52 protein-coding genes (1 of these 52 only partly in view) are annotated in these 56,786 nt (G+C 74.1%); 21 read left to right on the forward strand and 31 right to left on the reverse strand.

All coding sequences use genetic code 11. The features are described 5' to 3' along the window. Positions 1-242 precede the first annotated feature (242 nt). From hemQ to hemE, 3 genes are read right to left on the reverse strand one after another with little or no spacing between them, the layout of a single operon-like run. A complete protein-coding gene (gene hemQ / locus ACGFIR_RS10405; protein WP_393004032.1) occupies positions 243-944 on the reverse strand; it encodes a hydrogen peroxide-dependent heme synthase in 702 nt (233 codons plus the stop codon). Next, positions 941-2,350: a protoporphyrinogen oxidase gene (hemG, locus tag ACGFIR_RS10410; protein WP_393144410.1), complete on the reverse strand. Its 1,410-nt coding sequence runs from the start codon at positions 2,348-2,350 to the stop codon at positions 941-943. The genes hemQ and hemG overlap by 4 nt, the downstream gene beginning before the upstream one ends. Positions 2,351-2,355: 5 nt before the next feature. Further along, the gene (gene hemE / locus ACGFIR_RS10415) at positions 2,356-3,453 is read right to left on the reverse strand and encodes a uroporphyrinogen decarboxylase (protein WP_393144412.1); all 1,098 of its coding nucleotides are present in this window, start codon (positions 3,451-3,453) and stop codon (positions 2,356-2,358) included. Between the two features lie 213 nt (positions 3,454-3,666). Between hemE and ACGFIR_RS10420 the strand changes: the two genes are divergently transcribed. Next, entirely contained in the window at positions 3,667-4,239 is a 573-nt protein-coding gene (locus tag ACGFIR_RS10420) for a DUF3000 domain-containing protein (protein ID WP_393004038.1), read from the forward strand. A gap of 17 nt (positions 4,240-4,256) precedes the next feature. Here the strand turns inward: ACGFIR_RS10420 and ACGFIR_RS10425 are convergent, their stop codons facing one another. Together ACGFIR_RS10425 and ACGFIR_RS10430 are read right to left on the reverse strand one after the other, a co-directional pair. Then, a complete protein-coding gene (locus tag ACGFIR_RS10425; RefSeq protein WP_393144414.1) occupies positions 4,257-5,084 on the reverse strand; it encodes a hypothetical protein in 828 nt (275 codons plus the stop codon). A gap of 77 nt (positions 5,085-5,161) precedes the next feature. Next, on the reverse strand, positions 5,162-6,379 hold the full coding sequence (locus tag ACGFIR_RS10430) for a trypsin-like peptidase domain-containing protein (RefSeq protein ID WP_393144416.1): 1,218 nt from the start codon (positions 6,377-6,379) through the stop codon (positions 5,162-5,164). A 203-nt stretch (positions 6,380-6,582) separates the two neighbouring features. Between ACGFIR_RS10430 and ACGFIR_RS10435 the strand changes: the two genes are divergently transcribed. The 4 genes from ACGFIR_RS10435 to ACGFIR_RS10450 all read left to right on the forward strand — a co-directional run bounded on the left by ACGFIR_RS10435 (position 6,583) and on the right by ACGFIR_RS10450 (position 12,668). Then, a complete protein-coding gene (locus ACGFIR_RS10435; protein ID WP_393144418.1) occupies positions 6,583-7,911 on the forward strand; it encodes a ribonuclease D in 1,329 nt (442 codons plus the stop codon). A gap of 259 nt (positions 7,912-8,170) precedes the next feature. Then, the gene (locus ACGFIR_RS10440; protein ID WP_393004046.1) at positions 8,171-9,367 is read left to right on the forward strand and encodes a thiolase family protein; all 1,197 of its coding nucleotides are present in this window, start codon (positions 8,171-8,173) and stop codon (positions 9,365-9,367) included. Positions 9,368-9,422: 55 nt separating this feature from the next. Next, positions 9,423-11,492 carry a 3-hydroxyacyl-CoA dehydrogenase NAD-binding domain-containing protein gene (locus ACGFIR_RS10445; RefSeq protein ID WP_393144420.1) on the forward strand — a complete coding sequence of 690 codons (2,070 nt, stop codon included), beginning with the start codon at positions 9,423-9,425 and terminating at the stop codon, positions 11,490-11,492. A 213-nt stretch (positions 11,493-11,705) separates the two neighbouring features. Then, positions 11,706-12,668 (forward strand): hypothetical protein, encoded by a 963-nt coding sequence (locus tag ACGFIR_RS10450; protein WP_393144422.1) that lies wholly within the window; start codon positions 11,706-11,708, stop codon positions 12,666-12,668. A 243-nt stretch (positions 12,669-12,911) separates the two neighbouring features. Here ACGFIR_RS10450 and ACGFIR_RS10455 read toward each other — a convergent pair whose 3' ends face one another. Continuing rightward, a complete protein-coding gene (locus ACGFIR_RS10455) occupies positions 12,912-14,399 on the reverse strand; it encodes a hypothetical protein (protein WP_393144424.1) in 1,488 nt (495 codons plus the stop codon). Positions 14,400-14,486: 87 nt separating this feature from the next. On the opposite strand from ACGFIR_RS10455, the gene ACGFIR_RS10460 reads away from it, so the two are divergent. Both ACGFIR_RS10460 and ACGFIR_RS10465 read left to right on the forward strand, forming a co-directional pair. Continuing rightward, positions 14,487-15,635, forward strand: a complete 1,149-nt coding sequence (locus ACGFIR_RS10460; protein WP_393004054.1) for a sensor histidine kinase — start codon at positions 14,487-14,489, stop codon at positions 15,633-15,635. After that, a complete protein-coding gene (locus ACGFIR_RS10465; protein WP_393004056.1) occupies positions 15,632-16,288 on the forward strand; it encodes a response regulator transcription factor in 657 nt (218 codons plus the stop codon). The genes ACGFIR_RS10460 and ACGFIR_RS10465 overlap by 4 nt, the downstream gene beginning before the upstream one ends. 110 nt (positions 16,289-16,398) lie before the next feature. On the opposite strand, the gene ACGFIR_RS10470 is transcribed toward ACGFIR_RS10465, so the two are convergent. The 3 genes from ACGFIR_RS10470 to ACGFIR_RS10480 form a co-directional block, all read right to left on the reverse strand. Beyond that, on the reverse strand, positions 16,399-16,800 hold the full coding sequence (locus ACGFIR_RS10470; protein ID WP_393004058.1) for a VOC family protein: 402 nt from the start codon (positions 16,798-16,800) through the stop codon (positions 16,399-16,401). A 348-nt stretch (positions 16,801-17,148) separates the two neighbouring features. Next, positions 17,149-18,318, reverse strand: coding sequence for a sensor histidine kinase (locus ACGFIR_RS10475; RefSeq protein ID WP_393004695.1), 1,170 nt, complete (start codon positions 18,316-18,318; stop codon positions 17,149-17,151). A gap of 74 nt (positions 18,319-18,392) precedes the next feature. After that, entirely contained in the window at positions 18,393-19,061 is a 669-nt protein-coding gene (locus ACGFIR_RS10480; RefSeq protein ID WP_358084829.1) for a response regulator transcription factor, read from the reverse strand. Positions 19,062-19,210: 149 nt separating this feature from the next. Between ACGFIR_RS10480 and ACGFIR_RS10485 the strand changes: the two genes are divergently transcribed. Then, positions 19,211-20,506, forward strand: coding sequence for a C39 family peptidase (locus ACGFIR_RS10485; RefSeq protein ID WP_393004060.1), 1,296 nt, complete (start codon positions 19,211-19,213; stop codon positions 20,504-20,506). Between the two features lie 70 nt (positions 20,507-20,576). Here ACGFIR_RS10485 and ACGFIR_RS10490 read toward each other — a convergent pair whose 3' ends face one another. Together ACGFIR_RS10490 and ACGFIR_RS10495 are read right to left on the reverse strand one after the other, a co-directional pair. After that, a complete protein-coding gene (locus ACGFIR_RS10490; RefSeq protein ID WP_393144426.1) occupies positions 20,577-21,869 on the reverse strand; it encodes a PQQ-binding-like beta-propeller repeat protein in 1,293 nt (430 codons plus the stop codon). Next, positions 21,866-23,164 (reverse strand): PQQ-binding-like beta-propeller repeat protein, encoded by a 1,299-nt coding sequence (locus ACGFIR_RS10495; protein ID WP_393004064.1) that lies wholly within the window; start codon positions 23,162-23,164, stop codon positions 21,866-21,868. Before ACGFIR_RS10495 ends, ACGFIR_RS10490 begins: the two co-directional genes overlap by 4 nt. A gap of 106 nt (positions 23,165-23,270) precedes the next feature. Here ACGFIR_RS10495 and ACGFIR_RS10500 point away from each other — a divergent pair, with 106 nt between their 5' ends. Beyond that, positions 23,271-25,124 carry a hypothetical protein gene (locus tag ACGFIR_RS10500; protein WP_393144428.1) on the forward strand — a complete coding sequence of 618 codons (1,854 nt, stop codon included), beginning with the start codon at positions 23,271-23,273 and terminating at the stop codon, positions 25,122-25,124. A 39-nt stretch (positions 25,125-25,163) separates the two neighbouring features. Here ACGFIR_RS10500 and ACGFIR_RS10505 read toward each other — a convergent pair whose 3' ends face one another. Both ACGFIR_RS10505 and ACGFIR_RS10510 read right to left on the reverse strand, forming a co-directional pair. Continuing rightward, positions 25,164-27,008, reverse strand: a complete 1,845-nt coding sequence (locus ACGFIR_RS10505) for a hypothetical protein (RefSeq protein WP_393144430.1) — start codon at positions 27,006-27,008, stop codon at positions 25,164-25,166. Continuing rightward, a complete protein-coding gene (locus ACGFIR_RS10510) occupies positions 27,008-28,879 on the reverse strand; it encodes a hypothetical protein (RefSeq protein WP_393144740.1) in 1,872 nt (623 codons plus the stop codon). The genes ACGFIR_RS10505 and ACGFIR_RS10510 overlap by 1 nt, the downstream gene beginning before the upstream one ends. A 340-nt stretch (positions 28,880-29,219) precedes the next feature. Between ACGFIR_RS10510 and ACGFIR_RS10515 the strand changes: the two genes are divergently transcribed. After that, complete coding sequence (locus tag ACGFIR_RS10515) at positions 29,220-30,413, forward strand: hypothetical protein (RefSeq protein WP_393144432.1); 1,194 nt, start codon at positions 29,220-29,222, stop codon at positions 30,411-30,413. Positions 30,414-30,482: 69 nt separating this feature from the next. Here the strand turns inward: ACGFIR_RS10515 and dxs are convergent, their stop codons facing one another. The 4 genes from dxs to ACGFIR_RS10535 all read right to left on the reverse strand — a co-directional run bounded on the left by dxs (position 30,483) and on the right by ACGFIR_RS10535 (position 37,077). Further along, positions 30,483-32,435: a 1-deoxy-D-xylulose-5-phosphate synthase gene (dxs, locus tag ACGFIR_RS10520; RefSeq protein ID WP_393144434.1), complete on the reverse strand. Its 1,953-nt coding sequence runs from the start codon at positions 32,433-32,435 to the stop codon at positions 30,483-30,485. Between the two features lie 137 nt (positions 32,436-32,572). Then, positions 32,573-33,742: an anhydro-N-acetylmuramic acid kinase gene (locus tag ACGFIR_RS10525; protein ID WP_393144436.1), complete on the reverse strand. Its 1,170-nt coding sequence runs from the start codon at positions 33,740-33,742 to the stop codon at positions 32,573-32,575. A 9-nt stretch (positions 33,743-33,751) separates the two neighbouring features. Then, positions 33,752-35,005 (reverse strand): class I SAM-dependent RNA methyltransferase, encoded by a 1,254-nt coding sequence (locus ACGFIR_RS10530; RefSeq protein ID WP_393144438.1) that lies wholly within the window; start codon positions 35,003-35,005, stop codon positions 33,752-33,754. After that, positions 35,002-37,077: an APC family permease gene (locus tag ACGFIR_RS10535; protein WP_393004078.1), complete on the reverse strand. Its 2,076-nt coding sequence runs from the start codon at positions 37,075-37,077 to the stop codon at positions 35,002-35,004. Before ACGFIR_RS10535 ends, ACGFIR_RS10530 begins: the two co-directional genes overlap by 4 nt. Positions 37,078-37,239: 162 nt before the next feature. On the opposite strand from ACGFIR_RS10535, the gene ACGFIR_RS10540 reads away from it, so the two are divergent. Together ACGFIR_RS10540 and ACGFIR_RS10545 are read left to right on the forward strand one after the other, a co-directional pair. Next, positions 37,240-37,905 carry a potassium channel family protein gene (locus ACGFIR_RS10540; RefSeq protein ID WP_393144440.1) on the forward strand — a complete coding sequence of 222 codons (666 nt, stop codon included), beginning with the start codon at positions 37,240-37,242 and terminating at the stop codon, positions 37,903-37,905. A 2-nt stretch (positions 37,906-37,907) separates the two neighbouring features. Then, positions 37,908-38,597, forward strand: a complete 690-nt coding sequence (locus tag ACGFIR_RS10545; RefSeq protein WP_393004699.1) for a potassium channel family protein — start codon at positions 37,908-37,910, stop codon at positions 38,595-38,597. Between the two features lie 30 nt (positions 38,598-38,627). On the opposite strand, the gene ACGFIR_RS10550 is transcribed toward ACGFIR_RS10545, so the two are convergent. The 4 genes from ACGFIR_RS10550 to dut all read right to left on the reverse strand — a co-directional run bounded on the left by ACGFIR_RS10550 (position 38,628) and on the right by dut (position 41,149). Continuing rightward, complete coding sequence (locus ACGFIR_RS10550) at positions 38,628-39,311, reverse strand: DUF3159 domain-containing protein (RefSeq protein WP_393004082.1); 684 nt, start codon at positions 39,309-39,311, stop codon at positions 38,628-38,630. A 31-nt stretch (positions 39,312-39,342) separates the two neighbouring features. Then, entirely contained in the window at positions 39,343-39,720 is a 378-nt protein-coding gene (locus ACGFIR_RS10555; RefSeq protein ID WP_393004084.1) for an OB-fold nucleic acid binding domain-containing protein, read from the reverse strand. A gap of 126 nt (positions 39,721-39,846) precedes the next feature. Beyond that, the gene (locus ACGFIR_RS10560; RefSeq protein ID WP_393144442.1) at positions 39,847-40,503 is read right to left on the reverse strand and encodes a DUF3710 domain-containing protein; all 657 of its coding nucleotides are present in this window, start codon (positions 40,501-40,503) and stop codon (positions 39,847-39,849) included. Positions 40,504-40,528: 25 nt separating this feature from the next. Continuing rightward, positions 40,529-41,149 (reverse strand): dUTP diphosphatase, encoded by a 621-nt coding sequence (gene dut / locus ACGFIR_RS10565; RefSeq protein WP_393004088.1) that lies wholly within the window; start codon positions 41,147-41,149, stop codon positions 40,529-40,531. 49 nt (positions 41,150-41,198) lie between these two features. Here dut and ACGFIR_RS10570 point away from each other — a divergent pair, with 49 nt between their 5' ends. Then, positions 41,199-41,699: a DUF3093 domain-containing protein gene (locus ACGFIR_RS10570; protein WP_393004701.1), complete on the forward strand. Its 501-nt coding sequence runs from the start codon at positions 41,199-41,201 to the stop codon at positions 41,697-41,699. Between the two features lie 196 nt (positions 41,700-41,895). Here the strand turns inward: ACGFIR_RS10570 and ACGFIR_RS10575 are convergent, their stop codons facing one another. Together ACGFIR_RS10575 and ACGFIR_RS10580 are read right to left on the reverse strand one after the other, a co-directional pair. Beyond that, entirely contained in the window at positions 41,896-42,678 is a 783-nt protein-coding gene (locus ACGFIR_RS10575) for a hypothetical protein (protein WP_393004703.1), read from the reverse strand. A gap of 488 nt (positions 42,679-43,166) precedes the next feature. Next, entirely contained in the window at positions 43,167-43,463 is a 297-nt protein-coding gene (locus ACGFIR_RS10580) for a DUF4193 domain-containing protein (RefSeq protein WP_007075406.1), read from the reverse strand. A 435-nt stretch (positions 43,464-43,898) separates the two neighbouring features. Here ACGFIR_RS10580 and ACGFIR_RS10585 point away from each other — a divergent pair, with 435 nt between their 5' ends. Continuing rightward, positions 43,899-44,414 carry a LytR C-terminal domain-containing protein gene (locus tag ACGFIR_RS10585; protein WP_393004705.1) on the forward strand — a complete coding sequence of 172 codons (516 nt, stop codon included), beginning with the start codon at positions 43,899-43,901 and terminating at the stop codon, positions 44,412-44,414. 44 nt (positions 44,415-44,458) lie between these two features. Here the strand turns inward: ACGFIR_RS10585 and ACGFIR_RS10590 are convergent, their stop codons facing one another. Further along, entirely contained in the window at positions 44,459-45,274 is an 816-nt protein-coding gene (locus tag ACGFIR_RS10590) for an inositol monophosphatase family protein (RefSeq protein ID WP_393144444.1), read from the reverse strand. A 288-nt stretch (positions 45,275-45,562) separates the two neighbouring features. On the opposite strand from ACGFIR_RS10590, the gene ACGFIR_RS10595 reads away from it, so the two are divergent. Both ACGFIR_RS10595 and ACGFIR_RS10600 read left to right on the forward strand, forming a co-directional pair. Further along, positions 45,563-47,161, forward strand: coding sequence for an RNA polymerase sigma factor (locus ACGFIR_RS10595; protein WP_393004092.1), 1,599 nt, complete (start codon positions 45,563-45,565; stop codon positions 47,159-47,161). Between the two features lie 244 nt (positions 47,162-47,405). Continuing rightward, entirely contained in the window at positions 47,406-47,639 is a 234-nt protein-coding gene (locus ACGFIR_RS10600) for a hypothetical protein (protein WP_074474066.1), read from the forward strand. 114 nt (positions 47,640-47,753) lie between these two features. On the opposite strand, the gene ACGFIR_RS10605 is transcribed toward ACGFIR_RS10600, so the two are convergent. The 3 genes from ACGFIR_RS10605 to ACGFIR_RS10615 form a co-directional block, all read right to left on the reverse strand. Next, positions 47,754-49,484 carry a DEAD/DEAH box helicase gene (locus ACGFIR_RS10605; protein ID WP_393144446.1) on the reverse strand — a complete coding sequence of 577 codons (1,731 nt, stop codon included), beginning with the start codon at positions 49,482-49,484 and terminating at the stop codon, positions 47,754-47,756. 168 nt (positions 49,485-49,652) lie between these two features. Continuing rightward, entirely contained in the window at positions 49,653-50,303 is a 651-nt protein-coding gene (locus tag ACGFIR_RS10610) for a trimeric intracellular cation channel family protein (protein WP_393004096.1), read from the reverse strand. Between the two features lie 40 nt (positions 50,304-50,343). Further along, positions 50,344-50,562 carry a DUF3039 domain-containing protein gene (locus ACGFIR_RS10615; protein ID WP_357564418.1) on the reverse strand — a complete coding sequence of 73 codons (219 nt, stop codon included), beginning with the start codon at positions 50,560-50,562 and terminating at the stop codon, positions 50,344-50,346. 88 nt (positions 50,563-50,650) lie between these two features. On the opposite strand from ACGFIR_RS10615, the gene ACGFIR_RS10620 reads away from it, so the two are divergent. Together ACGFIR_RS10620 and ACGFIR_RS10625 are read left to right on the forward strand one after the other, a co-directional pair. Continuing rightward, complete coding sequence (locus ACGFIR_RS10620; protein ID WP_393004098.1) at positions 50,651-51,580, forward strand: pseudouridine-5'-phosphate glycosidase; 930 nt, start codon at positions 50,651-50,653, stop codon at positions 51,578-51,580. Then, positions 51,577-52,473 carry a carbohydrate kinase family protein gene (locus tag ACGFIR_RS10625; protein ID WP_393144448.1) on the forward strand — a complete coding sequence of 299 codons (897 nt, stop codon included), beginning with the start codon at positions 51,577-51,579 and terminating at the stop codon, positions 52,471-52,473. The genes ACGFIR_RS10620 and ACGFIR_RS10625 overlap by 4 nt, the downstream gene beginning before the upstream one ends. 14 nt (positions 52,474-52,487) lie before the next feature. Here ACGFIR_RS10625 and ACGFIR_RS10630 read toward each other — a convergent pair whose 3' ends face one another. Continuing rightward, a complete protein-coding gene (locus ACGFIR_RS10630; protein ID WP_393144742.1) occupies positions 52,488-52,844 on the reverse strand; it encodes a DUF3099 domain-containing protein in 357 nt (118 codons plus the stop codon). A 106-nt stretch (positions 52,845-52,950) separates the two neighbouring features. On the opposite strand from ACGFIR_RS10630, the gene ACGFIR_RS10635 reads away from it, so the two are divergent. After that, on the forward strand, positions 52,951-53,238 hold the full coding sequence (locus ACGFIR_RS10635; RefSeq protein ID WP_393144450.1) for a hypothetical protein: 288 nt from the start codon (positions 52,951-52,953) through the stop codon (positions 53,236-53,238). 13 nt (positions 53,239-53,251) lie between these two features. After that, the gene (locus ACGFIR_RS10640) at positions 53,252-53,563 is read left to right on the forward strand and encodes a hypothetical protein (RefSeq protein ID WP_101414717.1); all 312 of its coding nucleotides are present in this window, start codon (positions 53,252-53,254) and stop codon (positions 53,561-53,563) included. A 10-nt stretch (positions 53,564-53,573) separates the two neighbouring features. On the opposite strand, the gene ACGFIR_RS10645 is transcribed toward ACGFIR_RS10640, so the two are convergent. From ACGFIR_RS10645 to ACGFIR_RS10655, 3 genes are all read right to left on the reverse strand, one after another. Then, the gene (locus ACGFIR_RS10645; RefSeq protein ID WP_393144452.1) at positions 53,574-54,812 is read right to left on the reverse strand and encodes a low temperature requirement protein A; all 1,239 of its coding nucleotides are present in this window, start codon (positions 54,810-54,812) and stop codon (positions 53,574-53,576) included. Between the two features lie 56 nt (positions 54,813-54,868). Continuing rightward, the gene (locus ACGFIR_RS10650; RefSeq protein ID WP_393144454.1) at positions 54,869-55,459 is read right to left on the reverse strand and encodes an HhH-GPD-type base excision DNA repair protein; all 591 of its coding nucleotides are present in this window, start codon (positions 55,457-55,459) and stop codon (positions 54,869-54,871) included. 102 nt (positions 55,460-55,561) lie between these two features. Next, a complete protein-coding gene (locus ACGFIR_RS10655) occupies positions 55,562-55,744 on the reverse strand; it encodes a hypothetical protein (protein WP_393144456.1) in 183 nt (60 codons plus the stop codon). 81 nt (positions 55,745-55,825) lie between these two features. On the opposite strand from ACGFIR_RS10655, the gene ACGFIR_RS10660 reads away from it, so the two are divergent. Continuing rightward, positions 55,826-56,786: the 5' portion of a methyltransferase gene (locus ACGFIR_RS10660; protein WP_393144458.1), read on the forward strand. It continues 524 nt past the right edge of the window; the window shows 961 of its 1,485 coding nt (coding positions 1-961); its start codon is at positions 55,826-55,828; the stop codon falls past the right edge of the window.

A 56,786-nucleotide genomic window follows, 5' to 3' on the forward strand; every position in this document is an offset into this window, starting at 1 on the left:
GGCCGGGGTCGCGTCCCACTCCCTCCGGGACGCGACCCCGGCCGGCTCGCGCATCAGCACCCGCACGTCGCTGTCGAGCTGCCCCACCCGTGCGACCACCGCGGGCACGCCACCGCCCCACCGTGAGAGCGCCCCGGGCGCGCCGCCGCCCCGCCCCACGGGGCAGCTCGACAGGACCGGAACGCCAACCACCGCCGCCCCCGCTCGCCCGCCCGGTCGCGCGGGCCGGTCGCGCGGGCCGGTCAGACGAGGCCGTTGACGAGGTCGGCGACCGGACGGCGGCGGCCGGTGTAGAACGGGATCTCCTCCCGGACGTGCCGCCGGGCGCCGGAGCCTCGCAGGTCGCGCATCAGGTCGACGATCCGGTGCAGCTCGTCGGCCTCGAACGCGAGCATCCACTCGTAGTCGCCGAGCGCGAACGAGGCGACCGTGTTGGCCCGCACGTCCGGGTAGCCGCGGGCCATCTTGCCGTGCTCGGCGAGCAGCTCGCGCCGCTCGGCGTCCGGCAGCAGATACCACTCGTACGAGCGGACGAACGGGTAGACGCAGACGTACGCGCGCGCCTCCTCGCCGGCGAGGAAAGCCGGGATGTGGCTCTTGTTGAACTCCGCCGGCCGGTGCAGCGCCATCTGCGACCACACGGGCGTGAGCGCCCGGCCCAGGGTGGTACGCCGGAACCGCAGGTACGCGTCCTGGAGCGCGTCGCTGGAGGCGGAGTGCCACCAGATCATCAGGTCGGCGTCGGCGCGCAGCCCCGAGACGTCGTACGTGCCGCGGACGACCACGTCCTTGCCGGCCAGCTCCGCGAAGAGGGCCTCGACCTCACCGGTGACGTTCTCGCGCAGTGACGGGAGCGGGCTGGTCGCCCGGTACACCGACCACATCGTGTAGCGGATGCTGTCGTTGAGTTCCCGCAGCCGGGCCGCGTTGGTCTGCTCGGTCATGTCCCCGATCCTCCCAGTGCTGTGATGATCTCCTCGGCCGCCGTCTCGCCGGAGCGGACGCAGACCGGGATCCCGACGCCGTCGTACCCGGCGCCGGCCAGGACCAGCGTCGGGTGGCTCGCCCGCAGGGCCGCCCGCGCGGCGGCCACCCGGTCGGAGTGGCCCGGGGTGTACTGCGGCAGCGACCCGCCCCAGCGCTGCACGTGGCCGGCGACCGGCGCGGGCAACGGTACGCCGAGCACGGCCGACAGCTCCCGGTGCACGGTGGCCGCCAGGTCCTCGTCGGTGCGCTGCACCTGCCGTTCCTCGCCGTAGCGGCCCACGGAGGCGCGGACGAGTGCCAGCCCGTCGGCGCGGCGCAGGTGGCCCCACTTTGTGGTGAAGAAGGTCGACGCCTTGATCAGCAGGCCCTCGGTGCTCGGCACCAGGAAGCCGGACAGCTCCGGCAGTTCCGGCTCGGGCAGCGCCAGGGTGACCAGCGCGACGCTGGCGTAGTCCAGCCCGCCGACGCCCTCGGCCACCTGCGGCGCCGGGCCGGCGAGCAGCCGGGCCGCCGGGCGGGCCGGCACGGCCAGCACCACGGCGTCGACGTCGACCAGCTCCGGATCCCGGGTGGGGCCGACGGTCAACCGCCACCCGGCCCCGGTGGGGGCCAGCTCGCGGACCGCCGCGTCCCGCCGGATCGTCGCCCCGCTGGCCGCCGCCGCGGCCTCGACCAGGGTGCTGAGCCCGCCGGCCAGGGTGCCGAAGACCGGCGCCCCGGGCGCGCGGGGGGCCGCCGCCTGCGCGGCGCGGACCGCGCCCACCAGGGTGTGCTCCACCCGGGCGGCCCGGGCCAGCGCCGGCATCGTCGTCGCCAGGGAGAGATCGTCGGCCCGGCCCGCGTAGACGCCGCCGAGCATCGGGTCGACCAGCCGGTCCACCACCTCGTCGCCGAACCGGGCCCGCACCAGCGCGCCGACGGAGACGTCCTCGTCCGGGCCGAGCAGCGGGCGGCCGGCGTCGACGTCGGCGTCCGCCGCCGGGCGCGCGACCGTGGCCACGCGCTCCAGATCCCCGGGTACGCCGACCAGCGTGCCGCCCGGGATCGGGCGCAGCCCACCGTCGACGGCGAGCGCGGCCTGCCCGACGGTGGGGTGCACGATCCGCTCGCCGAGGCCGAGCCGGCGGACCAGGGCCACGGCGGCGGACTCGCAACCGGCCGGGTCGCGCATCAGGAACGACTCCGCGCCGAACTCCACCGCCGAGCCGGCCAGCTCACCGGTGCGCAGCTTGCCGCCGAGCCGGCCGGACTGCTCGTACACGGTGATCTCGGTGCCGGCGGGGGCCCGGTCCCGCAACCGGACCGCGGCGGCCAGCCCGGCGATCCCGCCGCCGACCACCGCCACCCGCCACGGCGCCCGCATGCCGCTCAGCTCCGGTCGGCCGGCTCGGCGGACAGCTCGTGCACCAGGGCGACCACCCGGGTCAGCACATCGGGGTCGGTCTCCGGCAGCACCCCGTGCCCCAGGTTGAACACGTGCCCGGGGGCGGACCGACCCTGCTCCAGGATCCGCCGCACCTCGCTCTCGACGACCGGCCACGGCGCGAACAGCACGCACGGGTCCAGGTTGCCCTGCACCGCCCGGTCCGGCCCGATCCGCCGGGTCGCCACGTCCAGCGGCGTACGCCAGTCGACGCCCACCACGTCGGCGCCGGCCTCGCCCATCGCGCCGAGCAGCTCGCCGGTGCCCACCCCGAAGTGGATCCGGGGCACCCCCGCGTCGGCCAGCCCGGCCAGCACGCCCGCCGAGTGCGGCAGCACGAACCGGCGGTAGTCGGCCTCCGACAGCGCCCCGGCCCACGAGTCGAAGAGCTGCACCGCGGAGACGCCGGCGGCCACCTGGACCCGCAGGAACGCCAGCGTCACCTCGGCCAGCCGGCCGCAGAGCGCGTGCCACAGCTCCGGCTGGCCGTACATGAGGGCCTTGGTCTTCGCGTGGGTACGCGACGGGCCCCCCTCGACCAGGTAGCTGGCCAGGGTGAACGGCGCTCCCGCGAAGCCGATCAGCGGGGTCTCGCCCAGCTCGGCGACGAGCATCCGCACGGCCTCGTCCACGTAGGAGACGTCGTCGCGGGTGATCGGGCGGATCCGGTCCACGTCGGCGAGGGTGCGTACGGGCTCAGCGACCACCGGGCCGGTGCCGGGCACGATGTCCAGGTCCACCCCGGCGGCGGCGACCGGCACCACGATGTCGCTGAACAGGATCGCGGCGTCCACCCCGTGCCGGCGTACCGGTTGGAGCGTGATCTCGGTGACCAGCTCGGGACGGCGGCAGGACTCCAGCATCGCCACGTTGGCCCTGATCGCGCGGTACTCCGGCAGCGAGCGGCCGGCCTGACGCATGAACCAGACGGGGGTGTGCGGGCCGGGCTGGCGCCGGCAGGCCCGGACGAAGGGCGAGTCGGCCGGTCCGCCGGGGCGGGGGTCTTCGTCTCGGGCGTCGGCGCCCGTCGTGGTAGTGGTCATCGCGGCCATCGTGCCACGCGCGACGCGTTCGGCAACGGGCAGCTTCACCATTTGTGATCCCGGTCGGCCGGCGGGGCGCCCCGGCGTCGCGGCACGGGTCCGCCCGCTGCGGGCGCCCGCGGACGCCGTCCGGGGGCGGTGGCACCGCCGCGACGTGGGCGGCATCGGCGCGCCTCTCGGGCGGGCGACCGGCCGGCGGCATAGGCTGCCGGCATGGCCCCCCCGATCGCGCTCCCGGAGACCTTCGCCCGCGCGGTCACGGGGCTGCGGTCCGCGGCGCCCCGGTCGGAGATCCTGTTGGAGGAGGTCGGCGCGCCGCAGCGACTCGCCCCGTACGCCTTCGCGCTCTCCGCCGTCGTCCTGCGCGACGGCGACGAGGTGGCCTCCGGGCGGCTGATCCTGCTGCACGACCCCGCCGGCCACGAGGCGTGGCAGGGCACGCTGCGGCTGGTCACCTACGTGACGGCGGAGCTGGAGGCCGACCTGGCCGCCGACCCGCTGCTGCCCGGGGTGGGCTGGACGTGGCTGACGGACGCCCTGGACGCGCAGGACGCGGGGCACCGGGCGCTCGGCGGCACGATCACCCAGACCATGTCGACGCGGTTCGGTGACCTGGCCGGGCCGCCCGCGGCCGGCGACATCGAGATCCGCGCCTCCTGGACGCCGGTCGACGACGGCCTCGGCCCGCACCTGCTGGCCTGGTGCGCGCTGCTGGCCTCCACCGCCGGGCTGCCCCCGCCCGGGGTGACCGCGCTGCCGGAACGTCGCCCCGCCGGCGCGGCCTGACCCCGAGGCGGGTCACCTCACAGATACTTCTCGGCCTCGTTGCAGACCTTGTCCATGCCCTGGATGGCCTTGTCGTAGGCCGCCTTGTTGCCGTTCGCCGCCGCGGCGAGCGCGGTGGTGAGCTTGTCGAGGCAGTTGGCGATGACCTTCTTCTGCCGGGCCTGCTCGTCCCGGTCGTTGCGGGTGCCGGTGAGGTCCTGCTCGGTGTCGCCGAGCTTGTCCCGGACCGCCTGGAGGTCGGTCTTGAGCTTCTCGATCTCCTTGCCGTTCGCCGCGATGGTGCCGTCGCGCTGGCTGACCTCGCTGGCCATCTTCTTCTCGGTGCGGTCCAGTTCGTTGCTGGTCGACACGAACAGGCCCGTCATCACCCCGCCGAGGACGAAGAGCAGCCCGGCCACGACCGCCAGGACCAGCACCTTGTAGCTCTTGCCGGGGCCGGCGGGCGCGGGGGCGCCGAAGGGCGGGGCGGAGCCGGGCGGGGTGGACATCGGCTGCCCGTACGCCGGCCCGGAGGACGGGGGCACGGACATCGGCTGCCCGTACGCCGGCCCGCCGGAGAACTGGCCGGCGGTGCCGGGCGAGGCGACACCGGGGGCGTAGCCGGGCGACGCCGGCGGTGCGGACTGCGGGTAGCCGCCCGGCCCGGCCGGCGGCGCGGACTGGGGGTGACCGGCGGACGGGGCCGGGTTGTACTGCTGCGGGGCGGCGTACTGCTGGCCGGCGTCCGGCTGTTCGGGCGTGTACTGGCGCGGGCTGCCGTACGTGGTGCCGCCCGCCGGCGGCTGACCGGGCGCGGCCGGCGGGTACGGCGGGTAGCCCTCCGGCCCGGTCGGTGGCTGGGACATGTCGTTCTTCCTCCACGTGTGCTGGTCCGGGCGGCAGGCCCGCCGGGCCAAGGGGGGTGGGCTGGGCGCTGACGGGGTCAGCAGATCTTGAAACCGTCGCAGGCGACCTTGATCGGTACGGCGAGACCGATCCCCTCGGCGTTGCGGGCCTTGGCGGTGGCGATGCCGACGACCTGCTTGCTGCCGTTGATGACCGGGCCGCCGGAGTTGCCGGGGTTGATCGGGGCGTCGAACTGGATGACCGGGCCCTCGCCGCCGCCGGCCTCGCGGAACGCGCTCACCACGCCGGTGGTGACGCTGTCCTCCAGGCCGAGCGGGGCGCCGACGACCACGATCTGCTGCCCGGACTTCACCGGAGCGGACGCGGCGATCAGGCCGGTGAACTTGCCGTTGGTGCGCAGGTGGGCGACGTCGTTCGCCTCGTCGACCCGGACGATGGTGGCCGGGAAGCGCTGGTCGGTGCGCTCCAGGAAGACCTCCCGCTCGCCGGTCTGCCAGAGCGCGTCGACCACGTGGTAGTTGGTGAACAGGTTGGTGCCCCCGCCCGCCGCCGGCTTGCCGATCGCGAACGCGGTGCCGGTCGAGTTGCCGGCGCGGACCCGGAACACGCTGGGCAGCACCGCGCTGGCGACGGCCTCGGGGTTGAAGGCGGCGCCGGCCTGCTTCTCCAGCGCCTCCGCCCGGGACTCCAGGCCGTCGAGCCGGGTGCCGTCGGCCGCCTGCGCCGCCGCGACCTTGCCGTCGGTGGCCGCCAGTCGGTTCGACAGCCGGTTGATCTGGTACGCCTGCACGCCCGTCACCACGGCCAGCAGGCCGGCGAGCACGAGCGCGGTGACGGTGAGCCCGCGCCCCTTCGTCGCCGGGGCGGGCCCGGCGGCGGGGTACGGCTGTCCCGGCCCGGGGACCGGGGCGTGGTGCTGGCCGGGCGGCACCGACCCGGACGCGGGCGGCCAGGCGGGCCCCGGCGGGTTCCCGGCCGACGACGGCGTGCTCCCGGCCGGGGACGGGCCCGGGGGTGTCGACGGCGTGCTGCCGGGCCCCCAGCCGCCGGCCTTGGGTGCGGCGGCCGGGGCCGGCGGACCGGCCGGGGCCGCGCCCCACTGGCCGGGTTGCGCCGGCGGCGACCAGGCGGGGCGGGGAGAGGGGGCGACCGGCGCCTGCCCGGGGGTGCCCGGAGGCAGGTACGCGGGGGCGGTCGGCTCGATCCGGGGCGGCAGTGGCCCGGGCCGGGCCGTTCCCGGCGGGAACCCGCCGTCGCCCGATCCCGTGTCCGCCGACCCGTAGCCAGCAGTCATTCGCCTTGCCTCCCCGTAGACGCCCCGCTCCGTTTCGGACATGATGCCCTAGCCGTGCAATGGCTCGATGGACCGTACCTGCGCCAACGGGCTTTGTCTTCCCCTATGTCCGACCGCCGGAGGGCCACCCGGGCCGACCGGCCGGCCGACACACACCGGACCGGCTTCACCCACCGCGTCGCGTCGCGCACTAGGGTTGTCAGGTGACCGACGAACCACCCCTGCGCCGTCGGCCCGCCGAAAGCCGTACGGGAAACGATGCGCACCACTCGCCGTCGGCCCGACCGGAACCGGAGGCCGCGGGGACCGAACCGACCACCGACGGGCCCGTACCGCTGACCGCCCCGCGTGAGGGCACACCTCAGCCGGCGGCCACGCCCAGCGAGCTGGACGACGTCGTGGCCCGCTTCGCCGCCGGCACCGGCCCCGTCGCCCTGGACGCCGAACGCGCCTCGGGCTACCGCTACAGCCAGCGCGCCTACCTGGTCCAGCTACGCCGGGCCGGTTCCGGCACGGCGCTGATCGACCCGCTGCCGCTGCCCGACCTGAGCGCCCTCGACACGGTGATCGGCGAGGCCGAGTGGGTGCTCCACGCGGCCAGCCAGGATCTGCCCTGCCTGGCCGAGCTGGGGCTGCGCCCGCGTCGGCTGTTCGACACCGAACTGGCCGCCCGGCTGGCCGGATTCGAGCGGGTCGGTCTGGCCGCGCTGACCGAGCAGCTACTCGGGTTCAGCCTCGAGAAGCACCACTCGGCGGCCGACTGGTCGAGCCGGCCGCTGCCGGAGTCCTGGCTGACCTACGCCGCGCTCGACGTGGAGATGCTGGTCGACCTGCGCGACGCGCTCGACGAGGAGTTGGGCCGGCAGGGCAAGTCCGCGTGGGCGGCGGAGGAGTTCGCGGCGCTGGTGCAGACCGGCGCCCGCCCGCCGCGGGTGCGGGCCGAGCCGTGGCGGCGCACCTCGGGCATCCACCGCGTACGCGGGGCGCGGGCCCAGGCCCGCGTCCGTTCCCTCTGGTACGCGCGGGACCAGATCGCCGCCCGGCGGGACGCCGCCCCGGGTCGGGTGCTGCCGGACTCGGCCATCGTCGCGGCGGCGGAGCTGGATCCGAAGGACGAGAAGACCCTGCTCACCCTGCCCGGCTTCGGCGGGCGCTCGGTGCGCCGGCTGGCCCGCACGTGGCTGGCCGCGCTGGACGACGCGCGTCAGCTGCCCGACGACGCGCTGCCGGTCACCCCGACGGTCGAGGGTCCCCCGCCGCCGCACCGCTGGGCCGAACGGGACCCGGTGGCGGCGGCCCGGCTGGCCCGCTGCCGCGAGGTGGTGGTCCGCATCGCGGGCGCACACCGCCTGCCGCCGGAGAACCTGGTCGCCCCCGACTCGATCCGCCGCCTGGCCTGGGCGCCCCCGCAGGAGGTGACGGAGGCGACCGTCGCGGAGGCCCTGCGCGGCCTGCACGCCCGCGAGTGGCAGATCACCCTCCTCCTCCCCACCCTGACGGACGCCCTGGCCGCCCCACCCCCAACCCCCTGACCCACCCCCTCTCCACCCCGCCCTCCCCGTTGATCGAGAAGTTGTTGTCGCCCCGTCCGGCGTGTCGGAGCAACAACTCCATGATCGACGGGGGCGGCGCTGGCACGGTGGTGTGGGGTGGGCCACAGCAGAGTGGGTGCGAGCAGTGGTTACTGGCGAGTAGCATCCGGGGGAACACGCCCGTGCCGGCGACCTTCGTTCGGTCTGTGGCGCCGCCCCGTCGGCGCGCGACCGAAACGTGGTCGAAGAGGAGGCTCAAGTGCCCCGTGAAGTTCGGGATGTCGTCTTCGTCGACGGCGTCCGTACCCCGTTCGGCAAGGCGGGTGGCATGTACGCCAACACCCGCGCCGACGACCTGGTGATCCGCTGCATCCGCGAGCTGCTGCGCCGTAACCCGCAGCTGCCGCCGGAGCGGGTCGAGGAGGTCGCGATCGCCGCCACCACCCAGATCGGCGACCAGGGCCTGACCATCGGCCGGACCGCCGCCCTGCTGGCCGGCCTGCCCAAGACCGTCCCCGGCTTCGCGATCGACCGGATGTGCGCCGGCGCCATGACCGCGGTGACCACCGTCGCCAGCGGCATCGCCATGGGCGCCTACGACGTCGCCATCGCCGGTGGCGTCGAGCACATGGGCCGCCACCCGATGGGCGAGGGCGTCGACCCCAACCCGCGGATCGTCGCCGAGAAGCTCGTCGACCCGTCCGCGCTGGTCATGGGCGCGACCGCGGAGAACCTGCACGACCGCGTCCCGCACATCACCAAGGCGCGCACCGACGCGTTCGCGCTCGCGTCGCAGCAGAAGACCGCCAAGGCGTACGCCAACGGCAAGCTCCAGGACGACCTGGTGCCGGTGGCCGTACGCGACGAGGAGAACGCCTGGGGCATGGCCACGGTCGACGAGGCCCCCCGGGACACCTCCTTGGAGAAGCTCGCCACCCTGAAGACCCCGTTCCGCCCGCACGGCAAGGTCACCGCGGGCAACGCGGCCGGCCTGAACGACGGCGCCACAGCGAGCCTGCTCGCCTCCGAGGACGTCGCCCGCGAGCTGGGCCTGCCGGTCGCCATGCGGCTGGTGTCGTTCGGCTTCGTCGGCGTGGAGCCCGAGGTGATGGGCGTCGGCCCGATCCCGTCGACCGAGAAGGCGCTGCGCCTGGCTGGCCTGACCATCGACGACATCGGCCTGTTCGAGCTGAACGAGGCGTTCGCCGTGCAGGTGCTCGCGTTCCTCGACCACTTCGGCATCGCCGACGACGACCCGCGGGTCAACCCGTGGGGCGGCGCGATCGCCATCGGCCACCCGCTCGCCTCCTCGGGCGTACGGCTGATGACCCAGCTCGCCCGGCAGTTCGCCGAGCACCCCGAGGTCCGCTACGGCCTCACGGCCATGTGCATCGGCATCGGCATGGGCGGCACCGTGATCTGGGAGAACCCCCACTGGGAGGGTGGAGACAAGTGAGCGCGAGGAATGAGCCGGGCTTGCGAGTCCCGCAGTCGCGAACGGAGAAGGCACAGTGAGCGCGCTCGCCGCAACGAACGAGGTCGTCACCAGGGCGCTGCTGCGCCAGGTGAACGTACCGGGGCTGGACCGACCGGCCGCCCTGATCACCCTGGACAACGGCTTCGACCACACCAAGCCGAACAGCTTCGGCCCGGGCGGCCTGACCAGCCTCGACGAGGCGATCACCGCCGCCCTGGCCGCGAAGCCTGCGTTCATCGCGGTCACCGGCAAGCCGTACGTCTTCTGCGTGGGCGCGGACATCACCAGCCTCCCGCAGCTCGCCGACCGTGAGCAGGCCCTGGAGATCGGCCGGCTCGGGCACCGGGTCTTCGCCCGGCTCCGGGACAGCGAGATCCCGACCTTCGCCTTCGTCAACGGCGCGGCGATGGGCGGCGGTCTGGAGCTGGCCCTGCACTGCCACTACCGGACGCTCTCCGGCGGCGCGGCGGCGCTGGCCCTGCCCGAGGTCTCCCTCGGCCTGATCCCCGGCTGGGGCGGCACCCAGCTGCTGCCGAACCTGATCGGCATCCCGGCGGCGACGCAGGTGATCATCCAGAACCCGCTGATGCAGAACAAGATGCTCAAGCCGAAGCAGGCCGCCGAGATGGGCATCGCGGACGTGCTGCTGGAGCCGGCCGACTTCCTGGAGCGGTCCCTGGAGTGGGCCGCCGGCGTCGTGCGGGGCGAGGTCACCGTGACCCGGCCCGAGGTCGACAGGGACATGTGGGCGGGCGTGCTCTACTTCGCCCGGCAGACCCTCGACCAGCGGCTGCACGGCGCGGTCCCGGCCGCGTACAAGGCGCTGGACCTGCTGGAGACGGCGAAGGACGCCGACTTCGCCACCGGCACCGCCGCCGAGGACGAGGCCCTCGCGGACCTGGTCTTCTCCGAGGAGCTGCGCAGCGGCCTCTACGCGTTCGACCTGGTGCAGCGGCGGGCCAAGCGGCCGGCCGGCGCGCCGGACAAGGGCCTGGCCCGCCCGGTCACCAAGGTGGGCATCGTCGGCGCCGGCCTGATGGCCAGCCAGCTCGCCCTGCTCTTCGCCCGCCGCCTCCAGGTGCCGGTCGTCATGACCGACCTGGACCAGGCGCGCGTCGACAAGGGTGTCGGCTACGTGCACACCCAGATCGAGAAGGCCGTCAGCAAGGGCCGGATGGACAAGGGCACGGCCGCCAAGCTGTACGGCCTGGTCAGCGGCTCTGTCGACAAGGGCGTCTTCGCCGACGCCGACTTCGTCATCGAGGCCGTCTTCGAAGACCTGGCCGTGAAGAAGCAGGTCTGGGCCGAGCTGGAGAAGATCGTCAAGCCGGAGGCGGTGCTGGCCACCAACACCTCCTCCCTGTCGATCACGGCCATGGCCGAGGAGCTGGAGCACCCCGAGCGGGTGGTCGGCTTCCACTTCTTCAACCCGGTCGCGGTGCTGCCGCTGCTGGAGATCGTCCGGGGGGAGCGGACGGACGACGCCACGCTCGCCACCGCGTTCGCGGTCGGCAAGCAGCTGAAGAAGTCGAGCGTGCTGGTCTCCGACGCCCCGGCGTTCGTGGTCAACCGGTTGCTCACCCGCTTCCTGGGCACCGTCTTCGCGGCCGTCGACGCCGGCACCCCGCTGGACGTGGCTGACAGCGCGCTGGACCCGCTGGGTCTGCCGATGCGCCCGCTCGCCCTGCTCCAGCTCGTCGGGCCGGCCGTCGCGTACCACGTGGGCGGCACCCTGCACGCCGCGTTCCCGGACCGCTTCGGCGTGAGCGAGAACCTCAAGCGGATCGCCGACTCCGGTCAGCCGATCGTCGTCGACGACCAGATCAACGACGAGGTGGCGAAGCTGCTCGTGGTCGGCGACCAGCCACTGACCGCCGAGCAGGTGCGCCAGAACGCGCTCGACGCGCTGGCGCAGGAGATCCGGCTGATGCTCGACGAGGGCGTCGTCGCCGAGGCGCAGGACATCGACCTGTGCATGCTCCTCGGCGCGGGTTGGCCGTTCCACCTGGGCGGCATCACGCCGTACCTGGACCGGACCGGCACCTCGGAGCGGGTCACGGGCCGCCGGTTCCTGCCGCACGGGGTGGCGAGCCTCCCCGCCTGACAGCGGCAAGGAAGGGCACCTTCTCGACGCCATGCGTCAGGAAGGTGCCCTTCCTCGCGCACCGCCCCCGCGTTCGCGGTGGTTGCCCCGTCCAGCTTGGATGGTGGTAGCCACCGCGTTCGTCGTTGCGGCCGGTACGGTCGAGAGCGGGACAGCGGTACCGTGCCGTGGCTGGCTACGATCACCCGTTCGCCCCCTCGCCTGGAGCTGATCATGTCCTCACCGCCGGTCGATCCCTGGTCCGGGCAGCCGGAGCACGAGCCGCACTACGACTACCCCCCGCCGCGCCCGGAGAGCTACCCGGCGCCGCCGGCAGGTGGCTGGGCGCCCCCGCCGGGCGGTCAGCCGGCGTACGACGGCAACTGGCCCACCACCCCGACGCCCGGCCCCGCGCCCACGCAGCCCTATCCCCACCAGCCGTACGGCGGGTATCCCGCCGCGCCCCAGGCCGGGTTCCCCACCAGCCCGTACGCCGGCTACCCGCCACCCGCTCCCCACCCGGGCCAGCCCGCGCGGTCGAACCAGCTGGTGCTGACCCTGAGCCTGGTCGGGCTGCTGGTGCTCTGCCTCGGCGGGGGTGGCATCACCTACCTCGCCTACGAAGGCCGAGACGACCCCGACCCCCGGCCCACCCCGACGGTCGCCACGACCACGCCGCCGGCCACGCCGAGCGCCGACCCGTCGTCCGACGCCCCGTCCCCCACGCCCAGTTCCGCCCCGCGGATCCGGGTCGTCACGCCGGAGACCCTCGGCGGGCGCGCGAAGAGCACCGAGCCGGCCCTGCGCAAGGCCACCGACGACATGGTCCGCGAGCTGCGGTCCTCGGTGAGCAGCGAGTCCAGCGTCGCCGGGGCCTTCTACGGCAGCGCCAAGGATCGGGACATGGTCATGGTGATCGCTGCCAGCAGTTTCGTGCTCAATCCCGAACGGGAGCTCGACGACACGGTCAAGGGCCTGTCGAAGAACCTGGCGGTGCAGCGGTTGACCGCCATCGCCCCGGGACCGCAGGGCGGCGTGGCCAAGTGCGGCGACGGCGAGTCCGCCGGCGTGCCGCTGGGCGTCTGCGCGTGGGCCGATCACGGCAGCGTCGGGCTCATCGTGTTGTTCTTCTCCTCCTCGGCCGCCGCCGCGGCGGAGTTCGTCGCCCTCCGCGCGGAGATCGAGAAGGAATACTGACCGTACGCGGGTGGGGCCCGTCGCCGGCGGGGTGACGGGCCCCTGCCGCGTCAGCTCCCGGCGTCAGCCGCCACGACGGCGGCCCGCTCGACCTCGTTGGTTCCGGCTCCGACCGGTTGGTTCGAGGCGGATGTGCACCCGGTTCATGATCGTCTTGACCTCAGCGTTTTACAGGAAGAATCGGGCACCTGCCCGGGGTGCACGGAGGCAACCTCGGTGGACCGAGAACCGATTGGCGGTCTGCTACCGCCAGTCGGTGCTCGTGGCCGGTCTGCGGCCGACGGCGATCCATAGCGTGATCGCCGTGTACGCGCAGAGGACGGCGAGTCCGGCCCAGCCGGGGAGCGGGAAGTACCCAGCAGACGGTGCGTAGTGCGCGGTCACCTGTGGATACTCCGCTGCTGTCTGGCGGATGGCGAAGCCTGCGGCCGGGGTGAGTCGCAGGAGCCATTCGGAGACGGCATCGGGCAGCAGCGGGACCGCTGTGACGGTGTAGGGCAGAGCGATCAGTGACAGTCCGGTGAGCATCGCCGCCCAGCCGCGACGCAGCCACACGCCGAGTCCGTATGTGAAAGCGGCGCAGAGCGCGAGCACCGCCGCGACGCCAACCACCACCCGAGCGCCGCTCAGCAGCGGCAGGGGCTGCACCGGAATGCCGTTGGCCCGCAGGATCGCGATGCCCGCCGGAAGGACGACGCCGACAGCGAGCATGCCGGTGACGAAGGTGGCTGCTGCGACGACGCCCGACCGGGCGGCGGCCACCCGCCGGGAGGCTCTCTCACGAGCTGTCCGGGCGCCGTAGCGGGCCGCGACGACGATCACGATTGTCAACGCGACCGCCAGGCCGGGCAGGGTCTTCTCAGCGGTGAGCGCGCCTTCCTCGCCGCGCGGCCCGATGTCGCCGGTGCCGCTGACCGTGATGACGCCGTCCTTCTCCACGGCTCCCGACGCGTGGTGGTACCTCTCCCAGTCGGTGTGGTTCATCTCGCCGACCGGGTCGCTGTCCCACGCGCCGATGCCGCCGCCCTCGACGGCGACGTTGTCGAAGACGCCGACAGCCTGGGTGAACCGAACCTCCTCGGTCGCGCCGCCAAGGCCGATCCTGCGGAGCGTGAGGTCGCCGGGGGAAGTGGCGAACAGGCCGACCTGCACGGTGTCCGGCAGCCCGTCGAGTGTGGCCACGCCGACGGTGCGCCACTGCCTGCCGTCGGCGGACTCGGAGCCGGTGACGGTGTCGCCCGAGCGGGTCAGGCGCAGCCAGCGCGGGGACTGCTGCGATACGCCGCCCGCGCTTCCGGCGACATCGTGCGTGTAGTCGTATTGGAAGCGCACGCCGTGGTTGCCGGTCATCATGACCGCCGCATACGGCGAGCCCTGCCCCACGCCATCCTTGACGATGATCCCCACCTTCGCCCACGGCACCAGCCCGGACACGATCTGGTCATGGTTGGGCGGCGGATAGGTGATCGTCCCGGTCATCGAGGTCATCCGGACCGTGATGCTGCCCTCACGGCCAAGGTCGCGATGCAGGAACCAGAACCTGTCGCTGACGACGGCTCCATCGTCAGCGATGGGAACAGTCGGACAGGGCCAGTCGCAGGACGAGCGGTTACCGGAGGCAAACAACAGACCTAGCGCGATGACGGACAGGGCTGCGGCGGCCAGGGCGATCAGGCGGCCGGGGCGACGGAACGCGGCCCATTCCCGCCGGAGGAGTTCGATGGTTGACATGCCGTCGGTTCTACAGATGGGCGTGTTACACGGCCCGAACCGATGTTGTCATGCTGCTGTTAGTTCTGCCGCGGCATGCTGGAGGACATGATGGAGATGCGCAGCGGGACCGTCCGGGCACGGTTCACATTTTTGTACGCTGCCGTGTTCCTGTTGTCGGGTGTCGGGCTGCTGGGACTGACCGTTCTGTTCTCCGGCAGCCGCGTGAGCAGTGGCGCCCCGGCCGGGAATCTCCCCGTACAGGGCAACCTCGCTGCGGCACAGCAGCGCATTCGCGAGTTGGAAGAGCAACTGGTCGCAGCGCAGACGCAGCAGTCCCGCCAACTGCTGGCCGGTTCGCTGGTGGCGCTGGCCGTGATGGCGGTCGTCTCGCTGCTGCTCGGCCGGGTGCTGGCCAGACGCGTACTGCGGCCGCTGCGACTCATCACCAGCGCCACGCGGCGCATCTCCGCCGACAACCTCGACCAGCGGCTGGCCGTCACCGGCCCAGCCGACGAGGTCAAGAGCCTCGCCGACACCATCGACGAGCTGCTCGAACGGCTCGAGGCGTCGTTCGTCGCGCAGCGCCGATTCGTCGCCAACGCCTCGCACGAGCTGCGTACACCGCTGACGACGATGCGAGCGGCGATGGACGTCGCGGCCGCCAAGTCGGATCCGGCCCCCTCGACCGTGGCGCTCGTGGACCGCTTGCGTCCGCAGCTGGACCGTGTCGATCATCTGCTCGACGGGTTCCTCGTGCTGGCCCGGGCTCAGCACGGCGCGCTGGCCGACACCGCTCGCGTCGACCTCGGCGAGCTCATCGGTGCGGCGCTGGGCGAGAGGTCCGCCGACGTGGAGGCCAAGGAACTGAGCGTGACGCTGAACGCGCCGCCTGCACCAGCGATCCAAGGCAGCCCGCCGTTGCTGGCGCGGCTGGTAGGCAACGTCATCGACAACGCCGTGACACACAACGAGCACGGCGGCTGGATCCAGATCACGGTGTCCGCGAGCGAGGAGGAAGTGGTGTTGGCTGTCGAGACCGGCGGGCGCGTCTTCGACCAGCGCGAGGTCGACCGGTTAGCGCGGCCCTTTGAGCGGCTCGGTGGGGTACGCACCGGCTCCTCGGGGTTGGGTCTGTCCATTGTGGCTGCTGTCGCCGCTGCCCACGGCGGCCGGCTCGCCGTGTTCGCCCGGCGGGAGGGTGGGCTGTGCGTGTCGATCGCGCTTCCGGCCGCGAAGGTGCCGGTGGCGGCGTGAGGATCCTGGTCGTCGAAGACGATGACGCCCTCGCCGAGGTTGTCGCGGAAGGGCTGCGCGACCAGGGGATGGCCGTCGACCTCGCACACGACGGGCTGGCCGCAGCCGCCAAGCTCGATCTCACCGCGTACGAGGTGGTGGTCCTCGACCGGGACCTGCCGGGCCTGCACGGCGACCTGCTCTGCCAGATGATCACCGAGCGGGCAGACCGGCCGATGGTGCTGATGCTGACTGCGGCCAGCGCCCCCGGCGACCGGGTCAGCGGGCTGACCCTGGGCGCGGACGACTATCTCGCCAAGCCCTTCCACTTCCCGGAACTGGTCCTGCGCCTCCAGTCGCTGGCGCGGCGTAAGCCGCATGCCCGGCCACGCACCCTGAGCGCGGCCGGGATCGAACTGGACCCGGTACGCCGGACCGCCGTTCGCGACGGGCGGCAACTCAACCTCTCCGTCAAGGAGTTTGCAGTGCTGGAGGCGCTGCTGCGGGCCAGCCCGGGCTTCCTCAGCGCCGAAGCCCTGCTCGAGCAGGTCTGGGACGAGAACGCCGACCCGTTCAGCAATACCGTCACGGTGACGGTGGGCCGGTTACGCCGCAAGCTCGACGATCCCCCGGTCATCGCGACGACGCCAGGAATCGGCTACCGGATCGCTTGATCTACCGACCCTCAGTCCGGGTTCACCACCAGTCGCGGGCCGATCGAGCGGAAGGTCTGACCGTACGCGTGTGGGGCCCGTCGCCGGCAGGGTGACGGGCCCCTGCCGCGTCAGCTCCCGGCGTCAGCCGCCACGGCGGCGGCCCGCTCGGCCGCGCTGCGCAGCACGCAGAACTCGTTGCCCTCCGGGTCGGCCAGCACCACCCAGCCCGACCCGTCGGGGCGACGGCAGTCGGCGACCTGGGTGGCCCCGATGCCCAGCAGCCGGGCCACCTCCTCGTCCCGGGTCCGGTCGGCGGGCGCCAGGTCGAGGTGCAGACGGTTCTTCACCGCCTTGCCCTCCGGCACCGCCAGGAAGAGCACCTCCGGGCCGCCCGGGGGCAGCAGCATGGCCTCCGGATCGCCCGGGAAGTCGTCCGGCTGCCGGGGGCAGTCGAAGACCTGGGCCCAGAAGCCCGCCAAAGCGTACGTGTCGCGGCAGTCGATGCCGATGTTGTGGATGATCGCGCTCACTGCTGTTCCTCCCAGCTGGACGGCCTCGACGGCGCCGCCGCGTCACGCCGCGGGCGCAACTCGTGTCCCGTGGGGACGCCAGGGTCGGGGCAGTCGGAACTGACGTTGTGGATCCGTGGATGCACGGCTTCCTCCGTTACGGATGGAGGCGCCCCGTGTGCGTGATGGTCAGCCGGCGGTACGGGACGCGGAGATCATGACGGTGAACATCGACGCACCCCCCTCCGGTCCTCGAGCTGACGCCATGATCCTTCCATCAGACGTCGCCGAGCCGCAACCCCGCGGCCCGAGCCGCAACCCCACCGCCCTGAACCGCGACCGCCCTGAACCGCGACGCCGGGCTGGTCCTCACCGCCGGGCGGCTGGCTCCTCGGCGCCGATCGCCGGGGCGGCCTCCGCCGCCGGCAGGGTCACCGTGACCTCCAACCCGCCCCCCGGCTGGGCGATCACCTTCACGGTGCCGCCGTGCGCGTCGCAGACCGCCCGGACGATGGAGAGCCCGAGACCGGAGCCGCGGGCGCCGGTCCGCTCCCGACCGCCGCGCCGGAACGGCTCGAACAGGCCGGGCACGTCGGCCTGGTCCACCTCGAAACCGGTGTTGCCCACCACCAGCCACGACCGGCACCCGTCCGAGCCGGTACGCACCCAGACCCGGCCGTGCAGGTGGTTGTAGCGGATCGCGTTCTCGATCAGGTTGCCGGCCAGCCGGTCCAGCAGCCCCGGGTCGCCGACGACCGGCGCGGACTCCAGCGAGGTCTGCACCCGCAGCTTTATCCGTTCGACCTCCCGGCGTACGGCCGACAGGGCGTTGGCGGTGGCGGCGGCGAGGTCGCACTCGGTGCGGCGACCCAGCCGGCGGCCGGCCTGGGCCTCGCTGCGGGCCAGCACCAGCAGGGCGTCGACCAGGCTGTTCGCCCGCTCGGAGGCGTCGCGGACGACGGTGGCCATCCGGCGGTACTCGGCGGCGTCCGCCTCGTCGTCGCTGAGCGTCACGTCGATCTCGGTACGCATCACCGCGAGGGGGGTCCGCAACTCGTGCGAGGCGTTGGCCACGAAGCGCTTCTGCGCCTCGAAGGCGGCGGCTATGCGGTCCAGCATCTCGTCGAAGGTCTCCGCCAGCTCGGCCACCTCGTCGTCGGCGCCCGAGTAGCCGATCCGCTGGTCCAGCGTGGTCTCGCCGAGCCGGCGGGCGGTGGCGGTCACCTGGTGCAGCGGGCGCAACGCCCGACCGGCGACCGCGTACGCGCCGGCCACCCCGACGACGCTGATCGTCAGCAGCGCCACCAGGCCCTTGACCAGCAGCTCCCCGCTGGCGGCGTCGACGAGCTGACGCTGCCACTGCGCGGCGTCCAGCGACCGCCCGTCGGCCAGCACCACCATCGTGCCGGGGAGCAGTTCGTCGGTCGGGCGCAGCGCGTCGCGGACCAGCAGCCAGGCCAGCAGCATCAGGATCGCGCCCGCGCCGACCAGCAGCACGCCGTTGAGCAGGGTCAGCCGCAGCCGCAACGTGGGCCGCAGCTGGGCGCGCCGGGTCGCGGCGTCCGCCCTCGTCCGCCATCGCGCGGCCTGCGGGACCGACTCGTGTCTCGTGCTCATGCCGACGCCTCCGCCGTGCGGTAGCCCGCACCGACCACCGTCTCGATCAACGGCGGGTCGCCGAGCTTCTTGCGTAACGTCATCACCGTGACCCGGACGATGGTGGTGAACGGATCGGTGTTGGCGTCCCAGACCCGTTCCAGCAGTTCCTCGCTGGAGACCACCGCGCCGCGCGCCTTGAGCAGCTCGCAGAGCACGCCGAACTCCTTGTTGGTCAGGTCGACCGGCTGGCCGCCCCGGGTCGCCACCCGGCGGGCCGGGTCGAGGACCAGGTCGGCGAGTTCCAGCACCGGCGGCGCGGCCGGGGTGGCCCGCCGGCCGAGGGCCTGCACCCGGGCGACCAGCTCGTCGAAGGCGAACGGCTTCGGCAGGTAGTCGTCGGCCCCGAGCTGCAACCCCTCCACCCGGTCGGCGACGGTGCCGCTCGCCGTCAGCATCAGCACCCGGGTGAGGGTGCCGGAGGCGGCCAGCTCGGCGCAGATCTGGTCGCCGTGCACACCGGGCAGGTCCCGGTCCAGCACCACCACGTCGTACCGGGTGACGAACGCCATCTCGTGGCCGCTGTCGCCGTCGTAGGCGACGTCCACCGCCATCCCCCGCTTGCGCAGACCCCGCGCGATCGCGTCGGCGAGGTTGCGCTCGTCCTCGACCACCAGTACCCGCATCCCGGCCTCCTCGTGCCCCTGACCACCCACAACCTAGTGCCGGCCGCCAACCCGGCCCGCACCCGCCGTCTCCGGCCCACCCCGTTGCAGAAAACCTTCGTCGTACGCGATGCTTTCGGCATCAACCTTCGCAACGGACAGGGACACAGATGACCGACGCGGCGACGTTCACCGGGTGGGACGTCACCTACCGGGGCTTCCGCCTGCCCGACGACGCCGGGCTGGGCAGCCTGTCCGGGCTGCGCGCCGGCGGGCGGGGCCTCGAACTGGCCGACCCCGCCGAGTGGCTCGACCACCCCGACGCCGACGGCCGGCCCCGCCGGTACGCGGCCGGCACCTGGACGTCCCCGCCCGTGCCGGTCGGCTTCGCCGTGCGCGACGTGGTGCCCTCCTGGACCGGGGACACCCCCGGCGGCTGCTGGCTGCGGGTGGAGCTACGGGGCTGGCACGACGACGCCCCGGCCACCGGGTGGTACGTCCTCGCGAACTGGGCGGCCGACGACCACGCGATCCGCCGCGCCTCCGTGCCCGGGCAGCGCGACGCCCACGCGCAGGTGGACACGGACACCCTGGTGGTGACGGGTGCCACGGTCACCGGCTGGCAGGTCCGGGTGACCCTGCTCCGGCCGGCGGACGCCGACGAGACCCCGGTGCTGCGCTCGGTCGGGGCGGTCGCCGCCGGCCCCCGCCCGACGGCGTCGCCCGAGGCGCCGCAGGCAGGCCGGGCGGGCTCCGCGGCGATGCCGGGCGGCTCCGATCCGGTCACCGGGCCCACGCCCCGCGTCCCGCGCCCGCTGCCCGTCGAGCGGCCCGCCGGGCGGGTCCCGGCCGCTCGGGGCACCGTGCTGGACGTGCCGCGCTACTCGCAGCGGCTGCACGCCGGGGAGCACCCGCAGTGGGGCGGCGGCGGGGACTCCTGGTGCAGCCCCACCTGCACCTCGATGGTGCTGGCCTTCTTCGGCGCCGCCCCGGCGGCGACCCGGTACGCCTGGGTGACCCCGCCCGGTCCCCGCCCGGTGGTGGTGCACGCCGCCCGGCACTGCTACGACCACACGTACGCCGGGGCCGGCAACTGGTCGTTCAACACCGCGTACGCGGGCCTGCACGGCGTGGACGCCTTCGTCACCCGGCTGCGCTCGCTGGCCGAGGCGGAGGCGTTCGTGGCCGCCGGCATCCCGCTGATCGTCTCGGCCGCGTTCCGGTCCGGCGACGTGCCCGGGCTGGACTACGACACCAAGGGTCACCTGATGGTGCTGGTCGGCTTCACCGAGGCCGGCGCGCCGGTGCTCAACGACCCGTACGCCCCGGACGACGACGCGGTGCGCCGGACCGTCGACCGGGACCGCTTCGAGGCCGCCTGGCAGGGCGGCAGCGGCGGGGTGGCGTACGTGCTCCGGCCGCCGGGCGTGCCACTGCCCCCGGCGCCGGAGCAGCCCAACTGGTGACCCCGGCGGCGGTCGCGAGGACCCGACGCCGGCGTCCCGGACGCGCCTGCCCCGCCCCCGCCAGGGCGGCTCAGCGGGGGTAGCGCCAGACGCCGAACCCGCCGGTAAGCAGCCGGCACGCCACCGCGTTCCCGTGGCTGCGGCAGTCCCCGGAGGCACCGCGGAGCACGTCCAGCACCCGGGCCCGTCCCGCGGCGACGTCCAGCTCGCCCACCACCAGCCCGCCACCGGCGACGGCCGGCCGCACGGCGAGCAGCCGCTCGTCGACGTAGAAGGGCATCAACTGCCAGATGCCGAGGTCGGCCACCTCCCGGCCGGTCGCCGCGTCGAGCACGCCCCACCGGTCACCGACGCCCCCGGACGACAGCGCCAGGAGCCGTCCGCCCCGCGCCAGGAACACCCCCACCCACCGCTCCCCGCTCCACCGCAGCGCCCCGGTGGCCGGGTCAAGGGCACTGAACGTGTTCCCTCGGGGCGCACACAACAGTTCGCCGCACGGGTTGACGTACTCCACCTGCGGCAGGCGGGTCTCCCAGCGCCGCCGCAGCCCGTCCAACCCGTAGGCGGTCACCAGGCCCGTGGGCGGCCGGACGACCAGCAGCAGGTCGTGCGCCACCATCGTGTGCACGAGCCCGGGCACGTCGCCCGAGGGCAGGTCCACCGCGTGCACGATGACGCCGGTGCGGGGGTCGCGCAGCTCGACCCGCCCCTCGGCGGGGAACAGCACGATCCGGTCCACCCGCCCGTCGCGGAGGGCGTACGTCGCGGCCCGGCCCGGCGTCGGCACCGACCAGAGCGCCCGGCCGGAGGCCGGATCCACCGACCGTACGACGCCGCCCTCCTCCCCGCCGGTCTGCAACAGCAGGATCCCCGTCGGGTCGAACCAGGGGTCGCCGGGCTGCCGCCAGCGTTCGCGGCCCGTCCCGGCGTCGAGGGCGATAGTCTGCACGCCGTCCTGGTTCCCGATGATCGAGAACAGGACCACCCCCGGCCCGGTCTGGACCTGCATGAACCGGTTCGCCGTCACGACCCGGGAGCGCCAGGCCGGAACGGGCGGGGCATCGTCGGCCGGCGCCCGCTCGGGCAGCGCGTACGCGCGCACCTCGACGGTGCCGTCGGACGCCCCCTCGGCCGGCTCGACGACGTAGAGCCGGTCACCGTGCAGGAACGCCTCCGCCCCGAGGCGGGCCGGCACGACGAACGCGACCCGGGCCGGCACCGGCGCGCTCGCCGCCACGGTGGCCACGAGGAACGCGAGCGCCAGTACGACTCGCAGCGGCCTGCCGACGGCGCGGGGCGGGCGGGCCGGGGACGCCTCCCGGCCCGGCTCGTCGCGTATCTCGCCGAGGTCGATCAGCGTCACGCCCGCCCCTTCCGGTCGCGGTCGCCGGGCAGCACCCACACGCCGAGCCCGCCGTCCTCGTGCCGGCAGACGACCGACGACCCGAACGTGCCGCACGCCCCCACCACGCCCCGCAGCACCGCCAGCACCCGGACGCCCTCCCCGCGCTCGTCGATCCGGCCGACCAGGTACCGTCCGTCGCGCTGCCTGCGGTGCACGGTGATCCGGGGGTCCTCCAGCAGCCCCCCGGCGAACGGCTGCCAGCGCCCCAGTTGCCGTACCGACCGCCCGGTCGCCGCGTCGAGCAGCACGTGGTCCGCGGCACCGCCCCCCGAGCGCCGGACGGCCAGCAGCCTGCCCTCGACGGGGACCGGCCACAGCGCCGCCATCCCGGTCTGCCACCGCACGGTGCCGGTGGCGGGATCGAGCAGTCGGACGGTGGGCGAGCCGTCGTCGACACAGATCAGGACGCCGCAGTCGTAGATGTCGGGCTGGTCGGCCGGGCCACGGGGCACGCTCCACCGCCGGCGCAGGGCGGCGATCTCGTAGCCGCTGAGGGTGCCGCTCGCGTCGGTGAGCAGCACCAGCTCCCGTGTGACCGTCAGCACCCGGGACCGGCCGGACACGGTCGCCGCGACGCGCACCGCGCCCGTGTCGGGGTCGCGCACCTCCAGTCGCCCGCCATCGAGCACCGCCAGCAGGCGCACCCGCTGGTCGCGCCGGTACAGGTGCGTGTCCTCGAAGGCCAGCGGCTGCGACCACCGGACGGCGCCGCCCGCCGGGTCCACCGAACGCAGCACGGACGCGCCCGAGGTGTCGAAGGCCGACAGCAGCAGGTGCCCGGCCCCGGTGGCGCCGCGCAACTGTCCCTCGGCCCGCCAGCGCACCCCGCCGTCGCCGACGGCGAGCCCGATCGCCGTCGGCGGCACCGTCCGGTCCCCGGTCGAGCTGACCACCAGCAGGTCACCGACCCGAACGGCCTGGAACACCCGCCCCGGCGCGGGCATCGTCACCCGCCACATCGGACGGCCGGAGGGCAGCCGGTACGCGACCAGGCGCCGCACCGCCTCGTCGGGCACCGCGTCGGGGTCCGAGGCGGTCACCAGGAGCGCCTCGTCGGCGAACAGGACGTTCGCGTCCGATTCGACCGGGATCGCGGCGCCCGGCGGCTGCGCGGGCCAGGGCGCGGCGGCGGCCGGCGCCACCAGGCAGAGCAGGGCGACCAGGGCCGGTGCCCAGCGGCGCAGGAGCCGGCCCGGACCGGGCTCGGCGGGGCCTGCGACGTCCCGCCGTTCGCCGAGGTCGATGACCGTCACGTGCCGTCCTCCCCGTCACACCGTGGCCTCCGGCGCACCGGCAAATCGGCCGCGGGGGCACCGGCTGGGCAAAAGCGACGTTGGCGCGCCTGTACGATGGCGCGTCGTGGCTGTGCCGGTGGTAGACCCCTCGCTGAACTCCGTCTCCGAGCCCGTCGCGGCCGAGCCGACGCGCCGGGCCCGGCGCAGGCCGTCCCGCGCCGACGTACTGGCCATCGGAGCCTATGTCCTGCTCGGCGTTTTCGTGTGCCTGAACTACTGGGTGGACGTGCAGAACCGGGTGTCGTCGCACCTGCCCACCGACCACAGTTGGTTCGAGTGGCTCTTCTCGCACGGCGCGTACTCGGTGCGGCACCTGGAGAACCCGCTGTTCACCGAGCGGCAGAACGCCCCCGACGGGGTGAACATGATGGCGAACACCTCGCTGCTCGGGGTGACGCTGCCGCTGGCCCCGCTGACCATGCTGCTCGGCCCGCAGGTCATGTACGCGCTCTACCTGGGCGGGGCGCTGGCCGCGACCGCCGGCACGTCGTACTGGATGCTGTCGCGGCACCTGGTGCGCTCCCGCGCGGCGGCCTTCGTCGGCGGCGCGTTCCTCGGTTTCGCGCCGGGCATCGTGCACCACGCCAACGGCCAGCCCAACTTCGTGTCGAACTTCCTGCTGCCCCTGATCGTGGTGCGGGTGTTGCGGCTCGGCGAGCCCGGCCGCCGGCGGCGCAACGGCATCGTGCTGGGCCTGCTGGTGGCGTACCAGATCTTCATCAACGAGGAGATGCTGCTGCTCACCGCGCTGGCCTGCCTGGTCGTCGTGGTCGCGTACGCGATCATGCGGCCGGCGCGGACGCGGGCGGTGGCCGGCAGCTTCGCCGCCGCGCTCGGCGTGGGCGGCGGGTTGGCGCTGCTGCTGACCGCCTACCCGATCTGGTTCCAGTTCAACGGCCCGCAGTCCTACCGGGGCTTGCAGGGCGGGGTGTTCCACAGTTGGGGCGAGGACCTGGCCGCCTTCGTCACCTTCGCCCGGGACACCGTGGCCGGCGACGAGGCGGTGGAGAAGACCATCGGGCTGACCGAGCAGAACACCTGGTTCGGCTGGCCGCTGGTGCTGCTGTCGGTGGTGGCGCTGGTGCTGCTGGTCCGCCGCTCGCTCACCGCCCGGATCCTCGCGGTGCTGGTGGTGGTCTTCACGGTGGCCTCGATCGGCCCGAAGGTGCGGCTCAACGGGGTGGAGACGGAGACGGACGGCCCGTGGGCCTACATCTCCGACGACCTGCCGTTGGTCGAGATGATGATGCCGACCCGGCTGGCCCTGGTGGTGGCGGCGGCGCTCGGCGTGCTGCTCGCCCTGGCCTGGGACGCGGTCGCCGGCAACGGTCGTCCGCCGGTGCCGGCCCCCCGCGCCGGCGACGGCACCAGCACCGCCGCCGGGCCGCGTCTCCGCTGGCTGCGGCCCGTCGGGTACGCGGCCGTCGCGCTCGCCGTGCTGCCGCTGTTCCCGCGCCCGCTGCCGGCGCAGCCCGTCGACCCGCCGCCGCACTTCATCACCGCGGGCGGCTGGCGCCCGTACGTGCCGGACGGCCGGACCCTGGTGCCGGTGCCGATCCCGAGCAACGTGCACGGTCTGCCCACGCTGCGCTGGAGCGCGTTGACGCAGCACGAGTTCCCGATCCCCGGTGGCTACTTCATCGGGCCGAACGAGCGGGGCGAGGGCGTCTTCGGCGCACCGAACCGGCCGACCAGCACCCTCATCTACTCCACGATGGACAAGGACGCGGTCCCCGCGCTGACCGAGGAGAACCGCCGCCAGGCGGTCGAGGACCTGCGCTTCTGGCGGGCGTCGGTGGTCGTCCTCGGCGCGCATCCGCGCGAGGCGGTCCTGCGCGAGCTGATGACCGCGCTGATCGGCCCGCCCCAGCGCGTCGACGACGTGTGGCTCTGGGACGTCCGGCCGCTCGTCGGCTGAGCCGTCACCCGTCGAGCGGTCACGCTGGTAGGGCGGGCGTCAGCCCACCAGGGGCCGGACGTCCCAGACGTGGGCGCCGGCCACCTCGCGGCCGGGGCCGAGCAGCGCGTCGACCGTACGGCGCACCGGGTCGCCGTGGTGCAGGCCGCCCTGCACCACCAGGGCGGCACGCCAGTGGCGCAGGTCCTCGACCGCCTGCCGGCGGTGCTCGTCGGTGACCACCGGCACCTCGCCCGTCTGCGCCACCCGGCGCAGCAGCTCGGCGGTGGGGCGGTCCGGGGCTCCCCACCGGGCGGCCGGATCGTCGGCGGCCCGGGGGCCGATGAAGTAGCCGCCCGGCGTCGGGAAGGCCAGCCCGGTGCGGGCCGACCAGAGCATCGCCGGGCTGACCCCCGCGCCGGTCACCGGCGGCACCGGCACCAGGGTCCGGCCCGGCGGGACGTGGGCCCGCCAGCCGCCCTCGGCCACGAACGCCGGCACGGGCCAGGCCGGCACGGTCCGGATCGGGGTGGGGATCAGCGGCAGCAGCGCGGCGGCCACCGCCCCGCCCCAGAGCAGCCGGACCGGCACGGCACCCACCCGGGCCTCGGTCCCGACCCCGGGGCGCAGCCGATCGGTCCCGACCCCGGGGCGCAGCCGATCGGCCCCGACCTCGGGACGCAGCCGGTCCAGGGAGAGGGCGAGCAGGATGCCCAGCACCGGGACGCAGACCAGCGGGAAGCGCGCCGGCACCGCGTGGTCGAGCAGCGGCAGCTCGGCGATCAGCCGGTACGGCCCGGGGATGCCGGTGGGTGTGCCGTCCAGGCGGACCTGCCCGCCCAGCGAGAGCAGCGCGAAGAACAGCCCGCAGGCGGCCAGCGCGCGCACCAGCGGCCGGCGCCACAGCCAGATCACGATCACCACGGCGAGCACCAGCAGCCCGGGGCCGAAGAAGGAGTTCTCCTCGGTGGGGTTCGGGGCGAGCAGGCCGGGCAGGTGGTCGTCGCCGAGCACCGTCTGCCGCGCCGAGGCGGTGAACGACGCGGCGTCGAGCTGGTAGCCGTACGCGTGGAAGGGCATGCCCCGGTAGTGGCCCGGGCCGAAGAACTGGAACCACAGCGGGTACGCCAGCAGCGGCAACGAGACCGCCACGCCGACGGCCAGCCGGCCCAGCAGCGCGGGTGCCCGCCGACGCGCGGTCGCCCGGTCGGCCGCCGCGTACGCCAGCGCGAACGTCCCGGCGGCGAGCACCAGGAAGACCAGCACCTCCTCGCCGAGGAAGACCTGGTACGCCACCAGCAGCCCGAGCAGCGTCCCGTGCCGCCACACCCGGCGCGGGTCGGGGTGGAACACCAGCGCCAGGATCACCGGCACCAGGAACTGCGCCGCCATGTGCAGGTGTGCCCCGGCCTGCGCGACCATGCCGGGGGCGAAGCCGCAGAACAGCCCGCCGACGGCCGCCGCCGCGCGGGAGTCGACGAGTCGGCGGCGCAGCAGCGCGTACCAGGCGGTCGCGGTGCCGGCGAGGCAGCAGACGACGGCCACCAGGAAGGCGACCTGCGAGCCGAACAGCAGGGTGACCGGCGTCAGCGGCACGCCCAGGCCCAGCACCGAGGTGTTGGCCATCAGGTTCACCCCGTCGGGGACGTTCAGCTCCCCGCTGTACAGCGGGTTCTCCAGGCCCGTCACGGCCCGGGCCGCGCGGGCCAGCATCCACTCGAAGAGGATCTGGTCCCCGGCCTGGTGGAACAGCCGCCCCGGACGGCCCCACTGGCCGAGGGTCAGCAGCACCGCCAGGGCGAGGTAGCCGGCGACGACCAGCGCGTCCGGGGCGCGGGACGGCAGCCGGCGGGGCCGCCGCGCGGGTGCCGTGTCGACGGTGCCGGCCGCCGCCGGGGCGGCCATCAGGCCGGCTGGTCCGTGAGCGTCCGGACGTCCCACACCCAGACGTCCAGCTCCCGGCGGCCGGGGCCGACCAGCTGCTCGACGGTGCGCCGCAACTGCTCGGAGTGGTGCTGGGTGACCGGCAGCACCAGGATGGCCGCCCGCCAGTGCCGCAGCTCGTCCATGCAGCGGCGGCGCTGCCGGTCGTCCAGCTTCGGAATGCGGCCGGTCGAGGCGACCTCCTCCAGCAGCTTCCCGATGCCGCTGGGCCGGCCACCGAAGCGGCCGGGGTCGCCGGTGTTGCCGTTGCGCGGCGCCAGGAAGTAGCCGCCGGGGATCTTGAAGTCGAGGTTGGTGGAGGCGGCCCAGCGCATCCCGTGGGTGTGCCCCATGGCGGGCACCGGGATCGGCACCAGGGTCTGGTCCGGCCCGACGTAGCCACGCCACCGGTCGGCCGTGATGAAGTCCGGCACCGGGGGACGCGAGGTCATCTGCAACGGCATCGGCGCGATCGGCAGCAGCGCGAGGACGAGCCCGGCCAGGGTGAGCGTACGCAGCGTCCGCCGCTCCAGCGGCAGCGCCCGGGACCGCTCGACGGCGAAGGCCAGCAGGATGCCCACCACCACACTGGTGATCAGGCCGAACCGGGTGGGCACCACCGCGTCGAGCAGCGGCAACCGGACCAGCCACTCCCAGGGGCCGGTGATCAGCTCACGGTCCCACCAGGACACCCGCTCGCCGAGGGAGAGCACGGCGAAGAACGCCCCGGTCACGGCGAGCGCCCGGACGATCAGCTCCCGCCGCAGCCACACCGCGATGCCGACGGCGATCAGGGCGAGGCTCCAGCCGAAGAAGGCGTTCTCCTCGGAGTAGTTCGGGGCGAGGTTGACGTTGGCGCGCTGGTCGCCGCCGATCGTCGGCGAGCCGGGCGCGAAGAAGGCCGCGATGTCGTTGCCGTAGTCGCGGACCGCGTCGCTCAGACCGTGGTACGCCATGGGCCCGGCGAACTGGATGTAGAGCGGGTACGCCAGCAGCGCCCCGGCGAGCACGGTGCAGATCGCGAGGGCCTTGGCCAACGGCCGCCAGGCCGCCGCCCAGAGCGCCGGCCGCTGGGCGAGCACGGCGAGCAGGAACACGCCGCAGGCGAGCGCCGTGAAGAGCAGGATCTCCTCGTTGATGAACGCCTGGGCGGTGACCATCAGGGCGAGCAGCGCGCCGTCGCGCCACGGCCGGCGGGAGCGGGTGATGACCAGCACCCGCCAGACGATGAACGGCAGCAGGAACTGGGAGATGATGTTGGGGTGCCAGCTGGCGTGCGAGAGCATCGCCGGCGAGAACCCGCAGAACCAGCCGCCGACGGCGGCCGCCAGCGGGCTGCGCACGACATGCCGGGAGAGCACGAAGTACCAGGCGGAGGCGGTGCCGGCGAGCGCGAGCGTGACCAGCAACACGAAGGTCACGGCCGGCCCGAAGAGCAGCGTCACCGGCACCATCGGGATGCCCAGCGCGAGGATGGCCGTGTTGGCCATCAGGTTGACCCCGTCGGGGTAGTTGAACTGCTCGGTGAAGAACGGGAACTCGCCGTGCAGCACCACGCGTACCGAGTGGGCGAGGAAGAACTGCACCTGGGCCGGGTCGCTGCTGTAGAGCGACGCCACCCGGCCGGCCGGGTCCACCCAGATCTGGCTGGTCACCCAGACCGCGGCCAGCAGGAACAGGCCGAAGACCGTGAGGTCCTGCCGCCGCCGGGCCCACCGCCGCGGCCGGGCGCGCTCCGCCCCTCCCCCGGCCCCGCCGTCCGCTCCGGAGGAGGTCGCGACGCCGGCCGCTCCGGTGTCGACGGCCACGCCGGGCGAGGAGTCGGCGTCGGCCGCTCCGGTGTCCACAGCCACGCCGGGAGCGCCGGCCTCGTCGGCGGGGGCGGCCCCGTCCGGCGTACGGTCGCCGGCGCCGCCCACGGACGGTGCCACGGGTTCGGACGCGGGGGCCGCGGCGGCGTCGGATTCCGACCTGGATTCGGCGCGGGTCTCGGCAGGCGTCACAGTCGGCGGAGTCTACCCGAGCGGGACATTCACCCTGAAACCACGGCAGTGTCCTGTGTGGCCGGTGTCGGCCGGGGCCCGCGACCTGCGCACGGACGGTGGGCGAGGTGGCGCGTCCCGGTGATCCGACATCTCGTACTATGGCGCTTTCCGTTTGAACGACGGCTGAGGCGATCGAGGGGGCGTACAGGTGGCTCCAGTCCGCCGGCGCGGCATCACGGCCACCGCACTGCTGAGTCTGCTACTCACCGTGACCGCCTGCGGTCCGGTGGCGCAGCGGCAGCCGACCGACCTACGGGTCGGCTACGACAGCCTGGACGGCGACCTCACGGTCTGGCCGCCACGGGGCACGCTCGCGGGCGACGCCGCCGTCCGGTCGGCCGTGACCGGGGCGGTACGCGACTGGCGGTCGCCGGCCGACGACCGGGTGCACCTGCCCACCTCCGGGATCCTCTGGTCCGGCGAGGTCGGCGGCGCGCCCCTGGCGCTGGTCGCGGCCGACGTGCCCGGCCAGAGCGCGTCCTGGCTGCTCCAGGTCACCGCCGAGGGCGGCCGGTACGCCGTCACCCGCGCCGTCGAGTACACCGACCCCGGCTACCTCGTCTACTCCGACGTGCTCCCCGTGCACACCGCCGACGGACGGCGCTACCTCACCTCCGACCGGGTGCAGCGGCTGCTCGGGCCGGACGGTCGCGCGCTGCGGCACACCGAGGGCCTCACCGAGCCGGTGAACGTGCCGGCCTGCCGGGCGGTGCCGGTGACCGCCACGCTCAAGGCCACCCGGGCACTGCCCCGGGGCCGGGCCGCCGACCGGCTGCTGGATCTCGGCACCGGCACCGCCGACCCCCGCTACCCCCTCGTACGCGACGAGAGCGGCTCCGGCAAGCGGGCCCTCACGGGCCTGGACACCTGCGTGCTCGCCGGGGAGGAGGGTCCCTTCGGCAGCATCCCCCGGCGCATCGGCGACCGGGAGGCGCCGCGCTCGGTGCCGGCGTCCTGGCCGATGACCAAGCTGACCGTACGCACCCTCGGCGAGGTCGCCCTGGGCGGTGGCGAGCCGGCGGAGCTGGAGCAGCTGACCTGGGAGACGGCCGACGGCATGATGTCCGCCGTGGTCTACCGCCCCGCCGACGGGGGCGCGCCGGTGCTCTCCCCCGCCGACCGGTCCGACCCGTTGCAGACGTACAGGCTGCCGGTGCCGGGGCAGCCGCTGGCCGTGCTGAGCTGGCGGCCGACCGCCGACAGTTCGCTGTCCACGCCACCGGACACGCTCCGGCTCGTGGACCGGCCGGGGCTGGTCGTGGTGCCGATGCCGACCCGCTCGGCGACGTTCAGCCTCGCCGAGGCGGAGAAGACGCACTACCGCTCCGTCGGCGACCGCTGATCCGGGGCGCCGGACGCCGACGGCGGGTGTCCCGGTCTCCCGGGGCACCCGCCGTCGGCGGTCAGGGGCTCAGTTCTGCGCGGTCGCGTCGTCGGCGGTGACGACCGGCTCGACCGGCTCGACGTCGAGCCGGGAGATCCAGCCGGTGACGTCGCGGGCCACGTCCTGCGCGGTCAGGCCCAGGTCGGCGAGGATCTGCGCGCGGGTGCCGTGCGGGTGCCAGTCGGCCGGCACGCCCAGGTCCTTCAGCGGCACCCGGACGTCGGCGTCCCGCATCGCCTGGGCGAGGGCGTCACCGACGCCACCGACCCGGACCCCGTCCTCGACGGTGACCACGAGCCGGTGGCCGGCGGCCAACTCGACCAGCTCGGCCGGGACCGGGCGGACCCAGCGCGGGTCGACCACGGTGACCCCGTAGCCCTGCCCGGCGACCCGGGTCGCCACCTCCATGCCGAGGTGGCCGAAGGAGCCGACCGCGACCAGCAGCACGTCCTTGCGCGCCGACTCGGCCAGCACGTCGACGGTGCCGACCCGGCGCACGGCCGGCAGGTCGGCGGCGACGGTGCCGGTCGGGAAGCGGACGATGGTGGGGCCGTCGTCGACGGCCACCGCCTCGCGCAGTTCCTCGCGCAGGGTGGCGGCGTCGCGGGGCGCGGCGATCCGCAGGCCCGGCACGACCCCGAAGACCGACATGTCCCACATCCCGTAGTGGCTGGGCCCGTCGGGGCCGGTGATCCCGGCCCGGTCCAGCACGAAGGTCACCGGCAGCTTGTGCATCGCCACGTCCAGCAGGACCTGGTCGAAGGCGCGGTTGAGGAAGGTCGCGTAGACCGCCACCACGGGGTGCAGCCCGCCGAGGGCGAGGCCGGCGGCCGAGGTGGCCGCGTGCTGCTCGGCGATGCCCACGTCGTAGACCCGCTTCGGGTGCTTGCGGGCCAGCTTGGCGATGCCGGTGGGCTCGGCCATCGCGGCGGTGATGCCCACCACGTCGGGCCGCTCGTCGGCGATGGCGACCAGCTCGTCGGCGAAGACGTGCGTCCACTTCACCGACGGGGCGGCGACCAGCTTGCCGGTCTCGATGTCGAAGGCGCTGCCGGGGCCGTGCAGGCAGTCGGCCTCGTCCTCCTCGGCCGGGCGGTAGCCGTAGCCCTTGCGGGTGACGGCGTGCACGATCACCGGACCGCCGAAGTTCTTCGCCGCCCGCAGCGCCGACTCGACCGCCGTCACGTCGTGCCCGTCGACCGGGCCGACGTACTTGATGCCGAGGTCCTCGAACATCGCCTGCGGGGCGACCGCGTCCTTGATGCCCCGCTTGACCGCGTGCAGCACCTCGTACATCGGCTTGCCGACCAGCGGCGTCGAGCCGAGCGCCTCCTTGACGGTGTCGAGCACCTTCTCGTAGCCGGGGTTCAGCCGCAGCGTGGAGAGGTGGTCGGCGAGGCCGCCGATGGTCGGCGCGTAGGAGCGGCCGTTGTCGTTGACCACGATCACCAACGGGTTACGGGCGGCGGCGATGTTGTTCAGCGCCTCCCAGCACATCCCGCCGGTGAGCGCGCCGTCACCCACCACGGCGACCACGCTGCGCTGCTCGCCCCGCAGCGCGTACGCCTTGGCCAGGCCGTCGGCGTAGGACAGGGCGGTGGAGGCGTGCGAGTTCTCGATGAGGTCGTGCTCGCTCTCGGCCTGGCTCGGGTAGCCGGAGATGCCGCCGCGCTGACGCAGCTTGTCGAAGCCGGTCTGCCGGCCGGTGAGGATCTTGTGCACGTACGCCTGGTGGCCGGTGTCGAACAGGAGCCGGTCGCGCGGGGAGTCGAAGACCCGGTGCATGGCCAGGGTCAGCTCGACCACGCCCAGGTTGGGGCCGACGTGCCCGCCGGTACGCGAGACCTTGGCGATCAGGAAGTCACGGATCTCCGCGGCGAGGACGTCCAGCTCCTCGGCGGACATCCGCTTGACGTCCTGCGGACCCCGTACGGTGGCCAGCAGCCCGGTGTGGTGGACCGTGTCCTCTTCAACGCTCATGACGCAAGAGTCTATCGGCCGTCCGGTACTCCGCAGCCTGGCCCGGATGCCCGCCGGCCGGCCCGGGGCCCTGATCGCCTGGTCAGTCCCCGGATCCGCGGCCGGCCCGGTCGCCGGCGAACCGGCCCCCTGGGAGATCAGGCCGCGATCCGCAGCCGCCGGGGCGCCGCGACGGTCGGGGCAGCCCGGTGCGCCGGCCCGGACGGGGTCCAGGAGCCCAGCACGGCGGCCCGGGTGGCGCCGGTCACCGAGGGCAGCGCGCCCGGCAGCCCGTGCCAGGAGAGCCAGCCCAGCAGCGCGAACGCGTACGCCTCCTTGGCCTGCGCGGGCACCCCCAGCTCGTCGGTGGTGCGCAGCCGCCAGCGCCCCGCGCCGAGGGCGGCCAGCCGGTCCGTCAGCGTCCGGTTGCGCACCCCGCCGCCGGCCGCGACCACCTCGGTCACGCCGTGCCGGTCGCACTCGCCGGCCACCACCCGGGTGGTCAGCTCGGTCAGGGTGGCGAGCACGTCGTCGGCCGGCACCGCCTCGCCGAGCGCGGCCAGCCGGTCGTCCAGGTAGCCGGCGTGGAACAGCTCCTTGCCGGTCGACTTGGGTGGCGGGGCCGCGTAGTACGGCTCGGCGAGCAGCGCGGCGAGCAGGCCGGGGTGCACCCGACCGGCCGCCGCGCGGGCGCCGTCGAGGTCGCAGGGCCGGCCCAGGAGGCGACGGGCCGCCGCGTCGAGCAGCGCGTTGGCGGGCCCCACGTCGTACCCGAGCACCGGCGCCCCGGGCGCGACGACCGTGAGGTTGGCGATGCCGCCCAGGTTGAGCGCGGCGCGCGGGGCCGCGCCGTCGGCCGGGTCGAGCAGCAGCGCGTCGAACGCCGGGACCAGGGGCGCGCCCTGCCCGCCGGCCGCGACGTCCGCCGAGCGCAGGTCGCTCAGCACGGGTACGCCCACCCGCGCCGCCACCCGGGCCACCGCGCCCAGTTGCAGGGTGCCCCGGGCGCGCCCGCCGTCCACCCAGTGGAAGACCGTCTGCCCGGGCGAGACCACCGCGTCGGCCGCGCCGCCGGCCAGCTCGACGCCGAGGGCCGCCGCCTCGGCGAAGACCTCCCCGAGGCGGTTGTCCAGGCGGCAGACCGCCTCGACGGTGGTGCTCGCGGGCGGCAGCAGCGCGCCGATCTCGGCGCGCAGCTCGTCGTCGTAGTCGACGCCCCGGTGCCCCAGCGGTCGTAGCCGCAGCGTGTCCCCGTCGAGGGTGAACTCGGCGGCGGCCACGTCCACCCCGTCGTACGAGGTTCCCGACATCAACCCGACGATCTTCATCGCGTCAGGCTAGCGGTGGGCTCGCCCCGGCGGCAGGAGCAGGCCGACCAGCTCGACGTGCTGGGTCATCGGGAACAGGTCGAAGCCGCGCAGCTCGGCCAGCCGCCAGCCCAGCCCGGCGAAGGTGTGCACGTCGCGGGCGAAGGCGGCCGGGTCGCAGGCCACGTACGCCACCGCGCGGGGACCGGCGGCCACGACGTCGCGCACCACCCGGGCGCCCGCGCCGGAGCGCGGCGGGTCGAGCACCACCACGTCGACCGGCCCGGTGATCCGGCGGCGGGCCAGCGCGGTCTCCACCCGGGCCGGGACGACCTCCACCCAGGGCAGGTCACGCAGGTTCTCCCGGGCGGCGGCGACGCCCTGCGCCGCCGACTCGACCAGGGTGACGCGGCCCGCCTCGCCGACCCGGCCGGCCAGCGCGGCGGCGAACAGCCCCGCCCCGCCGTAGAGATCCCAGGCCCGCTCGCCCGGGCGCGGGTCGGTCAGCCCCAGCACGGCCTCGACCAGGGTGTCGGCGGCGGCCGGGTGGACCTGCCAGAACGACGACACCGGCAGCGTCCACTCCCGGCCGGCGGCCACCTCACGGACCCGCTCCGGGCCGCTGAGGGTGCGGGACACCCCGTCGGCGACGGCGGTGGCGGTCACGTCCCCGCCGGTGGAGGCGACCGTCTCGACCGCGTCCGCGTCCGGCCAGCGCGCCCCGGTCGGGGCCAGCACGGGCAGCTCCCGGATCGCCGGGTGGGCGATCAGGCAGCGGTCGATCGGCACCACCTCGTGCGAGCGGTGCTTGAGCAGCCCGGCCCGGCCCGCCCCGTCGACGGCGTAGCGGACGCGGGAGCGCCAGCCGAGCGGGCCGCCGGGCAACGGCTCGACCCGGACGCCGAGGGCGTCCAGCTCGGCGTCGGTGAGCCCGCCGAGGCGGGTGAGCTGCTCGCGTACGACCGCCGCCTTCCAGTCGAGCTGGGCGGCCGGGGCGACGTGTTGCAGGTCGCACCCGCCACAGCGGCCCGGCTTCGCGTACGGGCAGGGCTGCTCGACCCGGTCCGGGGAGGCCTCGATCACGGTCACCGCGTCGGCCCGGACGAAGCCCCTGTGCACCTCGGTCACCTCGGCGACCACCCGCTCCCCGGGCAGCGCGTGCCGGACGAAGACCACCTGCCCGTCCACCCGGGCGACGCAGTGCCCGCCCGGCGCGACCGTCCCGACGGTCAGCTCGACGCGTTCGGCCTCCTCCAGCCCCCGTGCGTACTCCTGCGGGTTCACCGCTCACCCCCACCACTCGGGCCGCTCTCTCCGGGCGGCGCGGACACGACGGGCGGCACGCTCGGCGGCAGGGTGCCGCGCGGCGCCACCCGGGGCCCGCGCGCCGGGCCCCGGCTGAGGGTGGCGTCCAGCCGGTCCAGGTCCTTGCCCGCCGTCGAGGCGAGCTGCCACGGCACGCTGGTCACCATCACCCCCGGTTCGAAGAGCAGCCGCCCCTTCAGGCGCAGCGCGCTCTGGTTGTGCAGCAGGTGCTCCCACCAGCGCCCCACCACGTACTCCGGGATGAAGACCGTGACCACGTCGCGCGGCGACTCCCGGCGGACGCCGGCCACGAAGTCGAGGATGGGCCGGGTGATCTCCCGGTACGGCGAGTCGACCACGGTCAGCGGGACGGGCAGGTCCCGCCGCTCCCACTCCGTCTGCAACTCCCGGGTGTCCTTCTCGTCGACGTTCACGGTCACCGCGGTCAGCGTGTCCGGCCGGGTCGCCCGGGCGTACGCGATCGCCCGCAGCGTCGGCTTGTGCACCTTGCTGACCAGCACGACGGCGTGGTTGCGGGCGGGCAGCACGGCCCGGCCCTCGTCCGGCGGGGTCAGCTCCGCGGCGACCCGGTCGTAGTGCCGGCGGATGCCCAGCATGAGCATGTAGATCATCGCCATCGCGGCGATGGCGATCCACGCCCCGAGCAGGAACTTGGTGACGAGCACGATGACCAGCACCGCGCCGGTCATCGCCATGCCGAAGGCGTTGATCGCCCGGGAGCGCAGCATCTGCCGGCGCGCCTGCGGGTCCCGCGTCGTCCTCAGGTGCCGGTTCCAGTGCCGGATCATGCCGGCCTGGGAGAGCGTGAACGAGACGAACACGCCGACGATGTAGAGCTGGATGAGCCGGGTCACCTCGGCCTGGAAGCCGACGATCAGCACGATCGCGGCGACGGCCAGGAAGACGATGCCGTTGGAGAAGGCCAGCCGGTCGCCGCGGGTGTGCAGCTGCCGGGGCAGGTAGCGGTCCTGGGCGAGGATCGAGCCGAGCACCGGGAAGCCGTTGAACGCCGTGTTCGCGGCCAGGAAGAGGATCAGCGCGGTGACCCCGGCGACCACGAAGAGCAGCACCGAGCCGGAGCCGAAGACCGTCTCCCCGAGCTGGGTGGTGACGGTCTTCTGCACGTATCCCTCGGGGCCGGAGATGATCTGGAGCCTCGGGTCCTCGACGAACTGCAGGCCGGTGAGCCGGGACAGCCAGATGATGCCGACGAGCATGGCCACCGAGATGGTGCCGAGCAGCAGCAGCGTGGTGGCCGCGTTGCGGCTCTTCGGCGCCTTGAACGCCGGCACCCCGTTGGAGATCGCCTCCACGCCGGTCAGCGCCGCGCAGCCCGAGGAGAACGTGCGCAGCAGCAGGAAGACCAGGGCGAAGCCGGTGACGCTGTGCTCGGCCTGGATCTCCAGGCCGGCGCTGGGCGCCCGCAGGTCGTGGCCGAGCACGAAGACCCGTACGAGGCCGGTCAGCAGCATCCCGACCATCACGATGATGAAGCCGTAGGTGGGGATCGCGAACGCGGTGCCGGACTCGCGCAGCCCCCGCAGGTTCACCGCCGTGAGCAGCACCACCGCGGTGACGGCGATCAGCACCTTGTGGGTGGCCACGAACGGCACCACCGAGCCCAGGTTGGCCACCCCCGAGGAGACCGAGACCGCGACCGTGAGCACGTAGTCGACCAGCAGCGCGCTGGCCACCGCGACGCCCGCCCGGGGGCCGAGGTTGACCGTGGCCACCTCGTAGTCGCCGCCGCCCGAGGGGTAGGCGTGCACGTTCTGCCGGTAGCTGGCGACGACGGTGAGCATCACCACCACGACGGCCAGGGCGATCCACGGCGAGAAGAGGTACGCCGAGGCGCCGGCGATGGAGAGGGTCAGCAGGATCTCGTCGGGCGCGTACGCGACGCTGGAGAGGGCGTCGGACGCGAAGACGGGCAGCGCGATGCGCTTGGGCAGAAGCGTGTGCTTGAGCCGGTCGGACCGGAACGGTCGACCGAGGAGCAGCCGCTTCAGCAGCGAGGTGGGTCTGGCCACAACCGCCAAGCGTACGACCACCCGGTTGCGCCCCGTGGGGTGGCCGATCGCGCGGCGGCGGAGCGGCGGAGTACCGTCGGTCCGCGCCCACGCCCGCGACGTGGCAGGCTCGCAGACGGCAGGCCCACCGGCCGGGCGTTGCGCACCTTGAGGAGGGACGCGGTGCATGTCGTGATCATGGGTTGCGGCCGGGTCGGCTCGACCCTCGCCCACAGCCTGGAGTCCCGGGGGCACTCGGTCGCCGTCATCGACCACGACGCCGACGCCTTCCGCCGGCTCGGCCCCGACTTCGCCGGGATCACCGTCACCGGCGCCGGCTTCGACGGGGAGGTCCTCCGGCAGGCCGGCATCGAGCGGGCGGACGCCTTCGCGGCCGTCTCCAGCGGCGACAACTCCAACATCATCTCGGCCCGGCTCGCCCGGGAGACGTTCGGCGTGTCCCGGGTCGCGGCGCGCATCTACGACCAGCGCCGCGCCCAGGTCTACGAGCGGCTCGGCATCCCCACGGTGGCCACCGTCCGGTGGACCGCCGAGCGGATGCTGCGGCACCTGGTGCCGGAGGGGAACGTGGAGATCTTCCGGGACGCGACGAGCACCGTGTCGATCATCGAGGTGCCGGTGCACAAGGACTGGGTCGGCCGGCCGGTACGCGCCCTGGAGGAGGCGACCGGGGCCCGGGTGGCGTACCTGATCCGCTTCGGCATCGGCACGCTGCCGACCCGCTCCAGCGTCGTCCAGGAGGGCGACCAGGTCTTCATGCTGGTCACCGACGACATCGCGGCGACGGTCACGTCGGTGGCGGCGGCGCCGCCCGAAGGAGGGCTGTGAGCATGCGCATCGCCATCGCCGGCGCGGGCAACGTGGGCCGCTCGATCGCGCAGGAGCTGATCGACAACGGCCACCAGGTGATGCTCATCGAGCGCCAGCCCCGGATGCTGCGGCCCGACCGGGTGCCGGCCGCCGACTGGGTACTGGCCGACGCCTGCGAGCTGACCAGCCTGGAGGAGGCCGACATCGCCGGCTGCGACGTGGTGGTCGCCGCCACCGGGGACGACAAGGTCAACCTGGTGGTCTCGCTGCTGGCCAAGACCGAGTTCGCGGTGCCCCGGGTGGTGGCCCGGGTCAACCGGGCCGAGAACGAGTGGCTCTTCACCGAGCAGTGGGGCGTCGACGTCGCGGTCAGCAAGCCGCGGGTGATGGCCGCCCTGGTCGAGGAGGCGGTCACCGTCGGCGACCTGGTGCGGCTGATGACCTTCCGGCAGGGCGAGGCGAACCTCGTGGAGATCACCCTGCCGCCGACCGCCCCGTACGTCGGGGAGCCGTTGCGCGCCGTCCCGCTGCCCCGCGACTCGGCGCTGGTGGCGATCCTGCGCGGCAAGCGCGTGCTGGTGCCCACGCCCGACGACCCGCTCGAGGCGGGCGACGAGTTGATCTTCGTGTGCACGGCGGAGGTCGAGGACGCCGTACGCGCGGTGGTGCTCGGACCGGACAGCGTCGAGCGCACCCGCGGGCAGCGCTGAGGCGCGGCGCCCGGTGGGCGAACGGCCGGCTCAGCCGCCGGGCAGCGCCTCGGGCTCCGCTTCCCGGGTCACCCGCCGGACCGTCCAGACGGTGATCAGCAGCAGCAGCACGTACGGCGGGTAGCCCAGCACCAGCCGCGCCACGCCGAGCGCCGTGTCCTGGTGGGCGAGGTAGAGCCCGGCCTGCACGCCCACCTTCGCCAGCCACACCACGCCCCAGAGCACGGTGAGCCCGGTGAAGGTACGCACCAGTCGCGGGTCGTCGCGCCACTCCGAGCGGCCCTTGGCCACCAGCACCGACCAGATCCACCCCACCAGGGGCTGCCGGACCGCCGCCGAGACGAGCAGGGCCAGCCCGTAGCCGATGCCGTAGAGGATGCCGGGGAGGTAGAAGTCCCGTTCGTCGCCGGTGCGCCAGGCGATCGCGGCGCCGACGGCGATGCCGAAGAGCCCGTTGACCGCGTGCCGGACCGGTCGGCGCTGCGCCAGCCGGAGGCCGGCGATCAGGAGCGCCACCGCCACCGAGGCGATCACGGCGGGCCGCAGCTCGCCGATGATGTTGGCCAGCACGAAGACGACCACCGGGATGCTGGACTCGACCAGCCCCCGCCAGCCGCCGAGCTGGTCGGCCATCTGCTCGGCGAGGGTGGGCAGCTGCTCCTCGTCCTGCGGGTCACTCGCCGGCTGTGCCGCCCGGTGCTGTCCCGTCGTCATCGCACGCCTTCCGTCCGCCGCGGCCACCGGGTCACTTCGGCGGTTCCAGCTCGTAGTACGGGTTGTAGATCACCTTGCGGTCGTCGCGCACGGCCACCCGCCCGCGCGCGGTCAGGTGCCGACCGGGCTCGATGCCGGTGATGTGCCGCCGGCCCAACCAGACCAGGGTGACCACGTCGCTGCCGTCGTAGAGATCCGCTTCCAGGGTGGGCAGGTTGGTTCGGGGGGTGTAGACCACCGTACGCAGCCGGCCGGCCACGGAGACCACCTGGCCCCGCGTGCACTGCCCGGCCGGGACACCGCCGTGCTCGGCGCTCTCCCGGCGCAGCTCCTGCGCCTCGATCTCCGCCTCGCTCGCGGTGAGCCGGCGCAGCATGCGGCGCAGACCCCGGCCCTCGTCGGTCGACATGACCTCCGTGTCACCCTCTCCACGCTGGCCGACGCCACGCCGGCACCCGGGCAGGCCCCGGCGGCGCCGGAACCGTCCCGCCAGCGTACGCCGAAGGGGCCGGTCCCGGCGCGTCGTGCCGGACGGTCAGGCCTCGCGGGGCGCGGGAGCGGGGTTGGCCTCGGTCGCCGCCTGGTCGGCCACGTCCCGGGGCAGCCGCAGCGGCAGCGGCTCACGCACCGGCTTGGCCTCCTGGCCCCGGTCGACCACCAGGCCGTCGAGGCACTCGGCGAGCGGGCCGGCGGCGGCCGGGTCGCTGGCCGCGTCGCCCTGGTAGACGCCGCGGACCATCCAGCGCGGCCCGTCGATGCCGACGAACCGCAGGGCGGTCAGGCCGTCCGGCGTACGCACCCGGGCGTGCAACTCGGTGCCGTACTCGCCCTGAACCTCCTGGGCCGCCGCGCCGTCGTTGAACAGCGACTTGCGGATCTCCTCGCGCACCTCGTCCCAGATGCCCTCGGAGCGCGGCGCGGCGAAGACGCCGAGCTGGAGCGCGTTCGCCCCGTGCACGAGCACGACCTGCTGGATCACGCCCTCGGGGTCGGCCTGCACCCGCACCTCGACGTCGCGCACCGCCGGGATGTGCAGGCTGCCCAGGTCGAGCCGCTGCACGCCCTCGGGCGCCTCGGAGATGTCGTACGGCCCACGGGCCGGGGCCGACTCCTCCTGGGAGTCGAGAACCTCGGTCGTCTGCTCGTCACGGGCGTGCCGTCCGGCACTGTCCCGCTTCCGGGAGAAGATCACTGCGCCAACCTTCCGCTGTTCGTTCTCACCCTGCCACCTCTTCCGTCCGGCCGCCTGCCCGGTCGCGCTCTTCCCGTCGCGCGTCGGGCACGTCCGGCGCCCACCGTGCCTCCGGGGCCCCGCCCTGCCCGTCGCCCGCCGCCGGCGGCGCCAGGCCGGCGTGGCCGCCGGTGGAGCCGTGCCCGCCGCTCCCGCGCCGGGACGCGGGCAGCTCGGCCGTCGGAAGGAACTCCGCCCGCGCCACCCGCTGCACGACGAGCTGTGCGATCCGGTCACCGCGGGAGATCTTCGCCGGTGTCTCCCGATCATGATTGATCAGGTTGACGAGGATCTCACCCCGGTAGCCGGCGTCGACCGTACCGGGCGCGTTGAGCACCGTCACGCCGAGTCTGGCCGCCAGCCCCGAACGGGGGTGGACCAGGCCCACGTACCCCTCGGGCAACGCGATCGCCACGCCGGTCGGGACCAGGGCGCGACCGCCCGGTGGCAGCTCGACGTCCGCCGCCGCCACCAGGTCTGCCCCGGCGTCGCCGGGATGGGCGTACGCCGGCAGCGGCAACTCGGGGTCGAGCTGCCGTACGGGCACGGGTACGACTTCCGTCACGGTTCCCCTCTTCCGTCCGTCTTGCTGGGGTGACCCTGCCATCCTGCCGGTTCCGCCGGCCGTCGTGCGCCGTACCCTGGCAGGAGTGAGCCTGTCAGCATCCTCGTCGTCTCCGGTGTCGACCGCCGCGACGCCCCCGCAGCACACCGAGCGGCTCGGTCTGCCCTGGTGGTTGTGGCTGGGTGGCCTGGCCACGGCCCTGCTGCTGGCCGTGGAGGTCTGGATGGGCGCGCCCGGCGTCCGCGCCTGGCTGCCGTTCGCCGTGCTGCTCCCGGCGACCGTCGCCGGCCTGGCCTGGCTGGGCCGGATCAGGATCTCCGTACGCGACGACGAACTGCGGGTGGACGACGCCCGGCTGCCGGTCCGCTTCGTCGCCGACGTCGTCCCGCTGGACGCCGCCGGCCGGCGTGAGGTGCTCGGGGTCGGCGCCGATCCGCTGGCGTTCGTGGTGCAGCGGCCCTGGATCCCCGGCGCCGTACAGGTGCTCCTCGACGACCCGGCCGACCCCACCCCGTTCTGGGTGGTCAGCACCCGCCGCCCGGTCGAGCTGGCCGAGGCGGTCCTCGCCGCCCGCGACGCCGCCCGTCCCTGAAACAGCCGCGCCGCCGACGTCCGGAGTCTTCCCGGCGCCGCCCGCGCCCTGAGCCCGTCCCACCGCCGCCCGCGCCCTGATCTTCCCGGCACCACCCGCGCTGAGCCCCTCCTGGCGCCACCCGCGCCCTGGGTCCGTCCCGGCGTCGCCCCGCGCCTGAGCCCGTCCCGGCGCTGTCGGCTCCGCTCGCGGCGGTTCAGCGGGCGCCCGGGAGGGCCGGCGGGGTGCCGGGCAGTGCCTTGGACTGGCGGCGCAGGTCGCTGCGGAGCTGGTCGGCCATCATCCGGGTGGCGCGGCGGTTGAGGTAGCTGGCCACCGCCGCCCCGGTCAGGAACGGGCCGAGGGTGGTCAGGTTGCGGCCGAAGCGCTTGAGCAGCGTGTCCCGCAGCTCCTTGCGCGCGGCGGTGCCCAGCACCGCGCCGACCCCGACACCGGGCATCATCGGGTTGATCCCCCGCTGCCCGGCCCAGGACTGCATCAGCGCCACCGCCCGCTGGGTGCCGCCGGTCGGCGTCGGCATCCCGTAGACCTCGTGCAGCTCGCCGATCAGCTTGAGTTCGACGGCCACCACGGCGACCGTCTCGGCGGCGAGCAGCACCGGCGCGGAGAGCAGCGCCGGGGCGACCGTCCACTCGACCGCCGCCACTCCCCCGCCGGCGGCGCCGATCCCGGCCGTCGTCCGGGCGGCGTTGCGGACCAGCCGCTCGGCCAGCGCCTCGCCGTCCAGGCCGTCGAAGTGCCGGCGCAGGGTGGCCAGGTCGCGTACGGGCACGTGCGGGGCGATCTCGGCGACCGTGTCGACCATCCAGCGCACCGCGCTCTTCGGCTTGAACAGGTCCGTCAGCCCGCGCGCCCGCGCCTGCCCGACGAGCCGACCGAGCAACTGGCGCCGGCGGGCCGGCTCCACGTCGTCGGCGGTCAGCGCCGCGACCGTGGCGCCCAGTTCGTCCGCGCCGCGGTCGGCACCGGGCGGGGCCACGACGGCGGCGTGATCGCCGCGCGTGACCACAGGATCGTCGTCACGGTCGCGGGGAGTCGTGGAGTCGCCGTCCTGGTCGTGCGGGGCCCTGCGGTCACCGTCGCGCCCGCGCGGGGCCGTGGCGTCACGGTCGCGCGGGGGCACGCCGTCACTGTCACGGTCGCCCGGGGACCTGCCGTCACCGTCGCCGTGGTGCGGTGCCGTGGCATCGCCCCCGGGCGCGTCGGCGTGGTCACGCCGCACGGACGCGGGCGCGGCGTGGTCGCCCCGCGCGACGGGGCCGCCCGGGCCGCCGGCCCGGCCCAGGTCCGCGCCAGGCGTGCCGCCGGACTCGCTCCGCTCGCTCATGCCCGACCTCCCCCAGATGGACCGACGTCGACGTGACGGGTCACCGTCATCGAGTCAAGCAGGTCCACGGGACCATCGCACGGCGACTCGGACAGCGGCGGCCCCGACGAGGGAGCCGCCGCTGGTGCGGACGCACGATGTCAGACGCACTCGCGGCAGATGAGTTCGCCGTTGCGCTCGACCGCCAACTGGCTGCGGTGGTGCACCAGGAAGCAGCGGGCGCACCGGAACTCGTCCTGCTGCATCGGCAGCACCTTGACCGTGAGTTCCTCGTCCGCCAGGTCGGCGCCGGGCAGCTCGAAGCTCTCGGCCACCTCGGCCTCGTCGACATCCACGGCGCCCGATTGTGAGTCGACGCGTCGGGCCTTGAGCTCTTCCAGGCTGTCCTCGCCGAGGTCGACCTCGTCGCGACGCGGGGCGTCGTAGTCGGTGGCCATCGGTTTCACTCTCCCATATCGATGTTGTCGCTTCCGGTTGTAACGCCGGACGACGCTGTTTCGGTTCCGCTGGCCGGCCACCACTTGTGTCGGTCACCCGACCCGAAGACAGCACGGGCGAAGGCGTCCCCCAAGGAACACCCTGCGAGCGCGGAACCCTACCCCCCCTGTGGGCGAGGCATGTATACCGCCCTCGTGGCTGAGATGTACGCCCCCGCACTCGAAGTTGTTCCCAATGTGACTCAGGCGACACGAAGATAGGGGTAGTACTACCTGGTTCCCGGTTGGCGCGCCGGCATGTCCGGCTGTTTCCACGCGACGGCCGGACAACCGTTAACCTCAGCGGCGTACTCGACGGCCGGCGGGGCGGCCCGTCCACCGGCGGCCGCCACCACCCACCACTGTCCGGGGAGCACCCTGATGAGCTTTGCGCGAGTGCGAGCACTCGTTGTCGTCGGCCTGCTGGCGGTGCTGGCCCTCGTCTTCGTGGTCGTCGCGCTGGTCCGCGACACCCAGAGCAGCGCCGGCCTCGCCGGAGGCTGCCCCGAGGGCTGGCCGCTGGCCGACGTGACCCTGCGGGAACCCAAGGACGTCAAGATCAACGTGCTCAACGGCACGGACCGGATCGGCCTGGCCACGTCCGTCGCCGACGACTTCCGCAACCGGAAGTTCCAGGTGAAGAAGGCCGGCGACGAGAAGAAGCAGATCGACGACATCGCCGTCCTGCGCTACGGCCCGAAGGGGGTCGGCTCGGCGCACCTGCTGCGGGCGTACTTCCTCGACAACGCCGAGTACGACTACGACGCCAAGCGCACCGACGACGTCGTCGACGTGGTGCTCGGCAGCGGCTTCCAGCAGCTCGCCACCACGACCGAGGTCAACCAGTCCCTGGGCGACCTCGGCGCGCCGGTCGCCCCGGCCGGCTCCTGCCCGGTGCGCGAGGACGACTGAGCGCGCCGCGCCCCCGGTCCCGCCGGGGGCGCGGCACCGGCCGGTCAGGGACCGCCCGAGGCGTCCAGGTCGGCGAGGCGGTCGTGCAGCGGCTTGAACAGCGCCGCCGGCGCGGCGATCACCAGGTCCGGGCCGGCGGGCAGCCCGCCCAGCCCGGCGACCAGCAGCCCGGCCTCGGTCGCCACCAGGCCGCCGGCTGCCTGGTCCCAGGCGGCGAGCCCCTTCTCGTAGTAGGCGTCCACCCGCCCCTCCGCCGCCAGGCAGAGATCCACCGCAGCCGCGCCGAAGCGACGGATGTCCCGGATGTGCGGGATCAGCTCGGCGATCACCCGGGCCTGGTGCGCCCGGCGCGCCGGGTCGTAGCCGAAGCCCGTGGCGACCAGCGCCTGGCCGAGGTCGGTCTCGACGGAGCAGCGCAGCCGCTCGCCGTCGCGCCAGGCGCCCCCGCCGGCCGTGGCCGTCCACTCCTCGCCCGTGCTGATGTTGCGCACCACCCCGGCGACCACCTCGCCGTCGACCTCGGCGGCGAGCGACACGGCGTAGTGGGGGATCCCGTAGAGGTAGTTCACGGTGCCGTCGATCGGGTCGACGATCCAGCGGACCCCGCCGGGGCCGACCGGGCCGGTCTCGCCCGCGCCGTACTCCTCGCCGAGGACGGCGTCGCCCGGCCGCAGCCGGCGCAGCGCGGCGATCACCTGTCGCTCGACCGCCCGGTCGGCAGCGGTCACCACATCGGTGACGGTGCTCTTGGTGGCGGCGACCGACACGCCCTCGACCCGCATCCGGTGCGCGGTGGCGGCCGCGTCCCGGGCCACCTCGACCGCGATCTCAAGCAGTTCCGACGGCGTCGAGCGATCCATCGTTCGTCCCCTTCCCGCACGGCCGGGGTGTTCCGACTCACGCGCGGTACCATCCTTACAAAGTCCACATCTACGTCGAATCGGCGGTCCCCGCCGCGGGTCCGCCGTGCGGCGACGGATGATCGTCGCAGACGGAGTTACAATTCACCCCTGCCCACGCTGCGACGGACCGCCAACGACCGGCCGGCCCGGGACACGGGGGTCCCTCAACCACATCGCCCGGCAAGGTGCCCCGCTCTGCGTCGGACGACCCGGCCGTGCTCGCTCTTCGCCTCCGGAAGGTCATTCGTGACAGAACCCCGCCAGACCGGCGCCGACGTTCGCTCGCTCACCGACACTCTGATCGCCCACGCGCAGAGCGCCGGCGGTCAGCTCACGTCGGCTCAGCTCGCGCGCACCGTCGAGTCCGCCGAGGTGACTCCGGCCCAGGCCAAGAAGATCCTGCGGGCACTCTCCGAGGCGGGAGTGACCGTGGTGGTGGACGGCTCGGCGAGCACCCGCCGCCGCGTCGCCGCCGCCCGATCGGCCACCCCGGCGTCCCGGGCCACCACCGCCAAGACCACCAAGAAGGCCGTCGCGCCCGCCCCGAAGCAGGCGCCCGCCGCCGACGAGGCAGCGGCGCCCGCCCCGCGCAAGGCCGCCCCCCGCAAGGCCACCGGCACCACCGCCGAGGTGGCCAAGGCCGCCGCCCCGGCGAAGGCGACCAAGTCGACCCGGGCCACCAAGGCGACGGTCGCGGCGGCCGGCGCCGCCTCTGCCAAGGCCGGCGGCAAGGCCAAGGGCGAGGGCGACATCGACCCGGAGGAACTGGCCGCCGAGATCGAGGACGTGGTCGTCGAGGAGCCGGCGGAGCTGACCCGGGCCGCCGAGACCGACGCCGCCAACTCGGCCAGCGACAACGACTTCGAGTGGGACGACGAGGAGTCCGAGGCGCTCAAGCAGGCCCGCCGCGACGCGGAGCTGACCGCCTCCGCCGACTCGGTGCGCGCCTACCTCAAGCAGATCGGCAAGGTCCCGCTGCTCAACGCCGAGCAGGAGGTGGAGCTGGCCAAGCGGATCGAGGCCGGGCTCTACGCCGCGGAGCGGCTGCGCGCCGCCGAGGAGGGCGAGGAGAAGCTCACCCGCGAGATGCAGCGGGACCTGGGCTGGATCTCGCGGGACGGCGAGCGCGCCAAGAACCACCTGCTGGAGGCCAACCTCCGGCTGGTCGTCTCGCTGGCCAAGCGCTACACCGGCCGCGGCATGGCCTTCCTCGACCTGATCCAGGAGGGCAACCTCGGCCTGATCCGCGCGGTCGAGAAGTTCGACTACACCAAGGGCTACAAGTTCTCCACCTACGCCACCTGGTGGATCCGGCAGGCGATCACCCGGGCGATGGCCGACCAGGCCCGCACCATCCGCATCCCGGTGCACATGGTCGAGGTCATCAACAAGCTCGGCCGCATCCAGCGCGAGTTGCTCCAGGACCTGGGCCGCGAGCCCACGCCGGAGGAACTCGCCAAGGAGATGGACATCACACCGGAGAAGGTGCTGGAGATCCAGCAGTACGCCCGGGAGCCCATCTCGCTGGACCAGACCATCGGCGACGAGGGCGACAGCCAGCTCGGTGACTTCATCGAGGACTCGGAGGCCGTGGTCGCGGTCGACGCGGTCTCGTTCTCGCTCCTGCAGGACCAGCTCCAGCAGGTGTTGCAGACGTTGTCCGAGCGTGAGGCGGGTGTGGTACGCCTGCGCTTCGGCCTGACCGACGGGCAGCCGCGCACGCTGGACGAGATCGGCCAGGTCTACGGGGTGACCCGGGAGCGGATCCGGCAGATCGAATCCAAGACGATGTCCAAGCTGCGCCACCCGTCGCGCTCGCAGGTGCTCCGGGATTACCTGGACTGATCGCAAACGTCAACCGAACGTGTCGTTTTGACCACCTGGCGTGCAACGTCGGAAGGTGACCGTCCGGTTGCTCGATTGTGATCGTTGACGTGGCACCCTGGGTGCACGGCACACTGTCCCTGCCATGTGTGACCTCGGTCCCCCGCGGGCACACAGGGAACGCAGCGCCGGGACAGGGTGTTGCACGATAGGTGAGCAACGACCGAAGAGATTGTTCATCGGTGACGACCAGAGGAGGAAGGCGATGACCCCGACCCTCACGCCGCCGCCCGAGACGGTGGCTCCCCCAGCCGCCGATGAACGGTGCGACCGCTGCAATGCTGCCGGCAAGCTCCGGATCACTCTGGCGGGTGGGAGCGAGCTGGTGTTCTGTGGGCACCACGCGAACAAGTACGCGGAGGATCTCGTGAAGATCACCGTACGGTTCGCGACGGACCCGGAGTTCAGCTGGCGTGGCGCCGATCTGATGGCGAACTGAGAGATTCCGCGACCCACGACATAAGCCGGCCGGAGGCCCCCAGACGGGGCCTCCGGCCGGCTTTCTACGCACCGGGGACGCCGACGCCGCGGCCGACCGAGGCGGGCCCGGACCTCAGAGGGTCTGGACGGTGGCGATGCGTTCCTCGAGCTGCTCGATGGTGGCCTGCGCGCTCGGCGGGCCGCCACAGAGGCGGCGCAGCTCCGCGTGGATCTTCCCGTGCGGCTGCCCGGTGCGGTGGTGCCGGGCGGCCACGAGGGCGTTCAGTTGGCGACGTAGGGCGACCCGACGCTGGGCGGCACTCATCGGTGCCGGCGGCGCCGTGGACGTCTCAGCGGCCGCCTCAGCCGGCCTGGCGGCCCGTCGGCGCTGGGCCGCGAGCTGCTCCTGCTGCCGCTTGGTCAGCAGGAGGGCGACCTGGTCGGCGGTGAGCAGCCCGGGCAGGCCGAGGTATTCCTCCTCCTCGGGGGTGCCGGCCTGGGCGGCGGTGCCGAACGAGGCGCCGTCGAAGATCACCTGGTCCAGCTCGGCCGTGGCGGAGAGCGCGGCGAAGCGCTTCTCCAGCTCGCCGCTGGCCTGGTCGTCGCGCTGGGCGCGCTCCAACAGGTCGTCGTCGAAGCCCTCGCGGTCCTTGGGCTTGCCGAGCACGTGGTCCCGCTCGGCCTCCATCTCGCTGGCCAGCCCGAGCAGGTGCGGCACGCTGGGCAGGAAGACCGAGGCGGTCTCGCCCGGACGGCGGGCGCGGACGAACCGGCCGATCGCCTGGGCGAAGTAGAGGGGGGTGCTGGCGCTGGTCGCGTACACGCCGACCGCCAGCCGGGGGATGTCGACGCCCTCGGAGACCATCCGGACCGCCACCAACCAACGTTGCTCGGACGCCGCGAACGTGGCGATCCGCGCCGAGGCGCCCACGTCGTCGGAGAGCACCACCGCCGCGCGCTCGCCGGTCACCTGCGCGATGAGCTTCGCGTACGAGCGGGCGGCCTGCTGGTCGCTGGCGATGATCAGCCCGCCGGCGTCGGGCATCCCCGCGTTGCGCAGCACGGTCAGCCGGGCGTCGGCGGCCCGCAGCACCTGCGGCATCCAGTCGCCCGCCGGGTCCAGCGCGGTACGCCACGCCTGCGCGACGAGATCCTGGGTCATCGGCTCGCCGAGCCGCGCCGCCAACTCCTCCCCGGCGTTGGTGCGCCACCGCGTCTCCCCCGAGTACGCCAGGAAGAGCACCGGCCGCACGACGCCGTCGCGCAGCGCGTCGGCGTAGCCGTAGACCGAGTCGGCGCGGGAGCGGAGCAGCCCGTCGCCGCCCCGCTCGTAGCTGACGAACGGGATCGGGTTGTCGTCGGAGCGGAACGGGGTCCCGGTGAGCATCAGCCGGCGCTCGGCGCCCTCGAAGGCCGCCTTCACCCCGTCGCCCCAGGAGCGGCTGTCCCCCGCGTGGTGGATCTCGTCGAGGACGACCAGGGTGCGCCGGGTGAGCGTGCGCCGCTTGTGCACCTGGGGCGCCATGCCCACCTGCGCGTACGTCACCACCGCGCCGTGGAAGTCGGCGGAGGAGTGCAGGTCGGCGTTGCGGAACGCGGCGTCGAGCTGGATGCCGACCCGGGCCGCCGCCTGCGCCCACTGGGTCTTCAGGTGCTCGGTCGGGGCCACCACGGTCACCGCCTCGACGGTGCCGTCGGCGAGCAACTCGGCGGCGATCCGCAGCGCGAAGGTGGTCTTTCCGGCGCCCGGGGTGGCGACCGCCGTGAAGTCGGGGTCACGCCGGCGCAGGTACTCCACGAGTGCCTTGCGCTGCCACGCGCGCAGTGCCGGAAACGTCTCGATCGCCGGCAACCGGGCCGCCACGGGAAGCTCCTCTCCGACCGCCTGACGGCGGACCCCGGGCGAGGGCCACGGGTACCGCCGCCCATGAAAACGCCTCCGCGCAGGTGGTGCCGCGAAGGCCGACTCAGCATAACCAGGGCGGGCCGCCCGACCCAGCCGACGCCACGCTGGTCACATCCGCCACGCCTGTCAGGGCTGGACGCCGGAGGTGCCCGTACGCGGCGGACGCAGGGTGGCCACCGGCGCCGACCAGCGCCGTCGCAACGCCACCAGGCGCAACAGGAAGACCACGACCGCCGCCGCGGTCAGCCAGCCGGCGTTGGCGTGCCCGAGGGCGTCCAGCAGCGCCACGAGGATCGAGCCGGCGAGGGCGGCGACGGCGTAGATCTCCCGCCGCAGCACCACCGGGATCTCGGCGGTGAGCAGGTCGCGGCCGAGGCCGCCGCCGATCGCGGTGAGCATGCCGATCACGCAGGCCCCGACCGCGGGCACCTGGGCGTCGAGCGCCTTGACCGTGCCGGTGACGGTGAACAGCGCCAGCCCGGCCGCGTCCAGCACGAGCACGGTGGTACGCAGCCGGGCGAACTGGGGGTGCAGCCAGAAGACGGCGGCGGCGGTGACGGCGGCCGTGGCGGCGTACCGCCAGTCGCCGAAGGCCAGCGGCGGCGCCTCGTCGATCGCCAGGTCCCGGAAGATCCCGCCGCCGAGCGCGGCCACGAAGCCGACGAAGACGACGCCGAAGAGGTCGAGCCGTTTGGCCACCGCCGCGGAGGCCCCGGAGGCGGCGAAGACCGCCACCCCGGTGAGATCGGCGAGGAGCAGCGCGGTGGAGGTGGTCACCGGCGAAGGTTACGTGCGCGACCGGAGGGGTCGCCCACGTTCACTCGGCCCAGGAGTCGTAGATCTCCTTGCACTTCGGGCAGACCGGCGAGCCGGGCTTGGCGGCCTTGGTGACCGGGAAGGTCTCGCCGCACAGCGCGACGACGAAGGTGCCCATGACGGCACTCTCGGCGATCTTCTCCTTGCGTACGTAGTGGAACATCTCGGGACCGGTGTCGGCGTCCTTCAGCTCCGGACGCTCGAGAACCTCTGTGCTCACTTTGTGCACCTCCGGCCGTCAAGTCTGGCAGGTCACCCCCGATCCGGTCCACTTCAGGCCGACGGAACGGGGGCCGTACGGTGGTGACGTGACCGACTTCCACATCCGCCACGGCAGCGAGGTTGCCGACGCCCTGCGCGACGGGCGTCCCGTCGTCGCCCTGGAGAGCACCATCGTCTCGCACGGCCTGCCCAGGCCGGACAACCTGCGGGTGGCCCGGCAGATCGAGCAGGCCGTCCGGGACGCGGGCGCGGTCCCGGCGACGATCGGCATGGTCGGCGGGCGGCTCGTGGTGGGCCTGGACGACGCGGAGCTGACCCGGCTCGCCACCGTCGACGGGGTCGCCAAGCTCTCCGTACGCGATCTCGCCCTCGCCGCCGCGAGTGGCGCGGACGGCGCCACGACCGTGGCCGCGACCAGCGCGGTGGCCGCCGCCGCCGGCATCGGGGTGTTCGCCACCGGCGGCCTCGGCGGCGTGCACCGGGAGGCGGCGCAGACCTTCGACGAGTCGGCCGACCTGGTCACCCTGGCCCGCACGCCGATCGCGGTGGTCTGCGCCGGGGTCAAGTCGATCCTCGACGTGGGCGCCACCCTGGAGCGGCTGGAGACCCTCGGCGTCGGCGTGGTCGGCTTCCGGACCCGGCGCTTCCCCGGCTTCTTCATCACCGACGGCGGCTTCGACCTGGACTGGTCGCTGGACTCGGCCGAGCAGGTCGCGGACGTGCTGGCGGCCCGGGAGCAGCAGCGCGTGCACCAGGGCGGCCTCATCGTGGCCAACCCGCTGCCGACCGACGAGCAGCTCGACCCGGAGCTGCACGACCGGACCCTCGCCGACGGGCTGGCCCTGCTGGAGCGCGACGGGGTGACCGGCAAGGCCGTGACGCCCTACCTGCTCGCGCACTTCCACTCGGCGACCGAGGGGGCGAGCCTGGCGGTGAACGTCCGGATCATCCTGCGCAACGCCGACCTCGCCGCCCGGATCGCCGTCGCCGCGGCCGCCCGCCGCGCCGGGGCATGACCACGGGCCGCGTCCTCGTCGTCGGCGACCTCATCACCGACGTGGTGGCGGTGCTGGCCGGGCCGATGGCCACCGGGTCGGACACCCCGGCGGCGATCCGGTTCAGCGGCGGCGGGCAGGCTGCCAACACCTCGGCCTGGCTCGCCGCGCAGGGCGTACCGGTCACGCTGGTCGGCGCCGTCGGCGACGACGACGCCGGGCGGGACCGGGTGGCCGAGCTGGAACGGGCGGGGGTGGACTGCGCGACGAGCGTGTGCCCGGACCGCGCCACCGGGACGGTCATCGTGCTGGCCACGGCCGGGGAGCGGTCGATGATCACCGAGCGGGGCGCGAACCTGCGGCTGGCCCCGCGCGACGTCGACGCGGCGCTGGCCGCCGCGCCGGACGCGCGGCACCTGCACCTGTCCGGGTACACCCTGCTGGACGCCGAGTCCCGACCGGCGGGGCTGCGGGCGCTGGCCGCCGCCCGCGAGCGCGGGCTCACCACCAGCGTCGACGCGGCCTCCGCGGCCCCGCTGCGGCGGGTCGGCGCGGCGGCCTTCCTGTCCTGGGTACGCGGGATCGACCTGCTCCTGGTCAACGCCGACGAGGCGACGGTGCTGGCCGGCGGGCTGGACCCGGCCGCGCAGGGCCGGGCGCTGTCGGCCACCGCCCGGCGGATCGTCGTCAAGCAGGGCGCGGACGGGGCCGTCTGGGTGGAGCGGGACTCCTCGGTCGCCGTGGCGCCGGCACGCCGGGTGGCGGTGGTCGACGTCACCGGGGCCGGGGACGCGTTCGCGGCCGGGCTGCTGGCCGCCTGGCTCGACGGCGCGGAGCCCGCGGTGGCGCTGCGCCGCGCCGGCGACCTCGGTGCCCTCGCGGTCTCGCAGATCGGCGCCCGCCCCGCCCCCTGACCGGGGCGGGTGGATCAGGGCTCGGCGTCGATGACCTTGTGCGGGCGCTCCTCGGCGGTGAGGCTCATCGGCGGGGTCTCGTCCCGGTGCCGTGGCTGGAACCGGTTGGCCAGCCGGTGCTCGTCCTTGGGCGGGCGGTCGTTGGCCAGCAGGACCGCCAGCCACGGGATGACCACCATGCCCAGGGCCACCAGCGGCAGCCAGAGCCAGAGCAGCGGGGCCCGCACGCTGACCAGGACGGCACCGACGATCACGCAGGCCATCCGGATGGCCATCATCAGCACGTAGCGCTTCTGGCGGCTGGTGAGCTGGTCGTCCTGGCTGCGCGAGGCGTCGGTGATCAGGATCGGCTGGTACGCCTGACGCTTCACCACGGACCTCCTCGAGGGGTTACGCCCCATCCTGACACCTCCGCCGCCCGCGGAGCGAGATTCGCGGCAACCATCCCTCGTACTACGATCGTGGTACGCTCGCGCCGTGGGCAGCAGGTTCAGCTTCACCGACGAGGCGTTGGCCAACCTGAAGGTCTACGACGTCACGCCCGGGGAAGTCTGGGAGGCGCTGCACAGCACCCGCCGGGTGATCCGGCACCTCGGCGACGACGTGATGGTCGTCTACGCCGCGGCCCGCCGGGGGCGCCGGCTGGCTGTCCTGCTCGCCGAGGCCGACGGCACCGACAACGACTGGGACATCCTCTCCGCCCGCGAGCTGAGCGACGTCGAGGCGAAGCGCTACGACGAGGCCGTGCGGAGATCTCGCCGATGAGGAGGCGGTGACGATGAACCGTAACGACGCGACGAAGCAGTTCCACAGCGGCGGCGACCGGCTCGCGGAGCTGATCGACGGGAGCCCGCAGGTGGAGCTGCCCGCCCCCGACACGGACACCCCCATGGTCAGCCGCTCGGTACGGCTGCCGCTGGAGACGTACGAGCGGGTGCGCGCCGCCGCCGACGCGCGCGGCATCGGGGTCACCACGCTCATGCGGCAGTGGATCGAGGCGGGCCTGGCCGACCTCGACGACTCGGCGACGGTCTCCCTCGCCGACGTGCGGCGCGCCCTGGCCGCTCTCTCCCGGCCCACCGCCGCCTGACCCCGCCGGATCACGGCGCGGGAAACTCACCCCCGCCGGTCCCGCCGTGCCCGAGCGGCGACGCGGCCGGCTCGGGTGGACGCCCCCTGCTGCGCCGCGCGTCGGCGAACGCCACCGCCGCCAGCACGACGGCGACCGCCGCCAGCGCGGTCATGGGCGGCCCCAGGGTCAGCGCCGGGGACAGCAGGAGCAACACCAGCAGGCCGGCCGTCCGGGACCGGGACACCCGGCCGAAGATCTCGTACTCGAAGCGGGCCCGGGCCGCCAGGAAGATGGCCGGGCCACCGACGACGAAGACCAGCCAGGTCGGGTCGGTCCGGCCGTACGGGTGTGAGATCACCAGTTCGTAGCCGACGGCGGTGCTCAGCACGCCGATCACGATGACCAGGTGGGTGCGGCTCGCGGAGGCGCCGAGCCGCCCCGGCGACCGGGCCACCCGCAGCGCCTCGGCGAGCAGGTGACCCGCCCGGTGGAAGTAGATCCGCCACAGCAGGGCCGTGGTGACGAAGGCGGCCGTGAAGGCGCCGGCCCGGTCGGTCGTGAACTCCGTACCGCTGTACGTCAGCCCGATGACCAGGATGGTCTCCCCCAGTGAGATGAGGAAGATCTGCTGGTACCGGTCGGCGAGGTGCTCACCGGCGATCAGCCAGCCGGAGGTGCGCGCCGGCCCCAGCCGGGGCAACGGCCAGCCGCGCAGCAGGCCGGTGTAGTCGACGACCAGGGCGAGCACCCAGAGCGGCAGGCGCAGCTGGTCCGGCCCGAACGCCCCGACCAGCCACGGCACGGCACCCACGACCGCCCAGGCGAAGAGTCGCAGTGGCACCGCCCGGCGGGGGTGACCGCGCAGCGCCAGGCCGATGACCAGCGGCCGGACGACCATCACCGCCAGGTACGCCAGCACGAACGGGACCGCCCGCTCCTCGAACGCCCGGGGCAGCGCCACGGCCATCACCATGGCGCCGAACATCGACCCGACCACCACGAACTGGATCACCGGCTGCTCCGGCTCGTACCGGCTGGTGACCCAGGTGGTGATGGACCAGAGCAGCCACAGGGCGAGGAAGAGCACGCCCGTACGCCCGATCTCGGCGAGCAGCGTCCCGACCGAGTCCCCGGTGCCGTCGACGAGGCGCACCGAGACCCGGGTCAGCGCGAAGACGAAGACTAGGTCGAAGAAGAGTTCCAGGAAGGTGGCCCGGGGCGAGCTCTCCTCCGGCCGCAGCAGCCGCCCGGCGCGCTCGTCCGTCATCGGCTGCCCGTCGTCGCCATCCTGGCTACAACGACCGGCCCGACCTCGCGGTTGCGTCAGCCCGCAGCGGTCTTCGCCTTCGCCGCCGCCTTCATCTGCTGCTTGTACTCGCGCACCCGGCGCAGCGAGTCCGCGTCGGTGACGTCGGCCACCGACCGGTGGGCGTCCGGGTCGCCGTAGCCGCCGGCCGCCTCCCGCCAGCCCGCCGGGGTGACCCCGAAGCGCTTGCCGAGCAGCGCGAGGAGGATCTGCGACTTCTGCGTGCCGAAGCCGGGCAGGTCGCCGATGCGGCGCAGCAGCTCACGGCCGTCGGCGGCGTCGGACCAGAGCCGGGTGGCGTCGCCGTCGTACCGGTCGACGAGGACCCGGCACACCTCCTGTACCCGGGCCGCCATCGCCTTCGGGAAGCGGTGCAGCGCCGGCGGCCGGGCGAACATCTCGACCAGCGCCTCCGGGTCGTACCCGGCCAGCTCCCGGGCGTTCAGGTCGCGCCCGAGGCGCTGCGCCAGCACGTACGGCGAGGAGAAGGCCTTCTCCATCGGCACCTGCTGGTCGAGGACCATGCCGAGCAGCAGCGCCAGCGGGCTGCGCTCCAGCAGCCGGTTGGCCTCGGGGTCGATGGGCAGGGAGAGCGCCATGGCCACCATGCTGCCACCAGCCGGCCGCCCTGCCGCACACGACCCGCACAGCGCGCCACAACCACGCCCGCCACGCCGCCATGGCCGGAGCTGTCGGAGCAGTTCGCCTGGTCAGAGGATGAGCTGGAGGACCCTTACGACCCCGAGGACGAGGAGCCCCGACACGAGCAGACACCCGGCGCCCGCCGTCAACTCCACCCGCAGCGCCGGCCCCTCCCGGCCCTCCGGCCAGTCCCAGTGGCGCGTGTGCTCGTCCCAGAGCAGCCAGAGCCAGCACAGGCCGGCGGCGCGCACACGGCGTGGCCGCCCGCCCGGCCGCGCCGTGGATCGCCGGGTGGCCGCGTGCCGGCGCCGCGAACCAGGCAGGATGGCAACGTGGACGGACACGACATGCTGCTCTCCCCCGCCGGCGTCGACGCGCTGCGGACCGCGCTGACCCGGGCCGGGTTCACCTCGAACGGCATCGCGACCCGGCTCGGCGCGCACGCCACCGGCGGGGTCGCCCGCAACGACTTCCGGGCGGCGCTGCGCGCCACCGAGGAGCCCGACCCGCTCAACACCCTGATCCGGGTGTTCGTCTGCGAACAGACCGAACCCGAGGCCGCCGTCGCCGCGGCGCTGGCGCCGCTGTCGCTGGACGAGGCGCTCGCCGGGGGTCTGGTCGAGCGGCACGGCGACGGGCTACGGATGGGCGTGGACCTGGAGCCGTACGGGGACGAGTGGTGGGTGCTCGCGGACGTGCCCGCCAGCGCCCGGCCCGGCCGCCCGCTGCACGCCGAGCACGTCCTCGGCATCGGCGGGGCGACGCAGACGCTGATCGGCGCGACCGTCCGCCGCCCCGTGGAGACCGCGCTGGACCTGGGCACCGGCTCCGGCGTACAGGCGCTGCACCTGTCCACCCACGCCCGGCGGGTCACCGCCACCGACGTCTCCGAGCGGGCGCTGCGCTTCGCCGCCACCACCGCCGCCCTCAACGGCCAGGACTGGGAGCTGCTGCGCGGCGACCTGGTGGCGCCCGTCGCGGGGCGCCGCTTCGACCTGGTGGTGAGCAACCCGCCGTTCGTGGTCGGGCCGGGCACCACCACGCACGTCTACCGGGACTCGGGGCGGGTCGGCGACGCGATCGGCGCGGAACTGGCCGCCGCCGCGCCCGGCCTGCTCACCGAGGGCGGGACCATGCAGTACCTGGCCAACTGGGTGCACGTCGCCGGCGAGGACTGGGCCGAGCGGGTGACCGGCTGGTTCGCCGGCACGGGGCTGGACGCCTGGGTCATCCAGCGCGAGGTGGCCGACCCCATGGCGTACGTCAACCTCTGGCTCACCGACGTCGGCGAGG

Origin of the sequence: Micromonospora sp. NPDC049051, assembly GCF_043197575.1 — a bacterium.
Taxonomy (GTDB): domain Bacteria; phylum Actinomycetota; class Actinomycetes; order Mycobacteriales; family Micromonosporaceae; genus Micromonospora.

Bases quoted from the DNA above. Each gene is read 5' to 3' on its own strand.
- hemQ (WP_393004032.1), bottom strand. From the start codon at position 944: ATGACCGAGCAGACCAACGCGGCCCGGCTGCGGGAACTCAACGACAGC.
- hemG (WP_393144410.1), bottom strand. From the start codon at position 2,350: ATGCGGGCGCCGTGGCGGGTGGCGGTGGTCGGCGGCGGGATCGCCGGG.
- hemE (WP_393144412.1), bottom strand. From the start codon at position 3,453: ATGACCACTACCACGACGGGCGCCGACGCCCGAGACGAAGACCCCCGC.
- ACGFIR_RS10420 (WP_393004038.1), top strand. From the start codon at position 3,667: ATGGCCCCCCCGATCGCGCTCCCGGAGACCTTCGCCCGCGCGGTCACG.
- ACGFIR_RS10425 (WP_393144414.1), bottom strand. From the start codon at position 5,084: ATGTCCCAGCCACCGACCGGGCCGGAGGGCTACCCGCCGTACCCGCCG.
- ACGFIR_RS10430 (WP_393144416.1), bottom strand. From the start codon at position 6,379: ATGACTGCTGGCTACGGGTCGGCGGACACGGGATCGGGCGACGGCGGG.
- ACGFIR_RS10450 (WP_393144422.1), top strand. From the start codon at position 11,706: ATGTCCTCACCGCCGGTCGATCCCTGGTCCGGGCAGCCGGAGCACGAG.
- ACGFIR_RS10455 (WP_393144424.1), bottom strand. From the start codon at position 14,399: ATGTCAACCATCGAACTCCTCCGGCGGGAATGGGCCGCGTTCCGTCGC.
- ACGFIR_RS10460 (WP_393004054.1), top strand. From the start codon at position 14,487: ATGATGGAGATGCGCAGCGGGACCGTCCGGGCACGGTTCACATTTTTG.
- ACGFIR_RS10480 (WP_358084829.1), bottom strand. From the start codon at position 19,061: ATGCGGGTACTGGTGGTCGAGGACGAGCGCAACCTCGCCGACGCGATC.
- ACGFIR_RS10485 (WP_393004060.1), top strand. From the start codon at position 19,211: ATGACCGACGCGGCGACGTTCACCGGGTGGGACGTCACCTACCGGGGC.
- ACGFIR_RS10505 (WP_393144430.1), bottom strand. From the start codon at position 27,008: ATGGCCGCCCCGGCGGCGGCCGGCACCGTCGACACGGCACCCGCGCGG.
- dxs (WP_393144434.1), bottom strand. From the start codon at position 32,435: ATGAGCGTTGAAGAGGACACGGTCCACCACACCGGGCTGCTGGCCACC.
- ACGFIR_RS10525 (WP_393144436.1), bottom strand. From the start codon at position 33,742: ATGAAGATCGTCGGGTTGATGTCGGGAACCTCGTACGACGGGGTGGAC.
- ACGFIR_RS10545 (WP_393004699.1), top strand. From the start codon at position 37,908: ATGCGCATCGCCATCGCCGGCGCGGGCAACGTGGGCCGCTCGATCGCG.
- ACGFIR_RS10550 (WP_393004082.1), bottom strand. From the start codon at position 39,311: ATGACGACGGGACAGCACCGGGCGGCACAGCCGGCGAGTGACCCGCAG.
- ACGFIR_RS10555 (WP_393004084.1), bottom strand. From the start codon at position 39,720: ATGTCGACCGACGAGGGCCGGGGTCTGCGCCGCATGCTGCGCCGGCTC.
- dut (WP_393004088.1), bottom strand. From the start codon at position 41,149: ATGGCAGGGTCACCCCAGCAAGACGGACGGAAGAGGGGAACCGTGACG.
- ACGFIR_RS10580 (WP_007075406.1), bottom strand. From the start codon at position 43,463: ATGGCCACCGACTACGACGCCCCGCGTCGCGACGAGGTCGACCTCGGC.
- ACGFIR_RS10590 (WP_393144444.1), bottom strand. From the start codon at position 45,274: ATGGATCGCTCGACGCCGTCGGAACTGCTTGAGATCGCGGTCGAGGTG.
- ACGFIR_RS10600 (WP_074474066.1), top strand. From the start codon at position 47,406: ATGACCCCGACCCTCACGCCGCCGCCCGAGACGGTGGCTCCCCCAGCC.
- ACGFIR_RS10625 (WP_393144448.1), top strand. From the start codon at position 51,577: ATGACCACGGGCCGCGTCCTCGTCGTCGGCGACCTCATCACCGACGTG.
- ACGFIR_RS10640 (WP_101414717.1), top strand. From the start codon at position 53,252: ATGAACCGTAACGACGCGACGAAGCAGTTCCACAGCGGCGGCGACCGG.
- ACGFIR_RS10645 (WP_393144452.1), bottom strand. From the start codon at position 54,812: ATGACGGACGAGCGCGCCGGGCGGCTGCTGCGGCCGGAGGAGAGCTCG.
- ACGFIR_RS10650 (WP_393144454.1), bottom strand. From the start codon at position 55,459: ATGGTGGCCATGGCGCTCTCCCTGCCCATCGACCCCGAGGCCAACCGG.